Origin of the sequence: Thalassospira xianhensis MCCC 1A02616 (assembly GCF_003326475.1) — a bacterium.
GTDB lineage: Bacteria > Pseudomonadota > Alphaproteobacteria > Rhodospirillales > Thalassospiraceae > Thalassospira > Thalassospira xianhensis.
This window is the reverse complement of record NZ_JPWA01000015.1, coordinates 56,311-113,981: the sequence shown is the minus strand read 5'-3', so window position 1 is coordinate 113,981 and position 57,671 is coordinate 56,311. Positions and strand designations below refer to the sequence as shown.

The window sequence follows — 57,671 nt, the reverse complement described above, 5'->3', positions numbered from 1 at the left end:
CTTGATGAACTGACCATGACGACGAATGGCAGCCAGCTTGCCACCTATGCCGATGATCTGGCGCGCCTTGGTGTCAAACGGCTCAACATCTCGCTTGATAGTCTTGATCATCAGAAATTCGCCGAAATCACCCGCCGCGGCCGCCTTGAACAGGTGCTAGGCGGGCTTGAAGCGGCCAAACAGGCCGGGCTCAAGATCAAGATCAACACGGTCGCCCTTCGCAATTTTAACGAAGACGAAATTTCCCGTCTTGTCGCCTGGTGCGGCAAGGAAGGCTTTGATCTTTGCCTGATTGAAACCATGCCGCTTGGCGATATTGACGGGGATCGCACCGATCAGTATCTGCCTCTGACCGCTGTTCGTGAACGGCTGGAACAGGAATATACCCTGGTGCCCAGCAACCATGTCACGCCGGGTCCCGCACGCTATGTCACGGTGGCGGAAACCGGCGGGCGTCTTGGTTTCATCACGCCGCTTACCCATAATTTCTGCGAAGGCTGCAACCGCGTGCGCGTGACCTGCACCGGCACACTTTACATGTGCCTTGGTCAGGAAGACCACGTTGATCTGCGCACAGCCCTTCGTTCGGGCGAGCCCGAGGCCCTTGACCGCCTGCTTGACGAGGCCATGCTGCTTAAACCCAAAGGCCATGATTTTGTCATCGACCGCAAGGGCCAGAAACCGGCAGTCGGCCGTCATATGAGCATGACCGGCGGCTGATCCGGACATCACTCCATTCCAGTCACAGGCACAAAATGAAAATTCTGATTGTCGGCGGCGGTATCGCCGGTCTATCGGCGGCCATTGCCCTGCAAGGCGACGGACACGACATCACAATTGCCGAAACCCTGGATGGTTGGAAACCAGCCGGGGCGGGGTTGCACCTGCCCGGCAATGCAGTGGCAGCCCTTCAGACCCTTGGCATTGATCAGGATGTTGCCGCCAGATCCAGTGCTTTTCCAAGACTGGATTACTTCGATCATCGTGACAGGAAGCTGTTTGCACTTGAAACCGAACGGCTTGGCTGGCCGTCATTTCAGGCCCTGACGCGCAGCGACTTTCACGAAATCCTGTGCGCCAAACTGACAACACCTACCATCCGGTTTGGCCTTTCCGTGTCGGCTATTTACAATGCCCCCGATCAGGCACAGATAACTTTCACCGACGGCAAGAGCAGCGGCTTTGACCTTGTGATCGGTGCAGATGGGATCAATTCAGCAGTTCGGCGTCTGGCTTTTGGCGCGGAACATATCCCGCAGCCGACCGGATATATCTGCTGGCGCTGGATCACGGATTATCCCTTTGGTCTGACCGCGCCCAAATTCATCATCGGCCACGGGCAGGTTATTCTGGTGATGCCGGTCGGTGACGACCAGTTTTACATCTATGCGAGCACCTATGATCCGGGCGAAAGAATACGTGACTTGCCGCCCAGTGAACTTGCCGCACACTTTGCCCGGTTTGATGGCCCGGTACGTGATATGCTAAGCGAAATCGGCACGGACACAGTCATTCACGAAGGCCGTCTTCAGCAAATGGTCATGCCCGAATGGGTTGCGGGGCGTGTTGTTCTGATCGGCGATGCGGCACATGGCACCCTTCCGACCATGGCGCAGGGCGCAACACAGTCTATCAAGGACGGTCTGGCACTCGCGAATGCCCTTCGGGCGACATCCGATATCAATGCCGCGCTTGCCGATTGGCAGGCCGCCCGCCTGCCCGAAGCACACTGGGTGCAGCAACAATCCCTGCAACGCATGGGTTTTGCGAAAATCCGCGGCAAGGCGGGTGTTTGGTTGCGCAATACCCTGATGCGCAAGATTGGTCCAAAGATTGTTGCGTCGGGTTTCCGCCCTCTTATTGACGGCACGGCCGGCACGCATAGGAACTAAACCGATACATTACTGGCTTCAACCATTGCCGCCATCGCGGCGGCGCGGCTTTCAACCGCCAGCAAATGCGCAGGGCAGCTTATGCAGTCCGAACTGCCAAAACCCGCGATTGGCACTGTAAAGCCGGACAACGCCTCCAGTGCCATGCGCAAATCGCATTCACACCCGCGGGGTACCGCCAATGCTGCAACGACCCGCCCGATACCGGTGGTCAGTTCATCGACATGCCAATGAGGCTTTTTATCCAACCGGCAATGGTGTTTGACACGGGCGGCGATGCCACCCGGCCCGTTGGCCGAACCGCAATAAAGATAAGTTCCCTGGCGCAGGATAGCCCCGGCGAAGCGTTTGTTACGTAAAACCAAATCAGCAGAAAGATCAATCACGAGAATGTAGGCTCCGGCAACTTTTGGAAGCTGCCGGAGGGTTTCGGGATTCATGTCCGCAAGAAGCTCAGTCGCTGTCACAGCAGCAGATCAACCGAAAGACCAGGGCCACGCGTGCCGTTGGCAAGTACGGGTTCGCAATCCTCGTTGATCCGCGAAGCGATGCGCTGTCGCAAGGCGCTGAAACGTTCTGATGTCACGACATCAACCGGCTGATCCAGATGGACTTCGACCCGGTAGACACCATCGACCGGCGTTTTCGTGACACCGCGGATTTGACCGCACACTGCATGCCCCAGATAAGACCCGGCAAAGCGTTTGCCGATACCAAGATCGGCAATCCGGACCGGTTCGCGTTTGCGCGTCATTGCAATCGCAGTGTTCCAGTCGCGAAATCCTTGGCTTTGCGCCAGAAGTTCAAGGCTGCCGGCGTGGGAAACCGTCATGTTACGGCTGGCAAGTGCGTTGCGCAGGCGTTTTGCCTGTGCCTTGAGCATACCGGCAGAATCACCCGATCCAATTTTCGCGAAATCGGCTGATGTCTGCTCCGGTGTTGCGGACAGGTTTTGGAAATTTTGGCTCATTTTCGTCTCCTGACAGGAGGCCGGGTGTCCGCATTGCCGGTCCGGCGTCAAAGAAGACAGGGAACCGATAAAATCGTCTGCATCACTTTACCAAGGGCAAATGCCCGGCGGACGGCCGGTGTGAGCAACCGCGATTTTCCTAGCGCAATCTGCCGCGGAACACAAGCATCGCCGTATCTTTGACCTTGTGAAGCACTTCGCGGCTTGCAGAAATTGACAGCCCCCACAGGGACAACATATACCAGAATTAACAAATATCGCCGGGCACCCGGATGGATGCGCAAAACAGGGCGCAAGGGTGTCCGACCAATTATAAGGAATTAACGCCATGGCCATGGAAGCCCACGAAATAGAAACGATGATCAAGGAAGCCCTTCCCGATGCACAGGTCCGCATCGAGGATCTGCGCGGTGATGGCGACCATTATGCTGCAATTGTTGTATCCGAGTCCTTCCGCGGCAAAACCCGCGTGATGCAGCACCAGATGATCTATTCCGCACTCAAGGGAAAAATGGGCGGTGAACTGCATGCCCTTGCCCTGCAGACGTCTGCGCCGGAATAAGCTCCGGCTGAAAATGACCGCTTGCGAACGCCACCCCTGATCGCATCCGGCCAGAATCACGACGGGCGCCGACGGCATTCGGCGCCCTTGATGTTCCCGATCTTCCCGTGACTTTGGGTCGGCCCTGCCGACTAACGATTGTTTTGCCAGTACCGGCACCTGCCATTTGGCCCCACAAAATGACCATGGTTCAATAACGATGACCTCATCCCAAAAACCGGCTTTGATCGGTGCCGGACCACTGGCCGGGCTTGGTGCCTTTGTCATCTGGGGCTTTCTGGGCTTCTATTTCAAAATCATCGATTTCGCGAGCCCGTTTGAAATTCTCGCCCATCGTATTCTGTGGTCCGCGATCCTGACATTAACGCTGGTTTTTGTTTTGAAACGTCGCGCCCGGTTGTGGGAACTGCTGTCATCCAGGCGCACCATGAGACTTTTGTTTCTGAGCAGCTTGCTGATTGCCGGAAACTGGGTGATCTATATCTGGTCGGTTCATATCGGACATGCGCTTGAAGCCAGCCTTGGATATTACATCATGCCGCTGATCATGCTGATCCTTGGCCGCATCTTCTTTGGCGAAAAACTCAATCGCACCCAGATCGTCTCGGTGCTGATCTGCTTTGCCGGGGTCCTGAACCTTCTGGTGTTTTTCGGCTCTTTGCCATGGATCGCACTTAGCCTGTCCTTGCTGTTTGGCTTTTACGGGGTGATCCGCAAATTTGTCCCTGCCGACCCGATTGCCGGGCTTTTTGTCGAATGCCTGCTGCTATCCCCAATGGCATTTGGCTATCTGGTCTGGCTTGGCATGTCGGGCAATATGGCCTTCGGCAATCTGGGAATCGGCAATGATATTTTGCTGATATCGCTTGGCGCGGTAACGACGATTCCGCTGGTGCTGTTTGCCTTTGCTGCCCGGAACATGAAGTTTTCCGCTCTTGGCCTGATGCAATATCTCAACCCGACGATCCAGTTCTTCGTCGCAGTGTTGCTGCTTGGCGAAACCTTTACCGAGGCACATATGATAACCTATGCGCTGGTCTGGGTCGGACTTGGCATTTTTACATGGGATAATCTGCGGACCGCACGGCAATTGCGCCGCAAGAGTTGACAGAACCGCCCCTTCCAGCCATATCTTCGGCCATAAAACCATAACCTGAAATATCGCGGCAGAGAGATCGCCGCCTTTGCAGCCAAGGACAACCAACATGACCGACAATCCGGTTTTTGATCGCATCCAGAAAGACATCAACGATAACGACGTCGTTCTGTTCATGAAGGGCACCTCGATGTTCCCGCAATGCGGTTTCTCGGCCGCCGTCGTTCAGGTCCTTGCCGAACTCGGTGCGCCGTTCAAGGACATCAACGTTCTGGTCGACCCGGCAATCCGTCAGGGCATCAAGGACTTCTCGAACTGGCCGACCATTCCGCAGCTTTACGTCAAAGGCGAATTCGTTGGCGGTTGCGACATCGTTCGTGAAATGTATGCCTCGGGCGAACTGGCCCAGCACCTGAAAGACAAGGGTGTTGCTGTCGCTGCCTGAAAAGGCAGATGATACAGACCCGATCCGGTCTGACAGTCGATGATCTGAAACGCGCCGGGCATCCGCACGGCGCGTTTTTTATTGCACTGCTGCGCTTCCCATCACCTCAAGCCGTGCGTGCATATGGGCCGACGTCGTAAAACTCTTCCTTGAAGGCCCTGTTTGCCTGTACCATCTTGCAAAAGGGAATTCGTTTTTACGAACAGGGCGTTGGGCGGGACATTATGAAAAAAACAACAAAGATTCTGATGTGCCTCGGGCTTTGGCTCCTTGTGGCTGGCACCGTATCGGGCATGACAGATACGGCACATGCGCAGGCTGCCCTGGCCACAATAGCCACCCAAGATCAGGATCAAACCACAGAAACAGCCGATCCGTCCGATGATGCCCTGTCTGATACGGCAGAAACGACCTTCAGCTATTATGACTTCCTTGATGCCGGGGTTGCACGAACCCGCGAACAGATCGCAGATACGGTAACCGGTCTCGAAACCTTTCCCGATGAAATGGCACGAACCGGTGATTTTCTCTCATCGGATATTGGCCGCAGGGGGCTGATACGCCTTGCGCTGTTTACCGTGATTTTTGTCGGTGTCGGATTGATCATCGAATTCCTGTATCGCCGGGCTGCCGCGCCGCTTTGCAGTTATCTTGAATCCCAGCACCCCACCCGGTTTTTCGACCGACTACGTCAAATGGCGCTTCTGTCCGTCCTGTCGCTACTGTCCTTGACGGTTTTTGCCATCGGCTCGATCGGTGCCTTCATGATCTTTGACTGGCCGCCTCTGATGAAGGGGGCGCTTCTGTCAATGCTCGCCGCGTTCTTTGTCCTGCGTCTCGTTATGATCGTACTGCAATTCCTGTTTGCACCACAGGCCGAAGGCCTTCGGATGATCAATGTCGATCCACAGGCCGCATCAACACTTACACGCACCATCACCATCGCAAGTGGCGTTTCGTTATTTTCCTTTGCTCTGGCCGGGGTTTTCCGGCAATCACCGGCAATGGTGCATGGCGACATCATCCTGTTTGATATCGCGGTCGTGATCAGTGTCCTGGCCTTCTGCCTTGCGACGGTTTCGCTGGCACGCTATTTCACCAGAAATCGGCTCACGGGCGCAGTTGAAAAGATTGCCCTGCCCGTATCGCTTGCCCGTTTATGGCCCGTCATTGTCTGTGTCTATCTGATTGCACTCGGCGCGACGACCATTCTGGCGGCAGACCGCTTCATGAAGTGCCTGCTGGCGATTGGCATTGCCTGCCTGTTTGATGCGATTTTCCGCAACATCATCGAAAGCCAGCATCGCAAAAAAGCCCGACTGGCCGAAGCCGAGGCAGATGCGATCAATGCCCGTGCCGAAGCCGCCGCGATTGAAGCCGAGGAAGAATTCAAACCAGTTCAGCCGGATCTACCAGTCTTTACCCCGGTTCTGAAACGTGGTGTGCGGTTACTCGCCATCGTCTTTGTCCTTGCCAGCTTCTGGCGCATCTGGGGGTTTGATCGCCTTGCGCTGGCCGAGGATGCCGGAATCATTGCGCGGGCGCTTGATGCCTCGACAGAGATCATCATGATCCTGTTGATTGCCGACCTGGTCTGGTCTCTGATCAAGGCATTCCTTGACGAACGCATGAGCCAAAGCGGCGCTGGCAACGGGCATGGCGACGGCGAAGGTGGCGGTACCGGGTTATCGCGGATTGAAACCCTTTTACCGCTTCTGAAAAACTTCGCGCTTACCGTCATCGTCATCATGGTGGTGATGGTGACATTGTCAGCACTCGGCGTTGATATCGGCCCGTTGATCGCCGGTGCCGGGGTTGTTGGCCTTGCCATCGGCTTTGGCAGTCAGGCGCTGGTACGTGACGTGGTCGCCGGGGTTTTCTTCCTGCTTGATGATGCCTTCCGGCTTGGTGAATATATCGAGGTCGATAACCTGCGCGGGCGGGTCGAAAATATCTCAATCCGGTCAATGCAACTGCGCCATCACCGTGGCCCCCTCCAAACCGTGCCCTTTGGCGAAATCAAATCGATCATCAACCACAGCCGCGACTGGGTGATCGTCAAACTTGAATTCCGTGTGCCGTTCGAAACCGACATCAACAAGATCAAGAAACTGGTCAAAAAGCTGTCTGCCGAACTGCTGGAAGATCCGCTGATCGGCGACAGCTTTATCGAACCACTTAAATCGCAGGGCGTGCGCCGGATGGAAGAATTCAACATGGTGATCGGGCTTAAATATACCTCCAAGCCCGGTGAACAATTCACCATCCGCAAAACCGTCTATCAAAGCGTTCTGGCGATGTTCAAGGAAAACGGCATCCACATGGCATCCCGCAATGTGAAGGTCGATGTACCCGACGATGCCACAGCAGAACAGAAAAAAGAAGCGATTGCCGCCGCCGCACAGCAGGCATCCGAACAGGTCGCCCCACCAAAGGGCTAAGAACCCAAAACCCGTCGAGCGATCCAAAATCAAAAGCCCCGCATAGCAAACTGTGCGGGGCTTTTTTAAACAGGCTGACAAAACAAGACGCCCGCTTTTTCCAGCGGGCGTTTTGTGTTCGTCTTCGCGAAATCCGATATGGATTAACGCGAGTAGAATTCGACGACCAGGTTCGGCTGCATCTGAACCGGGTACGGGATTTCTGCGAATTTCGGAACGCGAACGAAGGTGCCTTTGAAGGCCTTCGCGTCAACGTCGAGATATTCCGGAACGTCGCGTTCGTTCAGGTTGGCAGCTTCCATAACCATCGGGATTTCGCGCGAAGCCTGTTTGACTTCAACAACGTCGCCTTCTTTAACAAGGTAAGAAGGAATGGTGACTTTCTTGCCGTTGACAAGAATGTGGCCGTGGTTAACGAACTGACGCGCTGCGAACACGGTCGGAACGAATTTCATGCGGTAGATAACGGCATCAAGACGGGTCTCGAGAATACCGACCAGCGTTTCGGAAGTATCGCCCGGACGACGCGATGCTTCTTTATAGTAACGCAGGAACTGTTTTTCGGAGATGGAGCCGTAGTAGCCTTTAAGCTGCTGTTTGGCGAACAGCTGGGTGCCGTAATCGGTCGGCTTTTTACGGCGGGTCGCGCCGTGCATGCCCGGTGCATATTCGCGCTTGTTCAGCGGCGATTTTGCGCGGCCCCAAAGGTTCACGCCAAGGCGGCGGTCAATCTTATGCTTTGCAGCAATACGTTTCGACATTTTGTAACTCTCTTTTTTAAGATCACTTTATTGTCCCGATAGTTTCCTGTTTCGGTTACCCCAAACAGGAACGGGGACGAAAACACCCGTTTCGCCCCACTTTCTCGGAAGTGAGGCGCAATATAGAGATCAAGACCGCAGAGTCAAACGAAAAGAATCACCCAAACACCAGCCTTGCCGCCATGTCCGCGACCGTCACGCTTTGAATTTGCCGCCCCGCATAGCAACGATCATGCCGCGAAGTGTCTGAACTTCCTGATGGGTCAGGTTGGCGCGGTTGAAAATATTGCGGATATTGCGTGCCATATTCGGGCGTTTTGCCTCCACCCGGAAGAAGCCGGAATTGTCCAGTTCCGCCTCAAGATGTTCGAACAGACGGTCAAGTTCGTCCCGGGTGGCCGGAAAAGTATCGTTCATCATCATCTGGTAGTCGGGCACATCAACACCGGCCTGCCACCATTCATACCCGATCAGCAGCACGGCTTGTGCAAGGTTAAGTGATGTGAAGCCTGGGTTCAGCGGCACGGTTACAACCGCATCGGCCATCGAAATATGTTCGTTGCGCACACCGGTGCGTTCCGGGCCGAACATCACACCCACCTTTTCCCCGCGCGAGACATTGGCGCGCATTTCAGGCGCCAGCCCCTTTGGGGTAAAGACCGGCTTGATCGCGTCGCGCGTCCGCGCGGTCGTGACATAAACCCGGTTCAGATCCGCCAGCGCATCTTCTTCGCGCTCGAACACCTTGGTATTGTCGATGACAATATCAGCCCCTGATGCGTTGGCCGTCGCCCGTTCATTGGGCCAGCCATCACGCGGCCGCACAAGCCGCAGATCAATAAGCCCGCAATTAAGCATGGCGCGCGCCGCCTTGCCGATATTATCGCCAAGCTGCGGTTCAATCAGGATGATGACAGGCGGATTGGCTATACCGCCGGTTTCGGGTCTTGCGCCATCCGGCATAGCCGCGTCTGCGACGTCGCTCATCGCTTGAATTCTCCGGTCTTTGCATGGGGTGAAGTGCGAGAATGCCCGTCAATATTGGCGTTTCTTTACCAAAAGCCAACCAGCAACGCCAGTTCCTAATCATCGCGATCATCTCATGATGACCTGCCCACTATCAGGCGTTCAATCCGTCCTGTGTTACCCAACATTCGCGCGCATATTGCCCTGGTGGAATTCCGACGTGTCGCGAAAACGCGATACTGAATGCACTTGCCGAACCATATCCGACCCGTTCCGCGACTTCCGCAATTCGGCAGCCTCTCTTTGCGAGTTCCCGCTTGGCGACCATCATGCGCCACGAAAGTAAGTACTCGATTGGCGCCATCCCCACCGTCCTCGTAAACCGATTAAAGAAAGCCGATCGAGAGAGGGAAGCTTCTTTTGCCAGCGTCGCGACAGACCAAGAATATCCGATATTTCCATGGATTTTACGCAAAGCCGCAACGATCCGGTCGTCTGCCAAGCCCTTCAACAACCCCGGGGGTGCATCCTTTCCGGGTGCAGATCGCAATGCTTCGATCAGCAGGATTTCAACCAGCCGCGACAGCACAAGCTCCCGACCGGGTTTCCATTCCCTTGTTTCTTCAACGATAACCGCAACCAGCTTCGTAAGCCGGTCAGCACCGCGCAAATGAACAAGCCCCGGCAACAAAGATGTCAACAACCCTGCATCCGGTGAATTGAAGATGAAATAGCCCCCAAGCAGGCGCACATCGGGCGGGCCGCTCTGCCGACCATGTCGCACCTCGTCGCTGCGGGTTGCAGCAACTTCAGAATCAATCATTTCGGGCGTCGTCGCCTCAAACCCGGACATTGTAAAAGCTGGCGTTTCGGAAAGCAGAATAAAATCTCCAACCTCAAGCCGGATGCTGTCATGACCATCCACGGCCAGTCGGCAACTGCCGTCCATCACGACACAGAAACTCGGATATCCGAACGGCGAATAGCGCACAGCCCATTCTCCCGCACCGCTGATCCCTTTGGAAAAAACGGCATTTGGCTGCAGCAGGCGAATGATTTCGACAAGTGGGTCGCTCAAAACAGGACCAATTCTTATTAAAAACGGATGCTCTATTATAGAAAGTCCTGACATTTTTGATATCTCTATCTGCAGAAAATAACCAAAACGATATGGAAAAAAATGCCATCAATACTGATCACAGGCTGCTCATCAGGCTATGGCCTTGAAACAGCCAATCTGTTCCATGCCAATGGCTGGAACGTCATTGCCACCATGCGAACGCCACAAGAGGATATCCTGCCGAAATCTGACAGGATCAAAGTGCTCGCACTTGACGTTACGGACCCTCAATCAATCGCGGCAGCAATTGAAACATGCGGCCCGATTGATGCCCTGGTAAACAATGCCGGTATCGGGCTTTTCGGTGCCTTCGAAGCCACCCCCATGAGCACAATACGCGAGATATTTGCGACCAATACATTTGGCAGCATGGCGATGGTTCAGGCCGTCTTGCCGCAATTCCGATCCCGAAAAAGCGGTACCATCGTTAACGTGACATCCAGTGCGGTACTCGCACCCATGCCGCTTGTCGCAGCCTACAGTGCAAGCAAAACCGCGGTCGAAGGATTTACCGCATCGCTTGAGCTTGAATTAAGAACTTTTGATATCCGGGTAAAACTTGTACAGCCCGGCTACTGCCCGGACACGCAGTTCTCCGCCAATACCGGCGCGCGGATCGTAATCCCCGAAGCATACAGCACCTATGCACAGGATGTGTTCACAGCCTACCAGCAACCCGACGACGTGACGACCGCAACTGATGTCGCAGATACCGTCTGGCTGGCCGTCAACGATACATCAGACCAGCTGCGCTTTCCCGCAGGGGCAGACGCCAGAAAACTGGTCGGTGTGTCGGGTTAAGCAGCCCTTGAAACGGCATTAGATAAAAAAAGGGCACGAATCAAACCGCGCCCTTTTTTTCACGATCAGATCAGTTTTCTGATCACGCGTGCTGGCTACGAACACCGGACTTGAACAGTTTATAAGTAATAGAGTCCCGAAGCGCGTTATAGGACGCTTCGATAATGTTGGTTGAAACACCAACCGTTGACCAGCTATTGCCCTCGGCATCCCGGCTTTCGATCATGACGCGAGTTACTGCGCGCGTGCCATCGCCACGTGTTATGATGCGGACCTTATAATCGATCAGTTCGATCTGCTGAACGGCTTCGACATATTCCGGCACCGTCAGAAGCACCTTGCGCAATGCCGCGTCAAGCGCGTTGACCGGGCCGTTGCCCTCTGCCACGGACATGAACTGCCCGTCACCGACCACCACCTTGACGGTCGCTTCGGACATGGTGATGACCTGTTCGTCCTGCTCATCCACCCAGCGGCGTTCGTCAATCACGCGGAACGATGTCACACGGAAATAACGGTCAAGCTCGCCCAGTGCCTTGCGCGCCAGAAGCTCGAAACTAGCTTCGGCCCCATCATAGGCATAACCGTCAAATTCGCGTTGCTTGACCGCTTCGACAAGCTTGCCGACCGCATCGGATTTCGGGTCGACTTCGACCCCGATTTCGCGGAACCGGGCCAGAATGTTTGAACGCCCCGCCTGATCCGACACAAGGATATGACGCTGGTTCCCGACAAGTTCCGGTTCGATATGCTCGTAACAGGCAGGGTTCTTTTCCACGGCTGAAACATGCAAACCGCCCTTATGCGCAAAGGCGCTATCCCCGACATAGGCTGCCTGACGGGTCGGCTCGCGGTTAAGCCGTTCATCAAGAATATGAGAAATCCGGCGCAGATGGGTCAGCTGTTCGTGTGAAATGCCAACGTCATAGCCCATCTTCAGCATCAATGTCGGGATGATCGAAATCAGGTTGGCATTGCCGCACCGCTCACCAAGACCATTCAGCGTACCCTGCACCTGCCGTGCCCCGGCGCGAACCGCAGCCAAAGAGTTCGCCACCGCATTTTCGGTATCGTTGTGACAGTGAATGCCAACATTTCCGCCCGGAACATGGGTGCAGACATCGGTGACGATATCGAAAATCTCGTCCGGCAAGGTACCACCATTGGTATCGCACAGGACAACCCAGCGCGCACCGGCCTCATAGGCTGCCTTGATCGCGGCAAGGGCATAGTCGCGGTTGGCCTTGTAGCCATCAAAGAAATGCTCGGCGTCGAACATGACTTCGGAAACCTGGCTTTTGAGATGTGCGATGGATTCCGAAATCATCGCAAGGTTCTCCGAAAGCTCGATCCCGAGCGCCTCGGTCACCTGAAAATCCCAGCTTTTACCGACCATGCAAACAATCGGCGCGCTTTGGGCCAACGTTGCCAACCCCGGATCATTGGATGCCGAACGGCCTGCACGCCGCGTCATGCCAAATGCCGTCAGTTTCGAATTTTTAAGCTTCGGCGGATTGGCAAAGAATGCGTCATCGGTGGGGTTTGCGCCTGGCCAACCGCCTTCAATATAGTCAATCGACAGCTCGTCCAGTGCCTTGGCAATTGCGGTTTTGTCCGCTGCCGAAAAATCCACGCCCTGGGTCTGCTGCCCGTCGCGCAAGGTACTGTCGTATAGATAGACGCGCTTGTCTGACATATTCATTCCAAAACTGATCGATCTTCTCTTGTTCCGGCATATGCCGGACGGTCTGGCAAATTGCCGCAAAACCGTCATTTACGCAACCGCATTACAAGACATGCTAATTATGCGCTGCTTTTTGCCCAAAATCGCCTAATTGCCCACCTTTAGGATAGCAAACCTGTCCCCCTGAATGGTTGTAAAGGCATGGTAGTAATGATTAACTCTACCATACATTGTGAAGTGACTGGGAATACACCCCCATTTCTTCGGGCTTCGCATGGATAGGGACACCAAGATGGCATTGAAAGCCGCCGAAGATTTTGACGTTATGCTGCTTGCGGGTCTGACCTGGCACCGTGCCGGCAAAAACAGCTGGACGGCGTCCGACCGTTTCGCCGCCTATACGATCTTTCTCGAACCTGATGACCGCTGGTATGGTCAATGGGAACGTGACGGCGAAAAAACGGCGGCGGACTGGTCCTGTCCTACCCTTGAAACCTTTGCCGAATATATGGTCGACAACGCCCGTCGCCAGAATATCGACGGCATGGATTGAAATTCGCCTCCCCTGTTGGCCGCGCTGCCAACAGAAGCGTCCCACGTGCACACCCCGAAACTCGGATTAGATGATTAATCTACCTCCCCCCCGCCGAGTTGTTGCACATATGACGGCCTGTCTCCCCCGGACAGGCCGTTTCTTTTAAGCCCGCGCATTTCTGTCCTTGCGTTTGGCTTCATACCGCTTATGTGTGACCCATCCAGATATTCATAAGACAAGGCATAATTCATGAGCAACGGCATCCCGATGCAGATCGATATCGTCTCCGACGTTGTCTGCCCCTGGTGCATCATCGGCTACAAAAACCTTGAACAGGCGATTGATCGTCTGGACGGTCAGGTCGACATCAAACTACGCTGGCACCCGTTCGAACTGAACCCGGATATGGGTCCCGAAGGCCAGAACCTGTCGGAACATATCAAGGAAAAATACGGCCTGACCCCGGATCAAAGTGCGGAAAATCGCGACCGTATTTCGATGATGGGTGAAAATGTCGGCTTTGACATCCGCTTTAGCTCGGACAGCCGCATCTACAATACCTTTGATGCGCACCGGATGCTCTATTGGGCGGGCAAGGAAGGCAAGCAGACCGAACTGAAGCTGGCCCTGTTCCGCGCCTATTTCCAGGAAGGCGAAAATCCCGGCGATCACGGCGTGATCAAACGCGCCGCCGAGGAGGTTGGTCTGTCACCGGAAAAGGCAGACGAAATTCTTGGCAGCGACATGTTCGCCAAGGAAGTCCGCGCCGAAGAGGAAGAATTCCGCAATGCCGGTATTTCATCGGTTCCGACCTATGTCGTGAACGGCAAATACGCAATTTCCGGCGGCCATCCGCCCGAAGTTTTCGAACAGGCATTGTCCGAAATCGCCCGTCAGGTCGAGGTTGCCGACGACGAAGTCATTTTTGACGGCTGATACCGTCATCGGATATTATTATCCAAAGTCCCGGTTGCCTTTCGCACCGGGGCTTTTGCATTCTCGACAGTTGCGCAACCGGGGCTTACAGTTTCCATGCTACCACCACGGCATGTTTGCCACCTTGTTCAAAGGATCGCCCCATGATCGACTTTGCCAATATCGCCCCCTATTTGCCGGGGATATTCCTTGCCTATGCCGCCCTTCTGATGGGCTTGATCAGCCCCGGCCCTGCCTTGCTGGGTCTGATGGGTGTCTCGCTTGAACGCGGGCGCCGTGCCGGTCATTGCTTTGCCATCGGGATCGGAACAGGTTCGCTTTGCATCGGCATTCTGACCCTGACGGGTCTGTCCGCCCTTCTGGCAAGCTGGGCCGATGCCATGACCGTCATTCGCATTGCTGGCGGGATTTATCTTTTATGGCTGGCCTTCAAGGCATTTCGTTCCGCATTCCGGCCCGCCCAACCGGCTGGCGATGCCCTTGCGCGCGATGATAAAACCATCTCGCCGGTCGGGTATTTCAGTCGTGGGCTGAGCCTTCACCTAACCAATCCCAAGGCGATCCTGACATGGATTGCCATCATCTCCATCGGCTTTGCCGATGGCACGCCACTGTGGGTGGGATGGATGATCGTGATTGGCTGTGGCACGATTTCAACGCTGGTGCATTTCGCCTATGCCACTGCCTTTTCGACCGCCCCAGCGATTTCGCTGTATCGTCGGGCGGCGCGCTGGATCAATGGCCTACTGGGCGTGTTCTTCTCCGCGGTTGGCATCCGGTTGCTTGCAGGACGTTAAACCACTACCCGAACGCTAGTCATCCCCGCCGGTATCAAGCAATGACCGGCGGGTCACACCGTTTTTCTGATCCATCCAGCCACCCAGCACCGTCAACCAGACAGCAGTCAGGGGCAGCATCGCGATGTTCTGGTCCATCACCCATAATGTCCCGCTGGCCAGAACACACCACACCAACGGCACGGGCAACAGGACCCAGCGCCACGACCCTCGCGCCAACAGGATAAAGCCAAGCGTCCCTATTGCCGTCGGATCGGCGGCACTGCCAAACAGTTCCGCCTGTATCAACTCGCGTCCTTCGATCAGACCGACAAACGGATAGACGAAAATCGCCATCGCGATCATCACCCCCCCGGCAATGCTGGAAAAATCACCGCGCCAGCCAAATCGCAACGGCATCCGGCGCGCGGCAAACATCACCATCAACAATGCCTCTGTGATAAATGCCGGAATGAAATAAGGGATTATCCAGTTGATCGGCTGGTAATAGTACCAAAGGAAGCCCGCAGTCACCCAGCCCCAGATCATCGCCAACAGTACAAGCGCCACCCGGTTGCCGCGATTGCCGTGCCGGATGGAAAGGCCAAAGGTGATGATCCCTGCTACCAATGCGGCGGTAACCGCAAGCCACCATGTGGTATTCAGCGTTTCAAACAGCCGGTAATAAACGCGCGGCGAAAACAGCAGAAAATCTGCCAGACTGTAGCTCCACCACTCGCTCATCACAGAACCCCGATCACGGCAGCAATACGTTGGCGCATGTCGTCATCGGGCATTGGGCCGGTGGCCGCCTGCATGTTTTCCATGGCGTGCATCGGCTGTGTCGTTGCCGGGATCGGACAGGTCACCGCCGGATGGGAAATCAGATATTTCAGGATCAACTGCGCCCAGCTTCGTACTTCGATCTCGGCGGCAAAGTCCGGCAGTTTTTCACCTTCAAGCCGATCAATCAGATGGCCGCCCTGAAACGGTCGGTTGACGATCACGCCAATTCCACGTTCCGAGGCCAGCGGCAGCAGGTAATCCTCGATCTTGCGATCCACCGGGTTATAGGTGACCTGTACAAAATCAAGCGGCGTGTTTTTCATCACCGCGATCAGATCATCGGTACGCCTGCCATGCGATGTCGTCACCCCGACATAACGCAGCCGTCCTTCATCCTTCATATCGAACAGAAGCGGCAGATTGTCATTGATCCCCACCAGATTATGGACCTGCAACAGGTCAAACTTTTCGATGTTCCAGTAATTGGATGTTTCGGCGATCTGTTCTGCACCGTCATCCGACGTCCAGACCTTGTCGGTTGAAAATACCCGATCACGCGCTCCCAGTTTATCAAGCCCGTAACCAATCACATCCTGGGACGATCCATACATCGGCGAGCTGTCGATCATGCGTCCGCCTCCGTCAAAAAAGGCCTGCATGACATTGGCGCACTGGTCGCGCAAAACCGGATCATTACCGACATTAAACGTGATCCAGCTACCCAGACCAACCGCCGGGATCATTTCACCCGTTGACGGGATCGGCTTTTTGATCACATCAAGAACCGCACGATTATCAAGCGTTTGCGCCCAAAGTGGCTTGATCGCGCCAAGCCCTGCTGTTGCACCAATCGCCGTCGCACCGCGCAGGAAATTCCGTCGACCCAGTAAAAACATCGCAATCCCAACCCTGTCGTTTCGAACCGGTCACAGGATAGAAGGTGGTCTGAATATCATGTCTGCGCAACTGCAAGCTGTTGCACAAACTGGCGAAAAATTTGCGCTTGACCTAAAGTACACTCTAGCAGCTAGCCTTTTGAAAGTTCCCCAAGCTGAAAGGTGACCGACATGATGATTGGTGAAGTCTCGGCCAAAAGCGGTTTGCCCATTCATACGCTGCGTTATTACGAAAAAATCGGTCTTGTACCCAAGCCCTCCCGCGATGCGGGCGGCCGACGGTACTATGATCCGGAAATTCTCGATTGGCTGACTTTCATAAGCCGGCTCAAGGATCTTGGCATGCCGATCCGCGACCGGGTCCGGTTTGCCCGTCTGCGCAGCGAAGGCGAACAAACAGTTGGCGAACGACGCGAACTTCTTGAAATCTATCGGACCGGATTGGCCAAAAAAATCGCCGAATTGAGCGAAACCCTCGAAGTGCTCGATTACAAGATCGCCAATTACGACGAAATCGGCCGCAAGAAAACGGCCTGACCCCCAAAATACCTTACAGGAGCCCCTTATGGCTGAACATAAAAGCGCGCTCGACGCCGGGCGCGATGTTGTCGCACGTCTGAACCCACCGCTTGAAGGCGCTTTGGCCGAAAAATACGATGCTCTGGTGCCTGGATTTGCCGAAAGCCTTGTTGAATGGGCTTATGGCCGCCATTACGCACGACCCAACCTTGATCTGAAAACCCGGCAGCTTTGCACGATTTCCGCCCTGACGGTTCTGGGCGGACAAACCGCACCGCAGCTTAAGGTCAATATCAAACACACCCTTGCTGCTGGGGCAACCCGCGAAGAAATCATCGAAGCGATCTGGCAGATGGCGGTTTATGGTGGCTTGCCTGCTGCGATCAATGGCCTGAATGCCGCACAAGAACTGTTTGACGAACTGGACGCAACCACCGCCTAAAACAAAAAAGCACCGCTGGTTTCCCGGCTGTGCCTTTTTCAATTCAAATCCGACGGATCAAACGCGCTTCCAGCTCGTACCTTCCTTGAAGTCTTCAAGCAGGATACCCCTCGCCAGAAGATCATTTCTGATCTGGTCGGCAGTGGCGAAATCACGGTTTTTCTTCGCTTCGGCACGCTGCTGGATCAGGCTGTCAATCTCGGCAGCCTCATCTTCATCGGCAGAACCGGTGAACCAGGCTTCCGGATCATTTTCCAGAATCCCCAGCAAAGTTGCCGCCGCCAGAACGCGGCCCTTGGCCTCGGCCTTGTCGTATTTCTTGGTCGCCTTGTTCAGTTCGGTCACCAGTTCATGGAATTCCGAAATCGCAAGTGGCGTATTAAGATCATCACAAAGCGCGCTCAGAACCGGTTCCGGCACCGGGGTGTTTTCCGGTTCGATATCGGTGGTCTGGCGAAGGGCGGTATAGAACCGGTCCAGCGCCTCTTTGGCCTGACGCAGGTTTTCTTCGGTCCAGTTGATCGGCTGATGATAGTGGGTTCCCAGCATTGCAAGACGGATCGCCTCGCCCGGCCAGCTTTCGAGCAATTCATGCACGGTGACAAAGTTGCCAAGCGACTTGGACATCTTTTCACCTTCGACCATCAGATGGCCGTTATGCATCCAGTATTTGGCGTAACTAGAACCCTTGTTTGCGCAGCAGCTTTGCGCGATTTCGTTTTCATGATGCGGGAAAACCAGATCCGATCCGCCGCCATGAATGTCGAAATTCTCGCCCAGATAGCGCGTCGACATGGCAGAGCATTCAATATGCCAGCCCGGACGCCCGCGCCCCCACGGGCTTTCCCAGCCCGGCGTTTCGTCATCGGACGGTTTCCACAGCACAAAGTCCGCCGGGTCTTTTTTATAAGGCGCGACTTCAACCCGGGCACCGGCAATCATTTCCTTGCGGTCACGACGCGATAGCTTGCCATATTCTTCGTACTGGCCGACGGAAAACAATACATGCCCCTCGGCGGCATAGGCAAAGCCTTGTTCGATCAGGCTTTCGCACATCGCGATCATTTCAGCGATATGTTCGGTCGCGCGCGGTTCGATATCAGGTTTCGCGGCATTAAGCGCCCCCATATCATCGAGATAGGCCTGATGGGTGCGTTTGGTGATTTCCGAAATCGGCTCGCCACTTTGGCGGGCACGTTCGTTGATCTTGTCATCAACGTCGGTCACGTTGCGCACATAGGTTACTTTGGGATAGATATGGCGCAACACACGCACCAGCGTATCAAACACCACCACGGGCCGCGCATTACCGACATGGGCATAGTCATAAACCGTCGGTCCGCAGACATAAAGCCGGACATGATTGGCATCAATCGGCTCGAATACCTGCTTTTCACGGCTTAAAGTGTCATAGATACGCAATGTGGTCTTGGTCATGTTTTCGGTCCATATGGCCTGTGTTTTCGGGTTTGCGGGATATTCCGGCGGTCAAAGCTGTTGCTCAGACCGCCTTTCCACAAAGCCGTTCACACGCCTTTTCACGTCCGATCAGAACCAGCATCGCCGACATTTCCGGGCCATGTTCACGCCCCGTCAGCGCCTTGCGAAGCGGCATAAAAAGCTCTTTGCCCTTACGGCCCGTCGCATCCTTGATTGCACCCGTCCATGCTTTCCAGCTGGTCGCGTCAAGGTCACCTTCGGGCAGCATATCAGCGGCCTGCTTTAAAAACTCCGCATCGGCGTCATCAATCTGCGGGATTACCTGCTTGGTGATCACATCCCACCATTCAACCGCTTCTGCCACGCGCCAGCAATTGCCGCGCACCGCATTCCAGAATTCTTCCGGCGCATCGCCCAGACCAAGAGACTCAAGCTTCGGTTTGGCCGTTTCGAACGACATGTCATGAATGACTTTTTCATTCAGGCTGGCAAGTTCCGCCGGATCGAATTTCGGGGTCGAACGGCCATAATGCGACAGATCGAATTTGCCCAAAACTTCGGTCAGGGTCGCCGGTTCGATCTTGTCCGATGCGCCAAGCCCGGTCAAAAGCCCGACCAACGATGCAACCTCGAACCCGTCGTTACGCAGTTCACGCAGCGAAAGGCTGCCCAGACGTTTCGAAAGCTGCGATCCGCCCGGCCCTGCCAAAAGCGGCATATGCGCAAATTCAAGCGCACCGGGTTTCCCCCCCATCGCCATATAAAGCAGAATCTGCGACACCGTGTTGGTCACATGGTCTTCGCCGCGGATGATATGAGTAACACCCATTTCAAGGTCATCAACGACCGATCCCAGCATATAAAGCAGCGATCCGTCTTCGCGGATCAGAACCGGATCGGACACATGTTCGGTATCAAACGTGCAAATCCCGCGCGTCAGATCATCCCATTCAACCACACCATCGGTCAGAAGGAAGCGCCAGTGCGGTTTGCGGCCTTCTGCCTCAAGATGGGCGATTTCATCATCCGAAAGCGTCAATGCCTTGCGGTCATAGATGAAGGGCTGGTGACGCTGGCGGGCGGCCTTACGTTTCCAGTTCAGTTCGCCTTCGGTTTCATAGCACGGATAAAGCATGTTGCGCGATTTCAGGTCGTCAATCGCCGCGTCATATTTGTCCTGACGCAGGCTTTGACGCTCTTCGCGGTCCCAGTCGATGCCAAGCCATTTCAGGTCCTCACGGATCGCATCAACATATTCGTCTTTGGAACGGACTGGATCGGTATCGTCAAAGCGCAGGATGAACTCGCCACCATGTTTACGGGCATAAAGCCAGTTCATCATGGCAATGCGGGCATTACCGACGTGAAGAAGCCCGGTCGGGCTGGGCGCAAATCGCAGGACAGGTTTTGTCATTTCAAACTTTTTTCAGGTCACTAAATTCGTGAAACCGTTGGTAATCGGATAGCGGCGGTCGCGCCCAAAGGCACGCGGGGTGATCTTGACCCCGGGCGGTGCCTGCCGGCGTTTGTATTCCGCCCGATCCAGCAACCGCCAGACCCGGCGCACTGTGGCCTCTTCATGGCCGCTTTCGACAATCTCGGAAACAGACCGTTCGCCTTCGATCATCTGATGAAGGATATCATCAAGAACGTCATAAGGCGGCAGGCTATCTTCGTCTTTCTGATCCGGGCGCAATTCGGCTGATGGTGGCTTGGTAATGATCCGTTCCGGGATCACCATACCGTCCGGGCCAAGTGCGCCCTCCGGATGATGGGCATTGCGCCAATGGCACAGCGCAAACACCGTTGTTTTGTAAAGGTCTTTCAAAACCGAATAGCCACCGCACATGTCGCCATACAGCGTGGCATAACCAACCGACATTTCCGACTTGTTACCCGTCGTCAGAACCATGTGGCCAAACTTGTTTGAAAGCCCCATCAGGATGATCCCGCGCGAACGGGCCTGAATATTTTCTTCGGTAATGTCCGGCTCGCGGCCCTCGAATGCAGGGGCAAGCATCTGTTCAAACGCACCCATCGCAGGCCCGATATTGATGCTTTCAATCCCGGTCTCCAGCATCCCGGCACATTGTTCGGCATCCTCAAGGCTTTCCTGGGACGTATAGGGCGACGGCATCATCACCAGCCGCACCCGGTCCGCCCCCAGCGCATCAACAGCAATGGCCGCCGAAAGTGCGCTATCAATCCCACCCGACATGCCAATCACGACACCGGGGAACCGGTTTTTGTTCACATAATCCCGAAGCCCCAGAACAAGTGTCTGGTAAATTGCATCAAGCCCGCTTGGATAATCGGCCTTTGGTGCATTTTCATCGCACCGCCAGCTACCATTTTCACCGCGCGACCATGTGCTGGTGACGACTTCCTCGGCAAAGCCGGGCAGGGCCACGGCTAAGGAGCCGTCACCGTTAAGGCCAAATGAACCGCCGTCAAACACCAGTTCGTCCTGACCGCCAACCTCATTGCAGTAAATCATCGGAACGCCGGCTTCACGTACCCGGTCGGAAATCAGATTGCGGCGCAGATCCCCCTTGTCCGCTTCGAACGGTGATCCATTTGGCACCAGGAAAATTTCCGCCCCGCGATCTTTCAGATGGGCAACAACCTTTGGCGTCCAGACATCCTCGCATATCGGTACACCAAGTTTCACCCCGCGGAAGGACACCACATCGGGCATCGGTCCGGCGCTAAAGACCCGCTTTTCATCAAACACGCCATAATTCGGCAGGTCGTTTTTCGCCCGCACTGTCTCGATCTTGCCCTGATCAATCAGAAGAACCGCGTTAAAGCGCTCCCCGTCAATATCCCATGGTGTCGTCAGCAACAGGGCCGGACCGTTTTTTCGCGACCTGGTGCGTTCGCAGATATCATCGACCGCATGGCGCAGATGGCGCATGAAGGCAGGCTTCATCACCAGATCTTCGGGCGGATAGCCCGACAGAACCAGTTCGGAATAAAGGACAATATCCGCGCCCTGATCGGCCGCAGTTTCCCAGGCAGCCACAACTTTCTCGGCATTCCCGGCAACGTCGCCGACAATGGGGTTAAGCTGAGCAATCGCGATGGCAAGCATATTTGTCATGATGTTGGAATAGGAGGCGTCCGGTTTGGTGTCAATTGCCGAATGCGCGATAGCAGCACTGCATCGGCAACAAGGCCGTATTTTTGCACTGTCATCGCAACTTCATCCGTTCCCAGTTGATAATCGCTTGCAATACGCCCTCAAAGTGGTTTTATTGCGCCAGCCGAAAAATCGGTAGCAAAAACAACAATTTGAGACGAGCAAACCAATGACGAAAAATCAAACCGCGACGGCAGAACTGCCGGTCGTGACCATATCCCATATTCCGGGTCGTGAAATCAGTGAAAATCTCGGCATCGTATTTGGCAGTTCGGTCCGCAGCCGAAGCTTCCTGTTTGATGTTTTTGCCTTCTTCAAGAACCTGTTTGGCGGCGAAGTGCGTTCTTATACCCGCCTTCTAGAACAGGCTCAGACCGAGGCCATCGAACGCCTGATCAAACAGGCTGGCATGATGGATGCCGATGCGGTTGTTGATGTGCATTTTTCCACATCACAGGTCGCTTACAAGGCTGCTGAAATCTTTGCCTATGGCACGGCCGTTCGCCTGAAATAATCCCCGGAGTCTTTTCCAATGCAGGAACTATTTGTTCCGGGGATCATGCTTATGATCCTGATCGGGATCGCCTTTGTGACGGGCCGTCTGGCCGAAGCCACTCATGAACGCGCCCTGCGCCGTGACGAGCAGCTTTTGCCAAACCAAAGCTTGAGCACCGAGGATCATGTCCCCGAAGACATTGTTCTGCGTGACAGCAGAATGGTCACCGGCAAGGTCGTGATCGGCGAAGACCGGTTCCGCAACCTGCTTGCGCGTCTGCGCATTTTTGTTGGCGGTCGATTGGGGGCGCACGAAGCCACCATCACGCGGGCCAAACGCGAAGCCATGCTGCGCATGCGGACCGACGCCAAGGGCGCATCCCACATTACCGGTATCCGCATGACCACCGCCCAGCTTGGCCGCGGCATGGTTGAAATGATGATTTCGGGCACGGCCCTTTATACCGACAAACGGCCTAGTGGCGGTTTTCCGTCCGCCCTGCCCGATGACGGCATTAATATCAGCCACAAGAACCTGCTGGTCGAATTTGCCTCGGCAAGTGCGGCGTTCCTGTTTATCTGCTGGGGCATTTATGCGGCCAGTGGCTTTGCCGTCGAATGGGCAACGCGCCAGATATCAATTGAGGACGAAATCGCCATCTGGTCCGAGCTTGAAGGCGATTACATCACCGAACGCCGCAGCAATGATCAACGTAGCCTGCCAGAACGCTATATCCTTGATCTGATCAATTCGATCCCGAAATCTGCCCTTGGCCCGGCTGCGGCCTATGATTTCGAAGTGGTCATCATCCCCGATGACACGCCGAATGCAGCCGCCCTGCCCGGCGGGTTGATCCTTGTTCATACCGGCATGCTTGAACTGGTCGACACCGAAAACGAACTGTTATCCATCCTTGGGCATGAAATCGGCCATTATAACGGCCGCGACCATCTTGAAGGACTGGGGCGGCAGGCGGTTGGCATTGCCCTTTCGGCCATGATGTTCCAGGCCGATGCGGTTCTGACCACCTGGATTGCCGGGTGGCCAAAAATGCTGGCCGATCTGGATTATTCCCGATCCCAGGAACTTGATGCGGATAAATGGGGGCTCGATATCGTCATGGCGAAATACGGCCATGCCACCGATGTCGCAACCACCTTTTCCAAGCTTGCGATGATGCAGGGGGATGAAAGCATGCTCGATTATCTCGGCACGCATCCCCATCCGATCGATCGCGTGCGCCGCCTCAATAAAATGGTGACGGACCGCAATCTGCCGCTTGGCGAACCAATACCACTGCAAACGGCTTTCGATCGCTATGTCGATGCCCTTGAAGGGCAATCAATAATCTACGACGAATACGAAGCTCCGGAAGGATCAGAATAATGCGTGTCTTTTTATCCCCGTTCCGCTTTCTTAGCGTCAGCGGCAAACCCAATATCGAATTCTGGTTCACCCAGTGCATCATTCTGGCATCAACGGTTCTTGGTGTATATCTGGCAAGCTTTGCCGGCTTCCGGATTGCGGTTGATTTCGACCGTTATCAAAGCCTGTCGGATGTCAGCTATCTGGAAAAATCGCTTGAGGCCGAGTTTATCGACAATATCGAACATGTCGAACAATGGATTGCGGAATATCCCGAAGCACCGATGAAGTGGCACGCACGCGAACTGACGCCCGAAGCGACACATCGCCTTGACGATATGGTCTGGTCGACGATGCGCTATTCACCGCGCACCTTCGAAGTCCATCCGGAAATCATTACCGGCGTCCGCCGTTTCTATACCGGTATAGAAGCCCAGATGACGACCCTGTTCCAGCAGCAGGGGCCAAATGGCCTCGCCCGTCGCGCCATTGAAAACATGAAACAGCAGGTCGCGACTGCTCGCACCGATATCCTGCCAAAACTGCGTGGCGAAATCGAAACGCTTGATGCAGAACTGGCCGATATGATGGATTGATCGCCTGATCCAGCAATGCGAAGGCCGGGAAACATAAAATGCCCGGCCTTTTTTATTTTTATGCGAGTTTTAAAGCGCCAGTGCGGCGTCAATTTCGTCCTGGCTCATGGTTTTGGCCGATCCGTGGATAATGCCGCTGGCGACATCCATGAAACGCTGCAATGACAGCGTCACCGTGCTTGCTGTTTCACGCAGCAGCCCCTCGTTACCCTCGGCAATCAACACTTCAAGCTGCTCGTTGGCACGAAACACGATAGCATTCATATGTTCGATGGTTTCCTCGAACGGGCGACGGAACCGTTCGGGCACATGATCATAGGCCTCTATCGCCAGTTCCTTGTCGGAGAACGCACTGTCACGGAAATGGTCCTGATAGCTTTTGGGTGCCCATTCCTTGCAGTCCTCAAGCATGTCAGGCATGTCCGGAACCATTTCCAGAAGCATCACGATTTCGTTGAAATGGTTCAGGTAATCGGTCGCAAGCAGTGTCGTCGAGGAAATGTTTGTTCCCTCCACTTTCTTCTGCCATTCGGCGAAATCCGCCTCATCCACCATGTTTCGTGCGACCTCATTGTTTCACATCATGTCTTGTCAGCGCACAGTAATGCCGCGCGATTCTCTATACTTAAGGATGTTACCCGCATCAGTGTAGGGGCAAAATGCATGCATCGGGACAGAATTAACGAAACAGCCCCCAATGCGATCCCTTTAAATAGAAGAACTCTTATATTCAACCCTCAAAGGGCGCATCCCTTATAAATAAAGGCGCCCGGTTGCCCGGACGCCTTTATCAGTTCACGCATTCAGATGGTCGATTATGCCGACGCAGCAAGCTGTTCTGCACGAACGCTATCACGTTCTTTTTTGATCATTTCGGCCATCAGGAAGGCCAGCTCAAGCGCCTGCCCGCCGTTCAAACGCGGATCGCAATGGGTGTGGTACCGATCCGAAAGGCTATCGACAGTCACTTCACGGGCACCACCGATACATTCGGTCACATCCGTGCCAGTCATTTCAAAATGAACGCCCCCGGCATGCGTACCCTCGGCTTTATGCACATCAAAGAACGATTTGACTTCCGACAGGATCGCATCGAACGGACGGGTTTTATACCCGTTCGCCGCCTTGATCGTGTTGCCATGCATCGGATCGCAAGACCAGACAACCTTGCGGCCTTCGGCTTTGACCCGTTTCACAAGACGTGGCAGATGATCCTCGACCTTGCCTGCGCCCATACGCGCGATCAGGGTCAGACGACCGGCTTCGTTTTTCGGGTTCAGGGCATCGATCAGACGGATCAGGTCATCTTCTTCGGTGGTCGGACCGCATTTCATGCCGATCGGGTTATTCACACCGCGCATGAATTCAACATGCGCCCCGTCAAGCTGACGGGTACGGTCGCCAATCCACAGCATATGCGCCGAGCAGTCATACCAGTCGCCGGTCAGGCTGTCCTGACGGGTGAGAGCCTGCTCGTAACCCAGCAAAAGCGCCTCGTGCGAGGTATAGAAATCCGTCTCGCGCATCTGCGGTGCGGTTTCGGCCGTGATGCCGCAGGCCTGCATGAAGGCAACGGCTTCATCAATCTGGGTCGTCATCTTGCGATATCGTTCGCCCGCGGGGCTGTTATCAACAAATGACAGGTTCCAGCGATGGATTTTGCTCAGATCGGCAAAGCCACCCTGCGCGAAAGCACGCAGCAGGTTCAGCGTCGATGCCGACTGGTTATAGGCACGGATCTGGCGCTGCGGGTCCGGAACACGGGCTTCGGACGTAAACTCGATGCCGTTGATATTGTCCCCGCGATAGCTCGGCAGTTCGACACCATCGATGGTTTCCGTATCCGACGAACGCGGCTTGGCGAACTGCCCCGCCATACGACCAACCTTGACCACCGGGCATGCCGCGCCATAGGTCAGAACAACCGCCATCTGCAACATGACCTTGAAGGTGTCGCGGATATTGTTCGGGTGAAATTCCTTGAAGCTTTCGGCACAGTCCCCGCCCTGCAGCAGGAATGCGTTGCCTTCGGCAACTTCGCCAAGCTTTTCTTTCAACGCGCGCGCTTCGCCAGCAAATACCAAAGGAGGATAGCTGCCGAGCTCTTGCTCTACGGCCTTGAGGGCCTGTGCATCCGGATAAGTCGGCATCTGCTTCACAGGCAGGTTGCGCCAGCTATCAATGCTCCAGCTCTTGCTCATTTGCTTCCTCTCAATCCGGCATGTTTCTCATGCCGTTACCATACCATATAATCAGCGTCACAGCGGATTTCCGCCCATTCAACCGGTGCTGTCAACCGGGCCAAACTTGATACGGGTTTTGCGACCGCATTTCCACCCCTTCCGTGCAATTCGCAAAGAAAAACCCGCAAATTTTTGCCAATCCCCGCAAATAACACGCAAAGTTCCACCCCAAATCACCAATTACAGATGGATTTGGGGAGTTTCCCGTTCCCGCAAGGACGATGGAAATCCTTCGAATCCGGACGTGCCGTCAACCGGCACCACAAAGACTATCAGGACAAATAGTCATCAGCATTCAATTGCGCGATCCCCCATATCGCGGCACACTGCGCGCGCCACACCTCATTACGGAAGCCCCATGTCCATTGAAACAATCGCGATTATTGCCTGCGCCTATTTTGTGGCCGCCTTTGTAAAGGGAGCAACCGGGCTAGGGTTCTCGACGTCGGCCCTGCCGATCCTGGCCCTTGGGCTTGGGCTCAAGGCCGGGATGCCACTTGTGATCATTCCCTCCCTTGTCAGCAATTCGATCATCATGGCGCAGGCCGGGCATTTCCGCGAAACCGTCAACCGGTTCTGGCCGATGTTTGTGGCGACCATTCCGGGGCTTTTGATTGGTCTTGCCGTGCTTGGCATGGTCGACAGCATTCTGGCCGGTGCGGTGCTTGGGCTGGTTTTAATGAATTACGGCGCCATCACGCTGTTTCGTCACGGCAAACCTTTATCAGATAAGGTCGCCCGCTATCTGGCACCGGTTTCCGGTTTTGCCACGGGGCTCGTGAATGGCATTACTGGCTCGCAGGTGATGCCCGTCCTACCCTTTTTGTTGTCATTGCGGCTTGATCCCAAACGCTTCATTCAAGCCATCAATATCTCGTTTAGCCTTTCAAGCATCGTGATGGCATTTGGCCTGACACGGATGGGGCTTATGACGCTTGAAACCGTCTGGATATCCTTGGCCGGGCTGGTTCCGGTTTATGTCGGCACCAAACTTGGCAGTGCGGTACGCAACCGCATGGATGCCGAAACCTTCCGCAAGGTGGTTCTCGTCATGCTGATTATTTTCGGGGTCATATTGATCAGCAAATTTGCGCTGTCTCACCCGTAAAACTTTAGCGCGCTGGTGCAAAGCGCCTGCCTTTGCTATCCAGTCCTGATGAAAACTGTCACCCGCCCCGCATTTGCCGAAACCGAAGAAAAGAAATCGCGCTTTCTGGCCGAGCTGGTCCCTTATGACCATCTCGCGACAAGGCTTGCGGAATTGCGCGTGGCCCACCCCAAGGCCAATCATCATGTCACGGCCTATCGTTATCTCAATGACGAAAACCAGCTGATTGAACATGGCAAGGATGACGGCGAGCCATCAGGCACGTCTGGCGTTCCCTGCCTCAAGGTTCTTCAGGGACGCGATCTGATTAATGTCGCAGTGATCGTCACGCGTTATTTCGGCGGGGTAAAACTTGGCACCGGCGGGTTGGTGCGGGCTTATAGCGGTGCTGCCAATGCGGTTTGCAGCGTTGCCGACGTCGTCGATTATGTCCCGCAGGGTGAAGCAGACCTGTTTGCCGGTTTTTCTGATGCGGGAACGCTGGAACAGGCCTGCGCACAGGATGGCATCACGGTTATGGACCGGCAGTTTGATGCCGATGGCACACGCATGCGGATTTCGGGACCAAAGGAACTCGTGGCCGAGCTTGCCGGGCGTTTCCCGATCCATCGAGATTAGCAACTGGCGCGATCAGGACAGGATATCAAACCCGCCGCACGGTACTTTGACGTTCCTGCAATTGGAAACCAAGATCGACAACGCGGTTTTCCGGTTCATCACCATCCAGCCGTGCCCGGATCATATCAACCGCCGTTTTTCCGATCCCGTAACGGTTTGTCCGGATGCTGGTTAATGACGGACAGGCCGCCGCCATCATTTCAAGATCGTTGAAACCGATGATGCCAAGGTCTTCTGGCACACGCAGACCGGCATGCTGGCAACCGAACAGAACCCCCAGCGCCATGTCATCGTTGTTGCAGAAAACCGCTTCGATATCGGGCCTTTTTGCGCGTAACGCCCCGATCAGTTCCGCGCCCAGCGACGTGCTTGATGACCGGGTGGTTGTCATGAACAGTTCCGAGTCATACCGACCCGCTGATCGCAGTGCTTCGGCAAAACCTTCCATACGGCGGCGTGATCGTGGGTCCATGCGCGCGCCAATGAACCCGATCCTGCGATATCCCCGCTGCAAAAGATGATGGCCAGCCGCCCGGCCGCCTTCGAAATGCGAAAATCCGACCATCATGTCAATCGGGTCCGGATCAACCTCCATGACCTGCACCACCGGACAATCGGCACTTTCAAGCAGGGCCCTTGCGGCAGGTGTTTGATCGCCGCCCGCAACAATCAGGGCCGCCGGGCGCTGCCCAAGGAAAATGCGGATCAGGCGTTCTTCTTCTGCCGCGACATAGCGCGAATTGCCAAGCTGCACCTGAAGCGGTCCCTGTTCCAGCTCGTCATAAATCGCGCGCAGCGTATCGGCAAACACGTTGTTGGTCAGCGACGGCACAATCACGCCAACAATATTGGAACGCGATGATGCAAGGGCACTGGCATGAGAATGGGGAACGTAATCAAGCTTGCGAACCGCGGCATCAATGCGTTCGCGTAACGGGGCGGATACCTTGGCTGGATCACGCAAGGCCCGTGAAACGGTGATCGTGCTGACCCCGGCCTTGTCGGCCACATCAGCGATGGTCGGCCGTCCGGCCCCTCTGCGTTTTCTCATGTCTTCCTTCTCATGCCCTATTCCTCATATCCGCGATCCCGGGGTTGCACAATATCTGTTGACTCGATGTTAGCGCTATCATTATGTTAGCGCTAACAAAGCAAGGCGGGCAAGACCCGCTCAAGAAAAGACGAAATAAAAGTGGCGGGAGGATCAGCCATCAAAGCCGAATATGTCATCGTGATGGGTGTCAGCGGATCAGGCAAGACCGCGGTCGCAAAGGGCCTTGCCAGCATCATGAATGGTGTGTGGCTTGACGCGGACGATTATCATCCCCCACAGAATGTTGAAAACATGCGCAATGGCATCCCGCTTAATGACGAGATGCGCTGGCCGTGGCTGGCATCACTTGGGATGGCCGCCAAAGAAGTCGCGCACGGAATTGAGTCAAACCATGTATCGCCGAAAGTCTTTATCGCCTGTTCGGCGCTGAAACGGCGTTATCGTGATTTTCTGCGGGACCATATGGAACCTGCAACATTCGTTTTTCTGGACGGTTCGCGCGAAGTGATCCGGTCCCGGCTGGATCGCCGGATCGGCCATTTCATGCCGCCCGGATTGCTTGACAGTCAGTTGGCTGATCTCGAACCGCTGGGGCCGGACGAGACAAGCGTGACTGTCTCCATCGATGCCCCGATTGAAGCCGTGGTTTCGACCGCTGCTGCCCGCCTTGCAGCAGGCGAAATCGACAGTCCATCCACCAAAACGCATAAGACCGCCGGAAAACCGGTAACCCAGGGAGAAGACAAATGACCCTATCGTTCAAGACACTCGCCGGAACTGCACTTGCAGCCAGCCTGATGATGACATCACCGCTGATCGCAAATGCACAGGAATTTACCCTTAAAGTCCAGTCAAGCGATGCGGCAGGTGTGCCGAACTTCGTGATCGAACAGGAATGGGCCGCACGCGTTGGCAAAATGTCGGGCGGACGCATTGCTGTTGAAATGCTTCCCGTTAACTCGGTCGTCGAACATGCCGAAACGCAGGACGCGATTGCCGCAGGCATCATCGATGGTCACATCACCGACACCAGCTATTTCACCGGCAAGGATCCGGCATTCGGCCTGATCGCCAACCCGGTTGGCGCATGGTCGGCACCGTCCGAAATGCTGCGTTTCGTCGAATATGGCGGCGGCAAGGAACTGATGAACGAAATGCTTGAACCCTATGGCCTGCATTTCATCGGCGCGGTAACCCCGGGCCTTGAAGCATTCGTTTCGTCCAAGCCGCTTGACGGTGTTGCCGACCTTAAAGGCCTTAAAATGCGGGCCCCCGAAGGCATGGTGCAGGAAGTCTTTGCCGCGGCCGGGGCGTCGCCTGTGAACATTCCGCAGTCCGAAGTTTTCACATCCCTTGATAAAAAGGTGATTGATGCCGCGGATGCGACCGTGTTCTCGACCAACCAAGCAATGGGCCTGCATGATGTTGCCAAACATCCGGTCTATCCGGGCTTCCATTCCATGCCGATGCTTGAAGTTTCGGTGAACAAGGAAAAATGGGATTCCATGCCCGAAGACCTCCAGACCATCCTTGAGGTTTCGGTCCGCGATCTGGCACGTGACATGGACGCGCAGCTTGCGATGAAAGATATGGAAGCCGTTGCCAAGGCACGTGCCGAAGGCGGTGTAACCATCCACAACTGGTCGGCCGAGGAACGCAATAAATTTCGTAAAATCGCCACCAGCCAGTGGGAAAAAGTCGCCGGTCGTTCGGAAAATGCCCAGAAGGTTTATGATACACTGGTCAAATATCTGACTGCGCAAGGCATGATCTGATTGTGACCACACGGTCATAGGATCACGGCAAAATAAACCCTGTCACCGGCGGTGCCCGGCCTTTCGGGCCCGCCGGTGACAAGCTGATACAATCCGGCCAAGCCCAATATAAGAGACGATATGGGGCGATGCGGTCCTCCCCGTTGCCGGATTGTATTCCCTGTCCCTGCAAGGATTGCGAAAATGGCCCCGACACCGGAAAAACCGGCACATAGCGACATCCCGCCCACCCCGGATCTGGCGATAGAGCCCGATGGCACCCCCGAGCCGGTCCCGACTGTTTCGGGCCTGTTTGGCCGGGCTGTCGACAAGATCAGCTCGATCTTCGCGCTCGGTTTCCTGTTGGCGATGGGCATCCTGATTTTCGAAATTTTCATGCGCCATGTCTTCAACAGCCCGACCCTTTGGGCCCATGAAACCACGACGTTTTTATCGGCCATCGGCTTTGTGTTTGGCGGGCTTTACTGCGCATCGCGCAACAAGCATATCCGGGTGGTCATCATCTATGATATCGCCGGACCACGGTTCCGGCGCGCACTTGATATCGGCATTTCAATCGTTTGCGCGATCTCGTCGGGCTTTTTTGCCTGGGCAGCGTGGCTGATGGTCAAACGGGCGGCATTCAAACCGGGCGGGGATATCCATCTGGAAACCACCGGCAGCGCGTTCAATGCGCCCTATCCGGGGTTGCTGAAGATTTTCATGCTGTTCGTTCTGATCGCCTTAACGATCCAGTTTGTCATTCTGACGATCAACTATGTGCGCGCAAAACCTGATTATGCAGGTGCAAATTCCGGTACGGGAACAGGCCATGACTGACCCGCGAAACATCCCGGAATACGCTATAAATCACATCATACTAGTTGTGAATTTGGCCCCGTCGTTCTGCCCGAGTGCATCACCGATGAACGGGTCCGCTCATGCACGGCATGGAAACCATTATATCCGGCGCAACAGGATAAATCCCGATGTTTGATTTGCAGTCCCTTGGCATTGAATATGGCACGCTTGCGATGTTCGTGCTGCTGCTTGGTTTTTTGATAACCGGCATGCCGCTGGCATTTGTGACCCTGCTGATTGCCCTGATATTCACTCTTGGCTGGTTCGGGCCGATGGCGGTGCCGCTGATCACCAGCCGGGTCTATTCGTTTGTGTCGTCCTTTGTCTTTGTCTCGGTCCCGATGTTCGTGATGATGGCCGCGATCCTTGATCGATCGGGCATCGCCAAGGACCTGTTCGAAGCCATGCGCCTGTTTGGCGGGCGGCTCAAAGGCGGGGTCGCGGTCCAGACGATTTTTGTCGCCGTCATTCTGGCCGCCATGAGTGGCATCATCGGGGGCGAAATCGTGTTGCTGGGCCTGCTGGCCCTGCCGCAAATGCTCCGTCAGGGATATGACAAAAACCTTGCCATCGGTGTTGTCTGTGCCGGCGGGTCGCTGGGTACGATGGTCCCCCCCTCGATCGTTCTGATCATCTATGGCCTGACGGCAAACGTCTCGATTGGCGATCTGTTTACCGCATCCTTCATTCCAGGCTTCATGCTGGCGGGTTTCTATGTCGCCTATGTGCTGTTCCGAAGCTATACGGGCGATAATATCGCCCCGCCACCGCGCACCGAAAAAATCCCGACCGAGGAAAAAATCCGGCTGCTTAAAGGCCTGTTCCTGCCGATCCTTGTCGTGATCTGCGTTCTGGGCTCGATCTATGGCGGGATTGCATCGGTGACCGAAGCCTCCGCCGTCGGCGTTGCCGGTGTGGTCGCATCAACCATCGTGCGGCGCGAGTTTTCGCTATCGATGCTCAAGGCTGCATCGCTTCAGACGCTGTCGACCTGCGGCATGATCGTCTGGATCGGGATTGGCGCATCGGCCCTTGTCGGGGTGTTCAACCTGATGGGTGGTATCAAGTTTGTATCGGCCCTGATCACCGGCATTTCCGACGATCCGACGATCATCATCCTGTTCATGATGCTGATCCTGTTCATTCTGGGCATGTTCCTGGACTGGGTCGGGATCGCCCTTTTGACCATGCCGATCTTTGTGCCGATCATCAAACAGCTTGGCTATGACCCGGTGTGGTTCGGGGTGCTGTTTGCGATGAACATGCAGGTCAGCTTCCTGTCACCGCCTTTCGGCCCCGCCGCGTTCTACCTGAAATCGGTGGCGCCACCGGATATAACGCTTGGCACGATCTTCAAGGCGCTGGTGCCCTTCATCTGCCTGCAGGTGCTGGCCGTGGCCCTTCTGATCATCTTCCCGGGAATTACCGGACGGTAAGTTCGCCAAAGCTGACAGAAAACGACAAAGGGGAAGCCATAACGGCTTCCCCTTTGCGTTTGCACCACCCCGTCCTCTAGGGAGAGCAGTGGGAGACCAAATTCCCGCCAGAACGGGAATGACGGCGTGGTGCGGGTGCAGGCCTTGCGCAGGGGCAATCAGCCGTTGCGATACAGATAGCTATAGGCATTGATCGCAGGCACGCCGCCAAGATGGGCGTAAAGGACCTTGGACCCCTTGGGGAAATAGCCCTTTTTGACCAGATCGATCATGCCCTGCATCGATTTGCCTTCGTAAACCGGGTCGGTCATCATGCCTTCGAGACGACCACACAGGCGGATCGCCTCGTTGGTTTCATCGGACGGCACGCCATAAGCCGGATAGGCGTAATCTTCGATCAGGGTAAGGTCACGATCAGAAATGCCGCCTTCAAGTTCGACCAGATCGGCAGTTTTCTGGGCAATCGCCAGAACCTGTGCGCGGGTCTGTTCGGGCGTGCCAGACGCATCAATACCGACAACCTTGTCGGCCCTGCCATCGGCAGCAAAACCAACCGCCATCCCGGCATGGGTTGAACCGGTGACGGTGCAGACCACGACATAATCGAATTTAAAGCCAAGCTCGGCTTCCTGGGCGCGCACTTCCTCGGCAAAACCGACAAAGCCAAGCCCGCCATATTTGTGCACCGATGCCCCGGCCGGGATCGGGTAAGGCACCCCGCCCTTGGCCTTCACATCCTCAAGGGCGGCTTCCCAGCTTTCGCGGATGCCGATATCAAAGCCCTCGTCGACCAGCTCGATCTCGGCCCCCATGACGCGGCTCATCAGGATGTTGCCGACCCGGTCGTAAACCGCATCGTTAAACGGCACCCAGCTTTCCTGCACCAGACGGCATTTCATGCCGATCTTGGCCGCGATGGCCGCGACCTGCCTTGTGTGGTTGGATTGCACACCACCGATGGTGACAAGGGTATCGGCCCCGGATTTGATCGCATCGGGGATGATATATTCCATCTTGCGGACCTTGTTGCCGCCGAAGGCCAGCCCGGAATTGCAATCCTCGCGCTTGGCATAAAGTTCGACATCGCCGCCAAGATGGGCGGAAAGACGCGGCAGGGCCTCGATCGGGGTCGGGCCAAAGGTCAGTTTGTATTTTTCAAATTTATCCAGGCGCATCGCGCACTCCCTGATTTGCAGAACGACATGGGAAACGAACCTCATGAAGGGGAAATGCTAGCGCCAAGCGCGTGAAAGGTGTGCTCGAACTTCGCCCCAATTTTTCACGCAACGCTTTCATCAAACGCCAAAATGTGCCTAGAATTTCGAAAATTTACAGAATTCCGGAAGGTTCTTTCATGACCCAGCCTGCCAGTCCCGCGAATGCCGCCCCGATAGACCGCATCGATCAAAAGATTCTGCGCCTGCTGCAAACTGACGGGCGGATGGGCAATGCCGATATCGCCAAACGGGTCAATGTCAGCCCGGCCACCTGCCACCGCCGGATGCAACGCCTGTTCGAGGAAGGATATATCACCTCCATCCGCGCCCAGATCGCCCCGGACAAGGTGGATCGCGCGGCACTGGTGATGGTTGGCGTGGTGCTGGACCGATCAACGCCCGACAGCTTCGCCGCGTTTGAAACCGCGTGCCGCAAGCTGCCCTTTATCCTTGATTGCCATCTGGTGGCGGGGGATTTCGATTACTTCCTGAAAATCCGGGTCCGCGACATGGCGGACTTCAATCACCTGCATGGTGACCAACTGATCGCGCTTCCCGGTGTCCGGCAAACGCGAACATTTTTCGTGATGAAAGAGGTCGTGGATAATGCGCCGTTGGCGTTTTAAGATTTAAAAAGGCGGCACCACAGGAATGCCGCCTTGATTGTATCTGCCATTCACCGATTGCTCGTGCGCTTAGCACCGAAGTCTGGATTCCCGCCTTCGCGGGAATGACGGTAGGTAACGGTTCCCGGTGTTTTAATCCGCGAACGGGAAGCGCATGGTGACGAATTCTTCCGCTGCTGACGGATGCACCGCGACGGTCTGGTCGAACTGGGCCTTGGTTGCGCCAAGGCGAACCGCGATGCCGATACCCTGGATGATTTCGGCGGCGTCGGGGCCGACCATGTGGGCACCAAGGACGACGTCGGTGGTTTTATCGACGACGAGTTTCATCATGGTCTTTTCGTCGCGGCCCGAAAGGGTATGGCGCATTGGCTTGAAGGTTGATTTGTAGATTTCAACCGGTCCGCCCTTTGCGCGTGCCTCTTCCTCGCTCAGACCGACCGTCCCAACCGGGGGCTGGCTGAAGACGGCGGTCGGGATCGCCTGATAGGACATCGACCACGGTTTGCCGCCAAAGACGGTATCGGCAAAGGCCATGCCCTCCTTGATCGCGACCGGGGTCAGTTGCACATGGTCGGTCACGTCACCGACCGCATAGACGTTCGGAACGCTGGTTTGCAGGCCCTTGTTGATTTTGACCGCACCGTTATCGTTCGTTTCGATCCCGACGGCTTCAAGCCCAAGGCCCTTGGTATTCGGTGCGCGACCGGTCGCGAACATTACGGCGTCGACTTCCATGTCACCCCCGCCTGTCAGGGTCAGTTTCAGGCTGCCATCGGACTGTTTTTCAATCGCGGTGACATTGGTGTTGAAGCGCAGATCAACTCCCTTTTTGACGATTTCCTCGGCCAGATGGCTGCGGATATCGTGATCAAAACCGCGCAGAATCTGATCGCCGCGATAAAGCTGTGTGACGCGTGATCCAAGCCCGGCAAAAATCCCGGCAAATTCAACCGCGATATAGCCACCGCCAACAACCACAATGCGTTTCGGCAGGTCTTCGAGGTGAAAGGCCTCGTTCGAGGAAATCGCATGTTCGATGCCCGGAATTTCGGGCAGGGTCGGATGACCGCCAACCGCGATCAGGATGCGTTCGGCAGTAACTTCCTCGCCCCCCACGACAACGGTATGGGCGTCCTTGAAGGTTGCGCGATGTTCGAACAGCTTGACGTTCGAACCGGCCAGAAGCTTGTGATAGATGCCATTCAGGCGGTCGATTTCCGCATCCTTGTTGGCGATCAGCTTTTTCCAGCTAAAGCTGGGTTCGCCCGGAAGGGTCCAGCCATAGGCGGCCGCGTCTTCGAAATCCTCGGCAAAATGTGCGCCGTAAACCAGAAGCTTTTTCGGGACACAGCCGCGAATGACACAGGTGCCGCCAACGCGGCTTTCCTCGGCAATCGCGACCTTTGCCCCATAGCCCGATGCAACGCGCGCGGCCCGCACGCCGCCCGATCCGGCACCGATAACAAACAGGTCAAAATCATAGTCCGACATGCGGAATTCCTTATTCTTGATCATTGCGTGATATGGGGCCAAATGTAGGGCGGAAATCACAAGAGTCGAGGCAAAAGCCGCCCCTTTGCGATGAAATTCGTGTTATCGCGTTAAAAAACGCCCCGGAATGCCGGTTCACCCAACCGAAGATAGCATTTGGTAATTTTCTCGCTATATGCTGGAAAGAGCCGGTGATTTGATGAACGGCCCCACAACACAGGAACAACGCCCATGAGTGACCGGATGACAGGTCAGGACGCATCGTTTGACAATGCCCCGCAATATGCAGATACGCGCGGCGGCAATACCGCTGTCGTCTGCTACGGCCTGATGATCGCGACCCTGTTTACCGCCTTTGCCACCGGGTTGATCGCGCTGATTGTTGCCTATGTCGCGCGCGAGGATGATGATCACTGGACCAACAGCCATTACACATTCGTCATCCGCACATTCTGGATCAGCATCCTTTATGCGATCATCTTGGGCTTTTTCACGCTGGTGATCGGATGGGTGCCGCTTCTGGGCTGGGCGATTGTCGGCCTGATGGCGCTTTATACCACCGCGTGGTTCATCGGGCGCAACGTGATTGGTCTTTTGCGCGCGCTTAACGGCAGCCCGATTGATAATCCGAAAAGCTGGTTCTTCGGATAAGATCACACTGATTTGGCGCAATCGGTTTTGCCCGATTGCGCCCGACTCCCCACCCCGTTAAAGTCGGGTTTGCGGACGCACACACGACACGGACAGGGAGTCGCATCGCCATGGGTTCGATGCAACCGGCCAAAATGCGCTGGGAAAATCTGCTTTCACCACACCGGCTTGATTTTCGGGATGGCAAGATCCGCCTGCCCGATGGCGATCCGCATCCAAGCCCGGATGGCAGAAGCCCGTTCCAGATCGATGTTGACCGGATCATTTTTTCATCCTCGTTCCGCCGTCTTCAGAACAAGACACAGGTTCATCCGCTTTCGGAAAATGACCATGTGCATACCCGCCTGACCCACACGATAGAGGTCGGATCGGTCGGGCAGTCGCTTGGCCTTATGGCGGGTGCGCATATCGTCAAGCACCTGCCCAAGGGAAGCCCGATCACCATTGCCGATATCGGTTACATGGTGCAGGCCGCGTGCCTGGCCCATGATATCGGCAACCCGCCATTCGGCCATTCGGGCGAGGATGCGATCAATGAATGGTTCACCACATCCCGCCTTGCCAAGGAAGAACTGACCGGGCGGCTGACCGGGCCGGAGCTTGAAGATTTGCGGCATTTCGAAGGGAATGCGCAAGGGCTCCGCATCATAAGCCAGCTTGAAATGAAGCGGTTTGACGGCGGGTTGAACCTGACTTACGGGACGCTCGGCAGCTTCATCAAATATCCGCGCAGCACATCGGTCCCCGATGCGCGCCGCCGCGAATATACCGGCCTTAAGAAACCCGGATATTATCAGGCAGAGCGCGACATCGCCCATGCGATTGCCAATGTCTGCGGGCTGTCGCCACTTGACGGATTTGACGGGGCGTGGCGACGCCATCCGCTGGTCTATCTGGTCGAGGCGGCTGATGACATCTGCTATTCGGTGGTCGATCTTGAAGATGGCTGGGAGCTTAACTGTGTGAGTTTCGAGCAGGTCGAACGCGCCTTGGCCCCGATTGCCCGCCACCCGGAAAAATACCAAGGCGACGCCGAAAAACGCTGGGCCGATCTGCGGGCCGAACCGTGGTATGCCGAGAAATCCGAAGATGACCGGATCGGCTTTTTGCGCGGCAAGGCGATTGGCAATCTGGTGAAGGCCGCCGTTGATGCCTTTATCGAGCATGAAGACGCGTTGCTTTCGGGTACGCTGGAAGGTGATCTACTGGCCAATACGCCGCTTGGCAAGGATGCCAAACATTGCAAGATGCTGGCGGTCGAACGGATTTATAACGCACCCCATGTCCTGCCGATTGAAATGGCCGGGTTCGAGGTGATCAACGGCCTGCTTGACAGCTTTGTCCGGGCGGCAATCGACATTGAAGAACATAAAACCCATGGCAAGCGCCTGCCACCGCAGGCCGACCGGATCGACAAGCTTCTGTCGGGCAAGCTTTCGGAAGCCGACGGGCTTTATCCCCGGATCATGCGGGTGATGGATTATATTTCCGGCATGACGGACCGTTATGCGGTGACGCTTTTCCGAAAGCTTCAGGGCATAACGATTTAACGGAACCCCCACCTAAGATATTGAGATAAATATCAAATTTATCGCAATACGCTTTTGATGGGAATTTTTTCCATCATTCTTGAAATTAGTTCTTGATTTGTTCTTTTGGTTATGCCATAAAGATAAAGTCAACAGGACAAATGGGTCCGGAGACAAAACCCGCAAAGCGTGATTCGCTTTTGCGGGTTTTTTGCGTTTCGGGCGGCAAAAACAGGAATGGGATGATGACAGGGCAGCGATCTGACGGGATGAAATGGTGGGGGCGGCATCGCCAAAGGGCCATCAATGGCGCATGGAAAAGTCATTACGGCGGCGGTGCGTCCGGGCCGTGAGGCCACGCGAGATTTACGAAAACTGTGGTTTATCATGACGGGAGAAATGTGCCCTTGGGGCAAGGGCGTTTGTTTGGGGCAGCGAGGGCCGGGCTGAGGTCAGCCCATCCGCCGCAACCAAACCGGTCGGTGAAGTTTGGCAATGCCGAGAATCAGCGAGCCCGAATTGCGTCTGCATCGGATCGGCGGGCTAAATTGGTTGGATTGGCCTGGCGATGGGCCGATGGCGCATTCGGACATGCCGAAAGGCCGGTCATCGGTGGCGGGACGTGGGCCTGTCATGAGACAACGCCGCGGCCCTTGGGGTGAGGTGCGCTTCCGGCGTCAACCGAAAGCGGGCGGCGCTTGTTCGGGGCAGCAGGTGCATGGGCGTGGTCTGCCCGGTTGGTGGCGGTTGTCGATGTCGAGGGGCAGCGGAGTTGGCTGGCGGGGGTGGCAAGGACACCAAACATTGCAAGAGGCTAGCGGTGCTGGCGGTCCGGATTTGTCACGCCCCGAATGTCCGACCGATTGAAATGGCCGGGTTCGAGGTGATCGATGGATAACCTGACAGTTTTGTCCGGACGGCAATCGACATTGCAGAACACAAAACCCATGGCTGGCACCTGCCGCCACCAGCCGACCGGATCGAAAAGCCACTATCGGGCAAGCTTTAGGAAGCCGACGGGCTTTATGCCCGGATCATGCGGGTGATGGATGATATTTCCGGCATGACGGACCGCGATGCGATGACGCGTTTTCGCATCAGGTTTCCAGCATCCAGTCAAACAGACGATGAACCGATGAAAACAGGCCGCCGCCAATATCAAGCTTGGCAAACAGGGGCGGGAAGTTTTCGGGATTGGCGATGCGGATTTCGGCAATCTGGGCGCGGTCGGTAGGCTCGAATGATCGCTGGAATTCTTCGGGGAGCTGTTCGGATACCGGCAAAAGGGCGGTCACGATCCCGGTCAGGTTTCTGGTGCCGTAATACATCGTCACCGGCTGCCCTGGTTCGATATCGTAAAGCGAGCCATTTTCAAAATAGGCCAGCACATAGGGCGTTCCGGCAGCAATCGTCATGATCAGATCGCCGGGGCGGATCACGCTGCTTTCGATTGCATTGACCTCGGTCACGATACCACCTGCCGGGGCGACAAGACGGCCCCCGTCATAGGCGGCTTCGATTTTCTGCATCAGAACGCGACGCTGATCGATTTGCTGATAGAGCGCGGCCAGTTCGGCACGCAGCGAAGTGATATCGGATGTGATCCGTTCAAGGTCCTCGCGCGCGGTGTATTCCCGCTCATATGCGGTATTCAATGCCGTTCCGGTAGAAACGCCGTTGGCAAGACCGGTTTCAAGACGGGTGCGGAAATCCGTTGCAGAGGCAAGGCGTTTTTTCGCAAGCGCAATCAGTTCACGCTGCCCGTTCAATTCACTGGTCAGGCGGGCACGGTCCGCCGAAAGGGTGGATAGTTCGAACTGAGACCGGGCGAGTTCCTCGTCATATTGTTTGGATGTCAGGAAGGCGACGACATCGCCTTCATTGACCGCCTCGCCCTGCCGGACCGAGATATCCTGTACGGTCCCGATATATTCGGACGCCACGACATAGGGACGTGCAACCACCAGCCCATTGCCGCGCAGGAAAAAGAACTGGCCAAAAAACACATCGAAGGCCCAAAGACCGATCAGCATCAGCAGGCCGATATAAATCCAGCGACCCAGATTGCGCTTTTTGGGCGTCGCGCGCGGTTCGCGGATCAGGCGGGTTGAAGGACGATGGTTTTTAAGTTTCATGGAGCCTCGTTCTTATTGATTTTCAATTATCGACGCGGGATCTGCGCGCGGCATGACGCACCCGGCGCGGGACATAATTGTCATCAAAGGACCGGCGGAAAATCAGTTCATCAAAACAGGCGACCAGCCGGACGAAACGCAGAAACAGCGAATTGAACACACCGTAACCGAGGACATAAGGCCAAAGCCCCGCCACCCGCGCATTGGGGGCGGCGATCCGGGCCATGGCAAAACCGGCAATGCCAAACAGTGAATAGGCCAGCAGATTGACGACCGCAATAATCCAGCCGAAGCTTCCGTAAACATCAAACAGCCAGATCAGATAGATCACGAAAGACAGCGACAGAAGGGCCTGAAAGAACAGGATATCGATGGTGCCAAGCGCATTGGACAGGCGGAACTGCGCATCGGTCGGGTCCAGAAACACCCGGAACCGCCGCCAGCGCATCCGCACCAGTGACCGGTCCCACCGCAGGCGTTGCCGGGCAAGCTGGGCAAATGTTTCGGGCACATCGGTCAGGCACCAGGCTTCGGGGGCAAATTGCACCTGCCACCCGGCACGGCGGATCTTGTTGGTCAGTTCTGCATCCTCGCCCGGGCCGACCGACCAGCCGCCGATCTGTTCAAGCGCCTGTCGACGGAACGCGCCAAACGCGCCCGAAACGATGAACAACACACCAAGCATGTCGGAAACCTGTCGGCCAAGTCCGATGGAAATCTGGTACTGGATCGCCTGCCAGCGGGTCGCAAGCGAGATATCGGGATTACGCACGCCAAGATTACCGGCAACCGCACCGATTTTGGGATCATTGAAACCGGCGATCAGCTTTTCAAAGGCATCGCAGTCATAGGTGGTATCGGCGTCCGCAATGATCACGATATCGCCACTGCATTCGGCAAGGCCAAGATTGGCGGCTGCCGATTTACCGCCGCGAACCTGAATGCTGCGGACCACATCAATCAGGCCGTCCTTTTGCAGGGCGGTCGCGACCGCAACACTGTCATCGGTCGAACCATCATCGACCACGACGATCTGATCGGGGGGCACGGTCTGTTCGCGCATCGACATGATGGCGCGCGGCAGGTTTTCTGCCTCGTTATGGCCGGGCAGCAGGACCGAAATGCGCGGTCGCACCAGCGGCGGCCCCGGTGATACCGACCGCCGACGAAAAATCGCAGCAATGCAGACTGCAATCCCGGCCAGAACAAAGCGCGGCAGTTCGAGCAGAAAGAAATGCCAGAACATGGCAAAGAATGCCGGGAAGCTTAAGGACAGGAGATAATTGATACCATCAACGAACATCACGTATCCCGCGCAAAATGTCGCGAACCGTCCGATCCGACCAGTCTTCGAACCGGCATTCGGGCTGATCGGTCATGTTTCTGCGAAGGCCGTCTTCGATCCGTCTGATGATGGCATCAAGCTGCCCGGCATCGGTTTCGGGGAAGACAAAGACGATCTGTTCGCCTTCTGCATACAGAAAATCGGAATCCCGCAGGATTTCACGCAGAAGCTTGATCAGGGTTGCGCGACTTGCGGCATTGACAAGGCGGGGCTGGTGATCGTCATCCTGCCCCTGATCAAAGCGCATGGCGCAAACGCCAAACGGGCGGCCATAACGCTGTGCGGTGCTAAGCCCGTTATCAAGGAGTGCGACAAAGGTTGCGTAATCCTTTGACGGCTCGAAACTGCCCAATGCGGTTTCAAGACCGGGTACGGGCAAACGCCCCGATATGACGGTTTCACGCCCGAGCGAGGTCAGGCTGTATTGGTACCAGTCATGCTGTGGCGCTTCGTCACTTGGCGTCAGGGTTTCGCAATCAAGGCATTCAAAATTGACTTCGGGTTCCTCGGTCACGGTCTGGCAGTTCTGGCACAGCTCGACCCGGCCGGGTTTATCGTAATCCACCCCGAAATGATTAAGCATCTGTTCGCAGGATGGACAGATCATCCGTCCGCCCGCTGTCAATTGGAAGGCATTTTGCGGCCCCTGATGACCGCAGGAAAAATGGTGGACAATATCCGTTTCCACCAGATTTGAAGACCGGCATTCCGGGCAATGTTCGGCAACATTCAGCCGGGCCGAACTGCATTTGCGGCACATATGGGTCTTGCGCCAGAAGGTGCGCTCCAGCATCCCCTGCCGATGGAGTTGCGATAACAGCGAGCGCGATGCGAGATCAGGCCGCAGCCGGGCATAGGTCACCGCATTGCGGCTGCCGGGATGCCAGGCGGGCACGGCGTCAATATCGCGTGTCACCAGATACGCCAGAAGGTTCAGCGCCCCGCGATCCTCGTCATTATGGGGGGCGGCAACATGCCCGATCCGGCGGTATTTTTCCTGTGCATCCCGGTATGCGAGTTGCAGGGCCTGCATTGAAATTTCGGGAAAGACGGCATCGGCAAAGGATGGCGGATTGGCCCCGAACCAGTAAACGGGGAAAAGATCGTGCCGGGCAGCCGCGCGCAGGGTGATCAGCGCATCACGGCTCAGATTTGCGTGTTCGTCACACAGAATGACGGAAAAGTTTTTTGGCGTTTCCACCCGGTACATGTTTTCAGGGAGGTCTTCGAACATGCCAATGGGCAGAACTTCAAGCTCGTTGGCCTGATCTGCTGTCATATGATGTGCCCTTTTGTCCCAAATCTCTATTTTCGCCTGCGTAAACTTCGTGTCGGTTCACGTCAGGCGACCGGATTTACATGTCCCTACGCATCAGGATCGCTTCTAGTTCACCCAAGCAAAAAGAACTTCCTTTTTATTTTTCAGGTAAATAAGGAACAAATTTGACGAATTCCAATCATTGGGCGGCATAAGTTCGCACCAAAACAAAACGGCCGCCCGTTTCGGGGCAGCCGTTTTTTGATGATCCGTTTGAACCGAACGGGATCAGATGATGTAGTGAATGCCGCATTCGGTCTTGTCCTGCCCGGCCCAGCGACCGGCACGGACATCGGATGAATTGGGATCAACCCGATCCGTGCACGGCATGCAGCCGATTGACAGGAAGCCTTCGGCCTCCAGCGGATGGCGCGGCAGGGCACGGTTTTCAAAGATATCTTCGATATCCTCGCGCCGGTAACCGGCCAGCGGATTGATCTTGATCCGGGTTCCGGCGGTTTCGATGACGGGCAGTTGCCCGCGTTCGCCACCGTGGAAGCGTTTGCGCCCGGTCAGCCACGCGTCATAGCCCTTGAGCGCGCGTTGCAATGGCTCCACCTTGCGCAGATAGCAGCATTTGGCGGTGTCAGAGGCAAACAGCATGCCGTTGGGATCATCGGCTGCCAGAAGCGTTTCATCCGGGCGCATGATCTGGATATTGGTCAGGCCCAGCTGATCAACGAGCTGTTCACGATAGCGATGGGTTTCGCCAAACAGCTTGCGGGTATCAAGGAAGATCACCGGCAGGTTCGGATCAACCTCGGACACGAGGGCGAGCAGTGCCGCGGCCTCTGTCCCGAAGGACGAGGTCATGGTGATTTTGCCATTGAATTCCTCGTGCACCATCGGTTCGATCAGGGAAATGCCCTGCAAGTGGCCGTATCGCGACAGCAGGTCGGCGGCGCGGACTTCGGCTTCCTCAACCGACATCGAACCGCCGGTGACAATGTCTTCTTCGCGCATGACTGTCATCACAACCATCCCCGACGGTCGATATAATCGTCCGTCATTTTCAGAAGCTGTTTCATATCCGCGCCATCGGCCTTCCATTTTTCACGCTGATCGGAAAGCTCGCGCAGGCGCTGATCCCATTTGGGTACCAGCCAGTTTTCAATCGCATGGCGGATACGGCCGGCCAGACGCGGGCTGTGCCCGTTGGTCGAAACCGTAATCATCAGATCACCGCGCGTTACCCGCGCCGGCGAGAAAAAATCACAGTATTCCTTGACGTCTTCGACATTGGCGATCGTGCCGACGGCCTTGGCGATGGCGGCCAGTTCGGCGGCCTTTTCGTGCGGCAAATCAACAATAAACATGATCGCGGCCGCGTTGACATCGGCCGAGTTCGGCAGATAGCGGTGCAGCCGGTCGCCGGCCTGGTCGACCAGTTCGGCAATCGGGTCTTCGGCATAAACGGTGACGTATTTCGCCCCATCACCGTCAAGCTGGCGCAAACGGTTCAGGGTTGCCTGACCGTTGCCCACCAGCGCGACCGACAGTCGCGCAAGGTCCAGATTGATGGGAAACATCGTCGATCCTCAAAAGAAAGTTTCTGTTGGTTGATTAAGACTATGGGTGTGTATATCGGATAATTCAATACATTTTTTATGTGTTTTATATTTATAGAACACTATTTATTGCGTTAATAAACCAATGATCCAGCCCCGATCCCGGACGTAGAAATCGGACGTAGAAACGTTGCGGTGAAGCTTTTCCTGCACTTTTTGAAATTTCACCCTATATTGGGCGCGAAATTAAGCGCTTCGCATGACAAAGAGATCCCGCCGATGTCCCCGATTGAGCAAACCAGCAGCGTATCATCCCCCGCCCCGGCCACCGGTTCCATCGCCCCCACCCCGCACAGGAATGTTGCGATGTGGCTGTTTTTTGTGGCGGCGATGGTGTTCATCATGGTGGTGATTGGCGGCCTGACGCGGCTGACCGAGTCCGGGCTTTCCATCGTGGAATGGCGGCCCTTTACCGGGATCATCCCGCCGATGAACGAGGCGGACTGGATGGCGCTTTATCAGCAATACAGCCAGTATCCGGAATTCCAGAAGATCAATGCCTGGATGTCGGTCGAGGATTTCAAATCGATCTTCTGGCTGGAATTCATTCACCGGCTTTGGGGCCGGTTGATTGGCGTTGTGTTCTTTGTGCCGTTTGTCTGGTTCCTTGCCAAAAAATCCATTGATGGCGCGACCAAATGGAAACTTTGGGGCCTGTTTATCCTTGGCGGGTTACAGGGAGCAATGGGCTGGTACATGGTCATGAGCGGCCTTGTCGACCGCCCCGATGTCAGCCAGTACCGCCTGACCGCGCATTTCGGTCTGGCGCTGGTGATTTTCATCGCGTTGATGTGGGTCGGGTTTAACCAGTATGCCCCGCGCGGCATTTCAACCCATGCCTCCAGACGCGGCTGGCAGCTTCTGGCGCTGATCGTGTTTACCGCCCTTTCGGGCGGCTTTGTTGCCGGGATCAATGCCGGACATACCTATAACACCTTCCCGTTGATGGACGGGCAACTGATCCCCGACGGGCTGTTTGTCTATAGCCCCGCATGGCTGGCCCCGTTTGAGGACCATATGACGGTGCAGTGGGATCACCGGTGGCTGGCGAAACTGACCTTTGTCATGGTGATCCTGTTCTGGTGGCGGGCCGGGAAATGGAACCTGACACCGCAGCAACGCCTTGCCACGCAGCTGGTGCTGGCCGCGGTTTGCCTTCAAGTGACACTGGGGATTTCAACACTGCTGAGTGTGGTGTGGTTGCCGCTGGGTGTGGCGCATCAGGCGGGCGCGGTGGTGCTTGTGGGCGCGATGACTTATGCTGTTTACAGGTTGTCGGGAGACCGGAGTGCTTGAAGGGGTTAATGGCAGAGCATGCACAGATCCAGAATCCGGCATCTCAAAAATAAATCTATCCCCTTTTCTTTCCCGTTTTTTGCATTAGGCCTGCACTCAGAAGTAAAGCTCGCGAAATGAATAAGCCGCACCAACGCTTGGGCGCAATAAGCAACGCACATGCAGGAAAAGAGTTCGAGCTGGCTGCTCAAGACTACTTCCTTAAACATGGGCGGAATTTTCCGTTGGAGATTTCGGTCACAAATCGAGCAGGCAAGAAACACAATTTCGACCTAGGCTCACATGAACATTCAATTATTGTTGAATGCAAGTCCCACACATGGACTGAAGGCGATAAAGTTCCCAGCGCTAAGATGACGACATGGAATCAAGAGATGTACTTTCTCCATCTCGCCCCCAAACAATACCGAAAGATATTGTTCGTTCTACGTAATGTGAGCACGAAACGAGAAATGTCATTGGCTGACTACTATGTGAAAACCTACATACATCTCATCCCAGAAGGTGTAGAGATTTGGGAATTCAATCTGGACACAGGCGAAACCAGAAACCCACTCGAACCGGCTCTGACCTTCCCTAACGTTAACGTTTAACGTTAGGGAGCTAAGTTACGTAACGTATACGTAGGAGCTTACCAACCAACTCATGCCGCCTAATGTAATGCTATGACCTGCGATATCGAAAATCCATGTCGCTTTCCGCCCAGTTGTTAGCAAAGTACTTTCCCAACGAGGTTCTGCTTTCGAGCAAAAGGGGACTGTCCCCTTTTTTTCACATCCCCTGAAATAAGTACAATCAGGGGCAGCCCATGCCCTCATTTTGGTATCGGCAACGATCTCGCACAGCCTTAGGCGCAACGGCTTGGTAGCCAAGAACCAGTTTCGCATAACTCTTTGCAGCACCCCCAAGCTTATGCGCTTTCAAAGGCATCTCGCACGATATTCTCCAGCATAGACACTTCCGTATCTGTCAAAGCTTCAAATTCCTTGCTTCGGCGGCGTTTGGGGAGTTCCCATTGATTCTGGCGCATAAACATAATGAAGTCCTCTGCGAGCCTATCGGGCATTTCTATTGCCTCCATAATGGCCCTCATGGCCTCATCATGTCGGCGGAGGTAATCAATTTCGCGCGGGAGGTCGTGCTCAACCGTGTGACGCACACAAGCATAAAGAAACTCGGCCTCATCGGTGCAATCATAATAGCGATATAAGTCAGCGGTATCGTTTAACACCTCGACATTACGCTCTGGTGTCGGCTTCCACTCAATGTAGCGCATCAACGGGCCTGAATGTCCTTGAAGCGTGGCCTTGTAAGCATCAATCCGATCAAGCATGACCGACGACACGGGGAACACCATGCCCGGAGGTGTGAACTTGCGCTCTGCCAGCACATGCTGGATCAAGCAGCGATGAAGACGCCCGTTACCATCTTCATGGGGGTGAACGTACACGAATCCGAAGGCCGTTGCCGCGGCTTGAAGAACGGCGTCAAGGCCCGCCTCACGCATACGCGTGTTTGCCTCGATCAGGCCTTCGGTCAAGTTTTCGAGATCGTCGGGACGCGCTCCTATAAATTCGGGAAGTGGCTCCCCATACCGGTCCCGCTCGCCCAAGAAAACCCCGTCCTGGCGAAGACCAACCTGAATGAATCGTTTATCTTCAATCAGAACACCGTGAAGACGAATGATTTCTCTCATATCAAGTGGGGTCTTGCCCGCTTGCTGAACCGCCTTGCCCCACCGTTCAAGACGACTTCTGGGCGGACGCTCTCCTTCGATCTCAAAGCTGGCACGACTGTCGGCCAAAAGCATAAAGCTCGCCGCGCGTGCGATGATATGCTTGCCTATTCGCCCCACGGTCTCATTTGCTTTATCGGCCAGCATCAATGTGCAGAAATCTTCTAAAGCTGGCGTACGACGAATGACAGGACAAAACCGTGCATTTCCAAGCAGGTTATCGCGCACTTTGTGACGCTTGGACGGTCTGGGCTGTGCCGTGAAATACGCCTTTGGGTCGAGAAGATCAACAAAGGCAACATTTGGCGCGTCCGGCACGTCTAATTGATTGCCAGTGAGTGTCTCATACAGAAGCCATGCGCGCCGCGACGGCACACCGGTGGGCGTAGACAACACAAAGGCTTCCATCTCACTCGGGTCGATGGCGTCAAACACCCGCTTGAGAACCAGTAAATCTATGGCTTCATGTTTAAGCGCAAAGGTGAGGTGATCCCCGAACGTCTCGCCTAGCAAGAACCGTTTATCGAAGACTTTCCAGCCTCCTTCAACCCTGGAGCCACCTCGTATGTGTTTTTCCGAGACACAGCATGCAACGCGCACAGGAGCCTGCACATCAAGTGCATAAACAAGCGCAGACAGGCCGACAAGCGTCGTTCCCTCGGGGACAAGCTCATCTTGAAATGCGGGAGGCGCCGCCGGAACGAACTGCATATGTCGTAAATCTTTCGCGAATGTCGTATTTCTTTCTATTTAATAGGATAATGTCGAAAAATATTCTTATCAAGCTTTGTCGTAAAACATTCGCAGATGTCGCATTATGCTAAAAAATAAGCTCATCCATCGTAATTCAATCGCAAGCGCAATAAAAAGGGACTTCCAAGCCCCTCACCCGTCATCCCGATGTAGCGCCTTCCTGATCCGGCGCATGGATATCCAGATGGCGGCAAGGACGACCGGCACGGCGAGGCCGGTGGCGACGCGGTCGTTGATTGGAAGGCCGGTATCCTTTAGCGCCTTGAACAGATATCCCAGAAGTCCGACGGCGTAATAGGTGATCGCCGCCACCGACAGGCCTTCGACGGTTTGTTGCAGGCGGAGTTGCAGTTTGACGCGGCGGTCCATGCTGGCGAGCAGGTCGCGGTTTTGGGCTTCGAGCAGGATATCGACCCGCGTGCGCAGAAGGTTGTTGGCACGGGCCACCCGTTTTGAGAGGACTTCGAGGCGATCCCCGATATTCTGGCAGGTGCGCATGGCCGGGGCCAGACGGCGTTCCATGAATTCGGTCATGGTTTGCAGGCCTTCGACCCGTTCCTCGCGCAGTTCGACGAGGCGGGCCTGCAGGATGCGGTAATAGGCGCGCGCGGCACTGAACCGGTAATTCAGCGATGCGGCCATTTCTTCGGTCTGGGCGGCAAGGTCGGTCAGTTTTTGCAGGGTGCCTTCGTCGTCGGTGTGCGATTTGCTGGCCATTTCGGCGGTGATCGATGACAGGCGGGTATCGATTTCCGAGACCTTGGGCGTTGCGCAATGGGCCAGCGGAAAGGCCAGCAACGCCATCATGCGATAAACCTCGATTTCCTTGAGCCGCTGGATCAGACGACCGGCCTGCAGGACTTCGAGGCCCTGATCGCGGATCAGGATGCGGCCAAAGCCATCGCCATGCAGGCGAAAATCGGTCCAGACCATTGCCGTGCCACCCAAAACGCGGCTGCCGGTCAGGCCGTTATGATCAAACAGGCGCGATACTTCATCAGACGAGCGTTCATCGCGGTCCATCGCGATGTGCAAGCCCACCAGAAGCTGCCCCGGCGTGGCTTCAAGCCAGTCCTGCGGGATCAGGTTGATGACCAGGTCATCAAACGGATGATCAAAGGCGGCCTGCCGTTTGAAGACATAGACCGTGAATTCCGCATGGCGTTCCCAGATGACGGAAAAACCGTCGCACTGGGCTTCGTAATATTTCTGATCGGGTGCCGGGGGTGTCAGGCTGTATCGCTGGCAGAAGCCCTGAAAATGATCGCGGACATCGGTATCAAGTTCCTCGCCCGCGTGAAAGGCGATGCAGGTGCAGCGGGCCGGGCTTTGTACCCCGCCAAACGGGCGGGCATGGATTTCGTTATGAAGGGCGACACGCTGGGGATGTTCAACAAACATTGCCACGGGCTTTCATAATTGGCCATTGCGGTCTATATAGAGCCTTCGGGGCACGCCCCGACACGTTCTGTATAGACGAAAGTCCAAGGTGGCAGATAGCCCTGAAAACGTAAGGGAAAATACTGTCACAAATGCTTTAACTTACAGGCGAAAATCGCCCGCTTGGCCAAAACTGGCCGCCCGTCGCCCATCTGTTGCCATCCGGCACGCCCGCAAGGAGGTTTCATGACCGATCTGAGCAAAACCGACAGCCTGTTTTTCGCCAATGGCGACCTTGATCGCGACCGGCTTGAAAAGCAGGTTAATGACGCGCTGGGTGCGGCGGAAGACGGGGAACTTTTCCTTGAATACCGGCAATCCGAAAGCCTGACATGGGATGATGGCCGCCTGCGCAGTGCCAACTTCGACACCGCACAGGGTTTTGGCCTGCGCGCGGTTGCCGATGAAGCCACCGCCTTTTCGCATTCCAACGAACTTTCCAATGACGCGGTTGGCCGTGCGGCCGAGACCGTCAAGGCAGTTGGCAATGGCCGGTCGGGCAAGGTCGATCTGGGATCAATCGGCACCAATGTGTCGCTTTATTCCGATGTCAATCCGCTGGGCGAAGCCACGTTTGAGGCGAAGGTTGATCTGCTGGGCAAGATCGATGCCTATGCGCGCGCCAAGGACCCGCGCGTAGTGCAGGTTTCCGCATCGATTTCGGGCAACTGGCAGGCAGTACAGATCTGGCGCAGCGGCGGGCAGCGGATTGGCGATATTCGCCCGCTGGTGCGGTTTAACGTATCGGTCGTCGTCAAGCAGGGCGACCGCATGGAAACCGGATCGCATGGTCAGGGCGGACGCATTGGCTATGACGGGTTCTTTGAGGAAAAAAGCTGGAAATCCGCAGTTGACGAAGCATTGCGTCAGGCGACGCTGAACCTTGAATCGGTTGCCGCCCCCGCGGGCGAGATGACCGTGGTGCTTGGTCCGGGCTGGCCGGGGATTTTGCTGCATGAAGCCATCGGCCACGGGCTTGAGGGCGACTTTAACCGCAAGGGCACATCGGCCTTTGCCGGTTTGCTTGGCCAGCGGATTGCATCGCCGGGTGTCACGGTTGTTGATGACGGCACGATCCATGATCGCCGCGGGTCGCTTTCGATTGATGATGAAGGCACCCCGACCCAGCGCACGGTCCTGATCGAGGATGGCATCCTGAAGGGCTTCATGCAGGACCGCCTGAATGCGCGCCTGACCGGGGTGAAATCCACCGGCAATGGTCGTCGGCAATCCTATGCCCATGCGCCAATGCCGCGCATGACCAATACCTATATGCTGGGCGGTGACAAGGACCCGGGCGAAATCCTGGCGTCGGTCAAGAAAGGCATTTATGCGGTCAATTTCGGCGGCGGCCAGGTCGATATCACATCGGGCAAGTTCGTGTTTTCCGCATCCGAGGCCTATCTGATCGAAAACGGCAAGCTTGGCGCACCGGTCAAGGGTGCGACCCTGATTGGCAATGGCCCCGACAGCCTGACCAAGGTTTCCATGATCGGCAATGACATGAAGCTTGATGACGGGATCGGAACGTGTGGCAAGGATGGCCAGGGTGTGCCGGTTGGCGTTGGTCAGCCAACACTTCGCATTGATGGCCTGACCGTTGGCGGCACCGCCGTTTAGCGTGCAGAATGCCAGTATGATTTCAAAGCCTGCTTGCGTTAAACCGTAAGCAGGCTTTTTATTTGCCCATCGCCACCATTGATAACGAGGCCCCGATGAACTTTTCGTCTGATAACGTGTCACCGATCTGCCCGGAAATCCTTGCCGCGATTGGCGAGGCCAGTGATCCCGCCCTGCCCTATGGTGCGGACGCGGCAAGCCAGCAGCTTGATGGCGCGTTTTCGGATCTGTTTGGCAAAGAAGTTGCGGTGGTGCCGGTAGCGACGGGGACGGCGGCCAATCTTGTCGGATTGTCGGCACTGGTGTCGCCGTTTGGCGGGGTGGCCTGCCATCATCAGGCACATATCAACCGGACGGAATCGACCGGGGTGGCGTTTTATGGCAACGGGGCGAAGCTTCTGACCATGGACGGGCCATCGGCGAAGCTGTTGCCCGAGACACTTGATGCGTTTTTAACCCGCGAAAACACCCATGGCATGCATTCGGTTGACCCGGAATGTGTTGCCATCACGCAGGCGACCGAATTCGGCACGATCTATGACGTTGATGAGGTGCAGGCGATTGGCAGGGTCGCCAAGGCGCATGGCATGAAGTTTTTCATGGACGGGGCGCGATTTGCCAATGCGATTGCCGCCCTTGGCTGCCATCCGGCCGATATCACCTGGAAGGCGGGGCTTGATGTTTTAAGTTTTGGCGCCACCAAGAACGGGGCGATGGCGGTTGATGCGATCATCCTGTTTGACCCGTCATTGCACGCAAGGGTCGAAAAGGCGCGCAAACGCGGTGGGCATCTGTTTTCCAAGCATCGCTATCTGGCGGCACAGCTTCTGGCCTATGTGAAGGATGATCTTTGGCTGCGCAATGCGCGCCATGCCAATCAGGCCGCAAGCGCCCTTTGCCAGTCGCTTGAAACCCTTGGTGCGCGTGCGGCATTCACCCCGCAGGGTAACGAGCTGTTCGTGCATATGAATGACGATCTGGCCGAACGGTTGCGCAAGGCCGGGCTGGTCTTTCGGCCATGGCCCGCGGTCGGGCCGGATGCGTTTCGCTTTGTTAGCGGCTGGAACAGCCCGATTGAGGCGATCCGCGCGTTACCCGAAACACTATAGGCATCATTGCCATTCGAACGGATCGCGTGTGATAAAGGTTGGTCAGGTTGCGGGGCAGTCCCCGCACCCTATGGACGCCACCACAAGACACGGACCCGTTCGATGAATTTTGCCTCTGACAATGTATCGCCCCTGTGCCCGGAAATCCTGAGCGCGCTGGAGCACGAAGCCTATGGCAATGCGCCGGCCTATGGGGCGGATGAAACCAGCCGTCAGCTTGACGCGGCCTTTTCCGAATTGTTTGACCGTGAGGTCGCGGTTGTTCCGGTTGCCACCGGGACCGCAGCAAACTGCATCAGCCTGTCGGCACTGGTATCGCCGTTTGGCGGCATCGTCTGCCATCACGAGGCCCATATCAACGAAGATGAAAGCACCGGCGTTGCCTTCTTTACCGGCGGGGCGAAGCTGATGCCGGTTGATGGTCCGGCGGCAAAGCTTGAAGCCGACAATCTGGATGCCTTTCTGGCAAGCCGGGTGGATCGCGGGGTGCATTCGGTGGCCCCGGAATGCGTTGCGATCACGCAGGCGACCGAACTGGGCACGGTTTACACCGCCGATGAAGTCGCCGCCATTGGCGCGATCTGCAAAAAGCGCGACCTGCGGCTTTTCATGGATGGGGCGCGGTTTGCCAATGCGGTTGCCCATCTGGGCTGCCACCCGGCGGATATCACGTGGAAGGCCGGTGTTGATGCGATCAGCTTTGGGGCAACCAAAAACGGTGCGCAGGCGGTTGATGCGATTGTCCTGTTTGATACGTCACTGCGCGGCAGGGTCGAACAGGCCCGCAAACGCAGCGGACATCTTTATTCCAAGCATCGCTATCTGGCGTCACAGCTTCTGGCCTATGTGAAGGATGATCTTTGGCTGCGCAATGCGCGCCATGCCAACGGGGCGGCCAGAACCCTTTGTGACATGCTGGTGTCGCATGGGGCGACTTTGGCGCATGCGGTCGAGGGTAACGAGCTTTTTGTCAGGCTTGCACCGGAGCTTGCGCAACGGATGCGTGATGCCGGCGCGTTATTCCATCCGTGGCCGTCATTGGGAGCGGATATTTACCGATTTGTGACGGCGTGGAACACGGATATCGCGCAAATCAGTGAACTTAATGATCGCATTACGCGCAATTGACCCGTGTAAGTGGTTCAGCAATCAAACGAATCTAGAAATTTCAAGAAGATAGATCGGACGGAAAAGCACGTTAGCTTTATGTGTTTTTCCGTTTGGTCATCAGTAGCCCCGAAAAAAATGCACGGCTCCCATACCCGATTGTGGGGGACAATTTCATAAAAATAACAGACACTTGACATAAATTCATCATTCATCCGATCAGGTCGTCCTACGTAGAACCCCGCAGGAAACGTTGACGATACGCAGAAACCCTGATTATTTTCCCTCGTCGATTGCCAACATAACTGTTGGATCGGGTAAACCCGCCCGACCCTTTGCACAAATTGCAATGCATGAGCCGTTCAAGGCCAGCAGCCACCCGTGCAAATTGTTTGGGCCAGCCTTGAGGGAGGCATCTTATATGAAAGCGAATTTCGTCAAAGCGGCGATCGGTGCAGGTCTGCTTGCAGCGACTGCGCTTGCTGCTCCGACTGCCGCTTCGGCAAAAACCCTGGTTTATTGCTCGGAAGGAAGCCCGGAAGGCTTCAACCCGCAGCTTTACACCGCGGGTACCACCTTTGACGCCACCTCGCGTCAGGTATTCAACCGTCTGGTACAGTTCAAGCGCGGCACGACCACCATCGTTCCGGGCCTTGCAACCAGCTGGGACGTATCGGCCGATGGCACGGAATACACCTTTAACCTGCGTAAAGGCGTTAAATTCCAGACCACCGATGCCTTCACCCCGACCCGCGATTTCAACGCAGACGACGTGATCTTCTCGTTCCGTCGCCAGTGGGACAAAGACCATCCGTACCATGCGGTTTCGGGTGGCGGTTACGAGTATTTCAACTCGATGTCCATGGGCGAACTGATCAAGGACATCGTCAAGGTTGACGATTACACCGTCAAATTCGTTCTGAACCGTCCGGAAGCACCGTTCATTGCCAACATGGCGATGGATTTCGCATCCATCCTGTCGGGTGAATATGCCGATCAGCTGATGGCTGCCGGTACGCCGGAACAGATCGACCTGAACCCGGTCGGTACCGGTCCGTTCCAGGTTGTCCAGTATCAGAAAGATGCGGTCATCCGTTACAAAGCGTTCCCGGAATACTGGGAAGGCAAGGCACCGATCGATAACCTGATCTTTGCCATCACCCCGGACAGCACGGTTCGTTACCAGAAGCTGAAAGCCGGCGAATGCCATGTCATGCCGTACCCGAACCCGGCTGATCTGGAAGCGATGGAAGCCGATGGCGACATCAACCTGATGAGTCAGGAAGGTCTGAACGTCGGTTATCTTGGTTACAACACCAAGAAAGAGCCGTTCACCGATGCACGTGTCCGTAAGGCACTGAACATGGCGATCAACAAAGCCGCCATCATCGAGGGTGTTTATCAGGGTGCAGGCGTTGCCGCCAAAAACCCGATTCCGCCGACCATCTGGTCGTACAACAACGATACCGTTGACGATCCGTATGATCCGGAAGCAGCCAAGAAATTGCTGGCAGAAGCCGGTTATCCGGATGGTTTCACCACCGATATCTGGGCCATGCCGGTACAGCGTCCCTACAACCCGAACGCACGCCGTATGGCTGAACTCGTTCAGGCTGACTGGGCCGCGATTGGCGTGAATGCCGAAATCGTTTCCTACGAGTGGGGCGAATACCTTGAGCGCACCAAAAATGGTGAACAGGGCAGCTTCATGCTCGGCTGGACCGGCGACAACGGTGACCCCGACAACTTCCTTGCTGTTCTGCTGGGTTGCGATGCCGTTGGCAGTGCAAACCGTGCACAGTGGTGCAACGAGGAATTCGACAGCCTGATTCAGCAGGCGAAAACCACTTCGGATGTTCTTGAACGTACCCGTCTGTACGAAGAAGCCCAGACCGTCTTCAAACGCGAAGCACCGTGGGCAACCATCGCGCACTCGATCGTTTTCGAACCGATCCGTAACGAAGTTGTCGACTACAAGATCGATCCGTTTGGCGGTCACATCTTCTACGGCGTCGATATCAAAGAATAAGACGCCCCTACACCTTGCCGAAGAGGCCCGGTTTTCCGGGCCTCTTTGCAATTCCGCAATAGAGAGAGATGTCCGCCCGCAGGCATTGCGCGCGGATGCTAAAAAGGCCCAATGGCATGCTAGGTTTCCTTTTACGCCGTTTGGGTGACGTCATACCGACCTTCTTTGGCGTTACCATTCTGGTGTTTCTGATGATTCACCTGATCCCGAGCGACCCGATCCAAATGCGAGCAGGCGAGCGCAGTATCAGTCCCGAACGATACGCCGAACTGCAAAAGGAATATGGTTTCGACAGACCGCTTGTCGTTCAGTATTTCGACTATCTTGGCGGCGTTTTGCAGGGTGATCTTGGTGAATCCTTCGTCACCAAGCGTCCGGTGATCGAAGAATTCGCGACCCTGTTCCCGGCAACGATTGAACTTTCCATCGCGGGAATATTGTTTGCGATCATTGTCGGTTTGCCATTGGGGGTTATTGCCGCGATCAACAGGGGAAAGTGGCTTGACCACCTGACCATGAGTTTATCGCTGACAGGATATTCAATGCCCATCTTCTGGTGGGCGCTGTTACTGATCATGTTCTTTTCGACGACGCTGGGCTGGACCCCGGTTTCCGGTCGCCTGTCGATCATGTATTACATCGAGCCGACCACCGGTTTCATGTTGATCGACACATTGCTCAGCGATGAAAAAGGCGCGTTTATCAGTGCGCTCCGTCATCTGATCCTGCCGACGATTGCGCTTGGCACCATTCCGATGGCCGTGATTGCGCGTATGACACGTTCCTCGATGCTTGAAGTTCTGGGCGAGGAATATATCCGGGTGGCGCGCGCCAAGGGCCTGGCCCCGATGCGGGTGATCATGGTCCATGCGCTGCGCAATGCCCTGATCCCGGTGATTACGGTGATCGGCCTTCAGGTCGGTGTGCTGTTTGCCGGTGCAATTCTGACTGAAACCAT

Annotated in this window: 54 protein-coding genes (2 of these 54 only partly in view); 31 read left to right on the top strand and 23 right to left on the bottom strand. The window is 55.6% G+C overall.

The features are described from left to right. Window positions 1–720: the 3' portion of a GTP 3',8-cyclase MoaA gene (moaA, locus tag TH5_RS13740; protein WP_114122337.1), read on the top strand. The gene continues 279 nt to the left of window position 1, outside the view; 720 of the gene's 999 nt are visible here — the last part of the coding sequence; the start codon falls outside the window, past its left edge; it ends in the stop codon at window positions 718–720. A 35-nt stretch (window positions 721–755) separates the two neighbouring features. Then, window positions 756–1,892: an FAD-dependent monooxygenase gene (locus TH5_RS13735; RefSeq protein WP_114122336.1), complete on the top strand. Its 1,137-nt coding sequence runs from the start codon at window positions 756–758 to the stop codon at window positions 1,890–1,892. Here TH5_RS13735 and TH5_RS13730 read toward each other — a convergent pair. Together TH5_RS13730 and TH5_RS13725 are read right to left on the bottom strand one after the other, a co-directional pair. After that, window positions 1,889–2,332, bottom strand: coding sequence for a GIY-YIG nuclease family protein (locus TH5_RS13730; RefSeq protein WP_167443554.1), 444 nt, complete (start codon window positions 2,330–2,332; stop codon window positions 1,889–1,891). The two genes, TH5_RS13735 and TH5_RS13730, sit on opposite strands and share 4 nt — an antisense overlap. 23 nt (window positions 2,333–2,355) lie before the next feature. Continuing rightward, a complete protein-coding gene (locus tag TH5_RS13725; protein WP_114122334.1) occupies window positions 2,356–2,862 on the bottom strand; it encodes a glyoxalase superfamily protein in 507 nt (168 codons plus the stop codon). A 328-nt stretch (window positions 2,863–3,190) separates the two neighbouring features. Between TH5_RS13725 and TH5_RS13720 the strand changes: the two genes are divergently transcribed. The 4 genes from TH5_RS13720 (at window position 3,191) to TH5_RS13705 (ending at window position 7,406) form a co-directional block, all read left to right on the top strand. After that, window positions 3,191–3,424, top strand: a complete 234-nt coding sequence (locus TH5_RS13720; protein ID WP_062952934.1) for a BolA family protein — start codon at window positions 3,191–3,193, stop codon at window positions 3,422–3,424. A gap of 199 nt (window positions 3,425–3,623) precedes the next feature. Next, window positions 3,624–4,532 (top strand): EamA family transporter RarD, encoded by a 909-nt coding sequence (gene rarD, locus TH5_RS13715; protein WP_114122333.1) that lies wholly within the window; start codon window positions 3,624–3,626, stop codon window positions 4,530–4,532. A gap of 97 nt (window positions 4,533–4,629) precedes the next feature. After that, complete coding sequence (gene grxD / locus TH5_RS13710; RefSeq protein ID WP_007091305.1) at window positions 4,630–4,965, top strand: Grx4 family monothiol glutaredoxin; 336 nt, start codon at window positions 4,630–4,632, stop codon at window positions 4,963–4,965. 224 nt (window positions 4,966–5,189) lie between these two features. Then, a complete protein-coding gene (locus TH5_RS13705) occupies window positions 5,190–7,406 on the top strand; it encodes a mechanosensitive ion channel family protein (RefSeq protein WP_114122346.1) in 2,217 nt (738 codons plus the stop codon). 143 nt (window positions 7,407–7,549) lie between these two features. Here the strand turns inward: TH5_RS13705 and rpsD are convergent, their stop codons facing one another. The 3 genes from rpsD to TH5_RS13690 all read right to left on the bottom strand — a co-directional run bounded on the left by rpsD (window position 7,550) and on the right by TH5_RS13690 (window position 10,211). Then, window positions 7,550–8,167, bottom strand: a complete 618-nt coding sequence (rpsD, locus tag TH5_RS13700) for a 30S ribosomal protein S4 (RefSeq protein WP_062952936.1) — start codon at window positions 8,165–8,167, stop codon at window positions 7,550–7,552. Between the two features lie 195 nt (window positions 8,168–8,362). Then, entirely contained in the window at window positions 8,363–9,154 is a 792-nt protein-coding gene (locus TH5_RS13695) for an RNA methyltransferase (RefSeq protein ID WP_114122332.1), read from the bottom strand. Window positions 9,155–9,287: 133 nt separating this feature from the next. Continuing rightward, window positions 9,288–10,211 (bottom strand): AraC family transcriptional regulator, encoded by a 924-nt coding sequence (locus TH5_RS13690; RefSeq protein ID WP_208638449.1) that lies wholly within the window; start codon window positions 10,209–10,211, stop codon window positions 9,288–9,290. Between the two features lie 102 nt (window positions 10,212–10,313). On the opposite strand from TH5_RS13690, the gene TH5_RS13685 reads away from it, so the two are divergent. Beyond that, window positions 10,314–11,054 carry an SDR family oxidoreductase gene (locus TH5_RS13685; protein ID WP_114122330.1) on the top strand — a complete coding sequence of 247 codons (741 nt, stop codon included), beginning with the start codon at window positions 10,314–10,316 and terminating at the stop codon, window positions 11,052–11,054. A gap of 82 nt (window positions 11,055–11,136) precedes the next feature. On the opposite strand, the gene cimA is transcribed toward TH5_RS13685, so the two are convergent. Beyond that, window positions 11,137–12,750 (bottom strand): citramalate synthase, encoded by a 1,614-nt coding sequence (gene cimA, locus TH5_RS13680; RefSeq protein ID WP_167443553.1) that lies wholly within the window; start codon window positions 12,748–12,750, stop codon window positions 11,137–11,139. 280 nt (window positions 12,751–13,030) lie between these two features. On the opposite strand from cimA, the gene TH5_RS13675 reads away from it, so the two are divergent. The 3 genes from TH5_RS13675 to TH5_RS13665 all read left to right on the top strand — a co-directional run bounded on the left by TH5_RS13675 (window position 13,031) and on the right by TH5_RS13665 (window position 15,006). Next, a complete protein-coding gene (locus TH5_RS13675; RefSeq protein WP_062952942.1) occupies window positions 13,031–13,291 on the top strand; it encodes a hypothetical protein in 261 nt (86 codons plus the stop codon). A 231-nt stretch (window positions 13,292–13,522) separates the two neighbouring features. Next, window positions 13,523–14,209: a DsbA family oxidoreductase gene (locus TH5_RS13670; protein WP_114122328.1), complete on the top strand. Its 687-nt coding sequence runs from the start codon at window positions 13,523–13,525 to the stop codon at window positions 14,207–14,209. A gap of 143 nt (window positions 14,210–14,352) precedes the next feature. After that, a complete protein-coding gene (locus tag TH5_RS13665) occupies window positions 14,353–15,006 on the top strand; it encodes a LysE family translocator (RefSeq protein ID WP_114122327.1) in 654 nt (217 codons plus the stop codon). Between the two features lie 15 nt (window positions 15,007–15,021). Here the strand turns inward: TH5_RS13665 and TH5_RS13660 are convergent, their stop codons facing one another. Together TH5_RS13660 and TH5_RS13655 are read right to left on the bottom strand one after the other, a co-directional pair. Continuing rightward, a complete protein-coding gene (locus tag TH5_RS13660) occupies window positions 15,022–15,729 on the bottom strand; it encodes a DUF6064 family protein (protein ID WP_114122326.1) in 708 nt (235 codons plus the stop codon). Next, window positions 15,729–16,667: an aldo/keto reductase gene (locus TH5_RS13655; protein ID WP_114122325.1), complete on the bottom strand. Its 939-nt coding sequence runs from the start codon at window positions 16,665–16,667 to the stop codon at window positions 15,729–15,731. The genes TH5_RS13660 and TH5_RS13655 overlap by 1 nt, the downstream gene beginning before the upstream one ends. Window positions 16,668–16,838: 171 nt before the next feature. On the opposite strand from TH5_RS13655, the gene TH5_RS13650 reads away from it, so the two are divergent. Together TH5_RS13650 and TH5_RS13645 are read left to right on the top strand one after the other, a co-directional pair. Then, a complete protein-coding gene (locus TH5_RS13650; protein WP_114122324.1) occupies window positions 16,839–17,204 on the top strand; it encodes a MerR family transcriptional regulator in 366 nt (121 codons plus the stop codon). 28 nt (window positions 17,205–17,232) lie between these two features. Then, window positions 17,233–17,628 (top strand): carboxymuconolactone decarboxylase family protein, encoded by a 396-nt coding sequence (locus TH5_RS13645; protein WP_114122323.1) that lies wholly within the window; start codon window positions 17,233–17,235, stop codon window positions 17,626–17,628. Window positions 17,629–17,685: 57 nt separating this feature from the next. Here the strand turns inward: TH5_RS13645 and cysS are convergent, their stop codons facing one another. The 3 genes from cysS to TH5_RS13630 form a co-directional block, all read right to left on the bottom strand. Further along, window positions 17,686–19,065 carry a cysteine--tRNA ligase gene (gene cysS, locus TH5_RS13640; protein ID WP_114122322.1) on the bottom strand — a complete coding sequence of 460 codons (1,380 nt, stop codon included), beginning with the start codon at window positions 19,063–19,065 and terminating at the stop codon, window positions 17,686–17,688. A 64-nt stretch (window positions 19,066–19,129) separates the two neighbouring features. Next, on the bottom strand, window positions 19,130–20,482 hold the full coding sequence (locus tag TH5_RS13635; protein ID WP_114122321.1) for a glutamate--tRNA ligase: 1,353 nt from the start codon (window positions 20,480–20,482) through the stop codon (window positions 19,130–19,132). A gap of 12 nt (window positions 20,483–20,494) precedes the next feature. Beyond that, entirely contained in the window at window positions 20,495–22,171 is a 1,677-nt protein-coding gene (locus TH5_RS13630) for an NAD+ synthase (protein WP_114122320.1), read from the bottom strand. Between the two features lie 208 nt (window positions 22,172–22,379). On the opposite strand from TH5_RS13630, the gene TH5_RS13625 reads away from it, so the two are divergent. Genes TH5_RS13625 through TH5_RS13615 form a run of 3 tightly spaced genes read left to right on the top strand, consistent with a single transcriptional unit; the run spans window position 22,380 to window position 24,667 of the window. Further along, window positions 22,380–22,724: a YbjQ family protein gene (locus TH5_RS13625; protein ID WP_114122319.1), complete on the top strand. Its 345-nt coding sequence runs from the start codon at window positions 22,380–22,382 to the stop codon at window positions 22,722–22,724. Window positions 22,725–22,742: 18 nt separating this feature from the next. After that, window positions 22,743–24,092: a M48 family metalloprotease gene (locus TH5_RS13620; RefSeq protein ID WP_114122318.1), complete on the top strand. Its 1,350-nt coding sequence runs from the start codon at window positions 22,743–22,745 to the stop codon at window positions 24,090–24,092. Continuing rightward, complete coding sequence (locus TH5_RS13615) at window positions 24,092–24,667, top strand: hypothetical protein (RefSeq protein ID WP_114122317.1); 576 nt, start codon at window positions 24,092–24,094, stop codon at window positions 24,665–24,667. The genes TH5_RS13620 and TH5_RS13615 overlap by 1 nt, the downstream gene beginning before the upstream one ends. Window positions 24,668–24,736: 69 nt before the next feature. Here TH5_RS13615 and TH5_RS13610 read toward each other — a convergent pair whose 3' ends face one another. Together TH5_RS13610 and TH5_RS13605 are read right to left on the bottom strand one after the other, a co-directional pair. Next, the gene (locus TH5_RS13610; protein WP_114122316.1) at window positions 24,737–25,222 is read right to left on the bottom strand and encodes a hypothetical protein; all 486 of its coding nucleotides are present in this window, start codon (window positions 25,220–25,222) and stop codon (window positions 24,737–24,739) included. Window positions 25,223–25,482: 260 nt separating this feature from the next. Beyond that, a complete protein-coding gene (locus TH5_RS13605; protein WP_062952958.1) occupies window positions 25,483–26,868 on the bottom strand; it encodes a class II 3-deoxy-7-phosphoheptulonate synthase in 1,386 nt (461 codons plus the stop codon). Window positions 26,869–27,268: 400 nt separating this feature from the next. Between TH5_RS13605 and TH5_RS13600 the strand changes: the two genes are divergently transcribed. Together TH5_RS13600 and TH5_RS13595 are read left to right on the top strand one after the other, a co-directional pair. After that, a complete protein-coding gene (locus TH5_RS13600) occupies window positions 27,269–28,018 on the top strand; it encodes a sulfite exporter TauE/SafE family protein (protein ID WP_114122315.1) in 750 nt (249 codons plus the stop codon). A gap of 48 nt (window positions 28,019–28,066) precedes the next feature. Further along, on the top strand, window positions 28,067–28,636 hold the full coding sequence (locus TH5_RS13595; RefSeq protein WP_114122314.1) for an IMPACT family protein: 570 nt from the start codon (window positions 28,067–28,069) through the stop codon (window positions 28,634–28,636). A 25-nt stretch (window positions 28,637–28,661) separates the two neighbouring features. Here the strand turns inward: TH5_RS13595 and gntR are convergent, their stop codons facing one another. After that, window positions 28,662–29,687 carry an HTH-type transcriptional regulator GntR gene (gene gntR / locus TH5_RS13590; protein ID WP_097051071.1) on the bottom strand — a complete coding sequence of 342 codons (1,026 nt, stop codon included), beginning with the start codon at window positions 29,685–29,687 and terminating at the stop codon, window positions 28,662–28,664. A gap of 141 nt (window positions 29,688–29,828) precedes the next feature. On the opposite strand from gntR, the gene TH5_RS13585 reads away from it, so the two are divergent. From TH5_RS13585 to TH5_RS13570, 4 genes are all read left to right on the top strand, one after another. Next, window positions 29,829–30,440 carry a gluconokinase gene (locus TH5_RS13585; RefSeq protein WP_114122313.1) on the top strand — a complete coding sequence of 204 codons (612 nt, stop codon included), beginning with the start codon at window positions 29,829–29,831 and terminating at the stop codon, window positions 30,438–30,440. Then, window positions 30,437–31,465, top strand: a complete 1,029-nt coding sequence (locus TH5_RS13580) for a TRAP transporter substrate-binding protein (RefSeq protein ID WP_170954065.1) — start codon at window positions 30,437–30,439, stop codon at window positions 31,463–31,465. The genes TH5_RS13585 and TH5_RS13580 overlap by 4 nt, the downstream gene beginning before the upstream one ends. Window positions 31,466–31,648: 183 nt before the next feature. After that, a complete protein-coding gene (locus tag TH5_RS13575) occupies window positions 31,649–32,284 on the top strand; it encodes a TRAP transporter small permease subunit (protein WP_097051073.1) in 636 nt (211 codons plus the stop codon). Window positions 32,285–32,433: 149 nt separating this feature from the next. Continuing rightward, window positions 32,434–33,741, top strand: coding sequence for a TRAP transporter large permease (locus TH5_RS13570; RefSeq protein ID WP_097051074.1), 1,308 nt, complete (start codon window positions 32,434–32,436; stop codon window positions 33,739–33,741). 158 nt (window positions 33,742–33,899) lie between these two features. On the opposite strand, the gene TH5_RS13565 is transcribed toward TH5_RS13570, so the two are convergent. After that, a complete protein-coding gene (locus TH5_RS13565; protein WP_097051075.1) occupies window positions 33,900–34,916 on the bottom strand; it encodes a 1-aminocyclopropane-1-carboxylate deaminase in 1,017 nt (338 codons plus the stop codon). Between the two features lie 179 nt (window positions 34,917–35,095). Between TH5_RS13565 and TH5_RS13560 the strand changes: the two genes are divergently transcribed. Continuing rightward, the gene (locus TH5_RS13560; protein WP_062952276.1) at window positions 35,096–35,584 is read left to right on the top strand and encodes an Lrp/AsnC family transcriptional regulator; all 489 of its coding nucleotides are present in this window, start codon (window positions 35,096–35,098) and stop codon (window positions 35,582–35,584) included. 132 nt (window positions 35,585–35,716) lie between these two features. On the opposite strand, the gene gor is transcribed toward TH5_RS13560, so the two are convergent. Continuing rightward, window positions 35,717–37,078, bottom strand: a complete 1,362-nt coding sequence (gene gor, locus TH5_RS13555; RefSeq protein ID WP_114122345.1) for a glutathione-disulfide reductase — start codon at window positions 37,076–37,078, stop codon at window positions 35,717–35,719. Window positions 37,079–37,309: 231 nt separating this feature from the next. Between gor and TH5_RS13550 the strand changes: the two genes are divergently transcribed. Continuing rightward, complete coding sequence (locus TH5_RS13550) at window positions 37,310–37,729, top strand: DUF4870 family protein (protein ID WP_007092551.1); 420 nt, start codon at window positions 37,310–37,312, stop codon at window positions 37,727–37,729. Between the two features lie 110 nt (window positions 37,730–37,839). Further along, window positions 37,840–39,279: a deoxyguanosinetriphosphate triphosphohydrolase gene (locus TH5_RS13545; protein ID WP_114122312.1), complete on the top strand. Its 1,440-nt coding sequence runs from the start codon at window positions 37,840–37,842 to the stop codon at window positions 39,277–39,279. A 1,076-nt stretch (window positions 39,280–40,355) separates the two neighbouring features. Here TH5_RS13545 and TH5_RS13535 read toward each other — a convergent pair. The 5 genes from TH5_RS13535 to TH5_RS13515 form a co-directional block, all read right to left on the bottom strand. Further along, window positions 40,356–41,393 (bottom strand): HlyD family secretion protein, encoded by a 1,038-nt coding sequence (locus TH5_RS13535; RefSeq protein ID WP_114122311.1) that lies wholly within the window; start codon window positions 41,391–41,393, stop codon window positions 40,356–40,358. Window positions 41,394–41,415: 22 nt separating this feature from the next. Beyond that, the gene (locus TH5_RS13530) at window positions 41,416–42,696 is read right to left on the bottom strand and encodes a glycosyltransferase family 2 protein (protein WP_114122310.1); all 1,281 of its coding nucleotides are present in this window, start codon (window positions 42,694–42,696) and stop codon (window positions 41,416–41,418) included. Continuing rightward, on the bottom strand, window positions 42,686–44,017 hold the full coding sequence (locus tag TH5_RS13525) for a TackOD1 domain-containing metal-binding protein (RefSeq protein ID WP_114122309.1): 1,332 nt from the start codon (window positions 44,015–44,017) through the stop codon (window positions 42,686–42,688). The genes TH5_RS13530 and TH5_RS13525 overlap by 11 nt, the downstream gene beginning before the upstream one ends. A 267-nt stretch (window positions 44,018–44,284) precedes the next feature. Further along, window positions 44,285–45,028 (bottom strand): phosphoadenylyl-sulfate reductase, encoded by a 744-nt coding sequence (locus TH5_RS13520; protein ID WP_385968519.1) that lies wholly within the window; start codon window positions 45,026–45,028, stop codon window positions 44,285–44,287. Further along, window positions 45,028–45,585: a precorrin-2 dehydrogenase/sirohydrochlorin ferrochelatase family protein gene (locus TH5_RS13515; RefSeq protein ID WP_062951485.1), complete on the bottom strand. Its 558-nt coding sequence runs from the start codon at window positions 45,583–45,585 to the stop codon at window positions 45,028–45,030. The genes TH5_RS13520 and TH5_RS13515 overlap by 1 nt, the downstream gene beginning before the upstream one ends. A 258-nt stretch (window positions 45,586–45,843) precedes the next feature. Here TH5_RS13515 and TH5_RS13510 point away from each other — a divergent pair, with 258 nt between their 5' ends. Then, window positions 45,844–46,920, top strand: a complete 1,077-nt coding sequence (locus tag TH5_RS13510) for a COX15/CtaA family protein (protein WP_244204914.1) — start codon at window positions 45,844–45,846, stop codon at window positions 46,918–46,920. Window positions 46,921–47,036: 116 nt separating this feature from the next. Then, complete coding sequence (locus TH5_RS13505) at window positions 47,037–47,513, top strand: hypothetical protein (protein WP_114122307.1); 477 nt, start codon at window positions 47,037–47,039, stop codon at window positions 47,511–47,513. 317 nt (window positions 47,514–47,830) lie between these two features. On the opposite strand, the gene TH5_RS13500 is transcribed toward TH5_RS13505, so the two are convergent. Together TH5_RS13500 and TH5_RS13495 are read right to left on the bottom strand one after the other, a co-directional pair. Continuing rightward, entirely contained in the window at window positions 47,831–49,366 is a 1,536-nt protein-coding gene (locus TH5_RS13500) for a Fic family protein (RefSeq protein ID WP_114122306.1), read from the bottom strand. Window positions 49,367–49,540: 174 nt separating this feature from the next. Beyond that, window positions 49,541–50,809: a DUF3422 family protein gene (locus TH5_RS13495; RefSeq protein WP_114122305.1), complete on the bottom strand. Its 1,269-nt coding sequence runs from the start codon at window positions 50,807–50,809 to the stop codon at window positions 49,541–49,543. Between the two features lie 225 nt (window positions 50,810–51,034). On the opposite strand from TH5_RS13495, the gene tldD reads away from it, so the two are divergent. The 5 genes from tldD to TH5_RS13470 all read left to right on the top strand — a co-directional run. After that, window positions 51,035–52,468, top strand: coding sequence for a metalloprotease TldD (gene tldD / locus TH5_RS13490; protein WP_007091177.1), 1,434 nt, complete (start codon window positions 51,035–51,037; stop codon window positions 52,466–52,468). A 95-nt stretch (window positions 52,469–52,563) separates the two neighbouring features. Continuing rightward, window positions 52,564–53,577, top strand: a complete 1,014-nt coding sequence (locus TH5_RS13485) for a threonine aldolase family protein (protein ID WP_114122343.1) — start codon at window positions 52,564–52,566, stop codon at window positions 53,575–53,577. A 102-nt stretch (window positions 53,578–53,679) separates the two neighbouring features. Continuing rightward, a complete protein-coding gene (locus TH5_RS13480; RefSeq protein WP_114122304.1) occupies window positions 53,680–54,705 on the top strand; it encodes a threonine aldolase family protein in 1,026 nt (341 codons plus the stop codon). Window positions 54,706–55,105: 400 nt separating this feature from the next. After that, on the top strand, window positions 55,106–56,713 hold the full coding sequence (locus TH5_RS13475) for an ABC transporter substrate-binding protein (protein ID WP_037991195.1): 1,608 nt from the start codon (window positions 55,106–55,108) through the stop codon (window positions 56,711–56,713). Between the two features lie 116 nt (window positions 56,714–56,829). Further along, on the top strand, window positions 56,830–57,671 hold the 5' portion of the coding sequence (locus tag TH5_RS13470; protein ID WP_037991198.1) for an ABC transporter permease subunit. It continues 169 nt past the right edge of the window; the window shows 842 of its 1,011 coding nt (coding positions 1–842); its start codon is at window positions 56,830–56,832; its stop codon lies off the right edge, out of view.

Coding starts and splice junctions, on each gene's coding strand:
- TH5_RS13735 (WP_114122336.1), top strand. CDS start 756: ATGAAAATTCTGATTGTCGGCGGCGGTATCGCCGGTCTATCGGCGGCC.
- TH5_RS13730 (WP_167443554.1), bottom strand. CDS start 2,332: ATGAATCCCGAAACCCTCCGGCAGCTTCCAAAAGTTGCCGGAGCCTAC.
- TH5_RS13725 (WP_114122334.1), bottom strand. CDS start 2,862: ATGAGCCAAAATTTCCAAAACCTGTCCGCAACACCGGAGCAGACATCA.
- TH5_RS13720 (WP_062952934.1), top strand. CDS start 3,191: ATGGCCATGGAAGCCCACGAAATAGAAACGATGATCAAGGAAGCCCTT.
- rarD (WP_114122333.1), top strand. CDS start 3,624: ATGACCTCATCCCAAAAACCGGCTTTGATCGGTGCCGGACCACTGGCC.
- grxD (WP_007091305.1), top strand. CDS start 4,630: ATGACCGACAATCCGGTTTTTGATCGCATCCAGAAAGACATCAACGAT.
- TH5_RS13705 (WP_114122346.1), top strand. CDS start 5,190: ATGAAAAAAACAACAAAGATTCTGATGTGCCTCGGGCTTTGGCTCCTT.
- rpsD (WP_062952936.1), bottom strand. CDS start 8,167: ATGTCGAAACGTATTGCTGCAAAGCATAAGATTGACCGCCGCCTTGGC.
- TH5_RS13695 (WP_114122332.1), bottom strand. CDS start 9,154: ATGAGCGACGTCGCAGACGCGGCTATGCCGGATGGCGCAAGACCCGAA.
- TH5_RS13685 (WP_114122330.1), top strand. CDS start 10,314: ATGCCATCAATACTGATCACAGGCTGCTCATCAGGCTATGGCCTTGAA.
- cimA (WP_167443553.1), bottom strand. CDS start 12,750: ATGTCAGACAAGCGCGTCTATCTATACGACAGTACCTTGCGCGACGGG.
- TH5_RS13675 (WP_062952942.1), top strand. CDS start 13,031: ATGGCATTGAAAGCCGCCGAAGATTTTGACGTTATGCTGCTTGCGGGT.
- TH5_RS13670 (WP_114122328.1), top strand. CDS start 13,523: ATGAGCAACGGCATCCCGATGCAGATCGATATCGTCTCCGACGTTGTC.
- TH5_RS13665 (WP_114122327.1), top strand. CDS start 14,353: ATGATCGACTTTGCCAATATCGCCCCCTATTTGCCGGGGATATTCCTT.
- TH5_RS13660 (WP_114122326.1), bottom strand. CDS start 15,729: ATGAGCGAGTGGTGGAGCTACAGTCTGGCAGATTTTCTGCTGTTTTCG.
- TH5_RS13655 (WP_114122325.1), bottom strand. CDS start 16,667: ATGTTTTTACTGGGTCGACGGAATTTCCTGCGCGGTGCGACGGCGATT.
- TH5_RS13650 (WP_114122324.1), top strand. CDS start 16,839: ATGATGATTGGTGAAGTCTCGGCCAAAAGCGGTTTGCCCATTCATACG.
- TH5_RS13645 (WP_114122323.1), top strand. CDS start 17,233: ATGGCTGAACATAAAAGCGCGCTCGACGCCGGGCGCGATGTTGTCGCA.
- cysS (WP_114122322.1), bottom strand. CDS start 19,065: ATGACCAAGACCACATTGCGTATCTATGACACTTTAAGCCGTGAAAAG.
- TH5_RS13635 (WP_114122321.1), bottom strand. CDS start 20,482: ATGACAAAACCTGTCCTGCGATTTGCGCCCAGCCCGACCGGGCTTCTT.
- TH5_RS13630 (WP_114122320.1), bottom strand. CDS start 22,171: ATGACAAATATGCTTGCCATCGCGATTGCTCAGCTTAACCCCATTGTC.
- TH5_RS13625 (WP_114122319.1), top strand. CDS start 22,380: ATGACGAAAAATCAAACCGCGACGGCAGAACTGCCGGTCGTGACCATA.
- TH5_RS13620 (WP_114122318.1), top strand. CDS start 22,743: ATGCAGGAACTATTTGTTCCGGGGATCATGCTTATGATCCTGATCGGG.
- TH5_RS13615 (WP_114122317.1), top strand. CDS start 24,092: ATGCGTGTCTTTTTATCCCCGTTCCGCTTTCTTAGCGTCAGCGGCAAA.
- TH5_RS13610 (WP_114122316.1), bottom strand. CDS start 25,222: ATGGTGGATGAGGCGGATTTCGCCGAATGGCAGAAGAAAGTGGAGGGA.
- TH5_RS13605 (WP_062952958.1), bottom strand. CDS start 26,868: ATGAGCAAGAGCTGGAGCATTGATAGCTGGCGCAACCTGCCTGTGAAG.
- TH5_RS13600 (WP_114122315.1), top strand. CDS start 27,269: ATGTCCATTGAAACAATCGCGATTATTGCCTGCGCCTATTTTGTGGCC.
- TH5_RS13595 (WP_114122314.1), top strand. CDS start 28,067: ATGAAAACTGTCACCCGCCCCGCATTTGCCGAAACCGAAGAAAAGAAA.
- gntR (WP_097051071.1), bottom strand. CDS start 29,687: ATGAGAAAACGCAGAGGGGCCGGACGGCCGACCATCGCTGATGTGGCC.
- TH5_RS13580 (WP_170954065.1), top strand. CDS start 30,437: ATGACCCTATCGTTCAAGACACTCGCCGGAACTGCACTTGCAGCCAGC.
- TH5_RS13575 (WP_097051073.1), top strand. CDS start 31,649: ATGGCCCCGACACCGGAAAAACCGGCACATAGCGACATCCCGCCCACC.
- TH5_RS13570 (WP_097051074.1), top strand. CDS start 32,434: ATGTTTGATTTGCAGTCCCTTGGCATTGAATATGGCACGCTTGCGATG.
- TH5_RS13565 (WP_097051075.1), bottom strand. CDS start 34,916: ATGCGCCTGGATAAATTTGAAAAATACAAACTGACCTTTGGCCCGACC.
- TH5_RS13560 (WP_062952276.1), top strand. CDS start 35,096: ATGACCCAGCCTGCCAGTCCCGCGAATGCCGCCCCGATAGACCGCATC.
- gor (WP_114122345.1), bottom strand. CDS start 37,078: ATGTCGGACTATGATTTTGACCTGTTTGTTATCGGTGCCGGATCGGGC.
- TH5_RS13550 (WP_007092551.1), top strand. CDS start 37,310: ATGAGTGACCGGATGACAGGTCAGGACGCATCGTTTGACAATGCCCCG.
- TH5_RS13545 (WP_114122312.1), top strand. CDS start 37,840: ATGGGTTCGATGCAACCGGCCAAAATGCGCTGGGAAAATCTGCTTTCA.
- TH5_RS13535 (WP_114122311.1), bottom strand. CDS start 41,393: ATGAAACTTAAAAACCATCGTCCTTCAACCCGCCTGATCCGCGAACCG.
- TH5_RS13530 (WP_114122310.1), bottom strand. CDS start 42,696: ATGTTCGTTGATGGTATCAATTATCTCCTGTCCTTAAGCTTCCCGGCA.
- TH5_RS13525 (WP_114122309.1), bottom strand. CDS start 44,017: ATGACAGCAGATCAGGCCAACGAGCTTGAAGTTCTGCCCATTGGCATG.
- TH5_RS13520 (WP_385968519.1), bottom strand. CDS start 45,028: ATGACAGTCATGCGCGAAGAAGACATTGTCACCGGCGGTTCGATGTCG.
- TH5_RS13515 (WP_062951485.1), bottom strand. CDS start 45,585: ATGTTTCCCATCAATCTGGACCTTGCGCGACTGTCGGTCGCGCTGGTG.
- TH5_RS13510 (WP_244204914.1), top strand. CDS start 45,844: ATGTCCCCGATTGAGCAAACCAGCAGCGTATCATCCCCCGCCCCGGCC.
- TH5_RS13505 (WP_114122307.1), top strand. CDS start 47,037: ATGAATAAGCCGCACCAACGCTTGGGCGCAATAAGCAACGCACATGCA.
- TH5_RS13500 (WP_114122306.1), bottom strand. CDS start 49,366: ATGCAGTTCGTTCCGGCGGCGCCTCCCGCATTTCAAGATGAGCTTGTC.
- TH5_RS13495 (WP_114122305.1), bottom strand. CDS start 50,809: ATGTTTGTTGAACATCCCCAGCGTGTCGCCCTTCATAACGAAATCCAT.
- tldD (WP_007091177.1), top strand. CDS start 51,035: ATGACCGATCTGAGCAAAACCGACAGCCTGTTTTTCGCCAATGGCGAC.
- TH5_RS13485 (WP_114122343.1), top strand. CDS start 52,564: ATGAACTTTTCGTCTGATAACGTGTCACCGATCTGCCCGGAAATCCTT.
- TH5_RS13480 (WP_114122304.1), top strand. CDS start 53,680: ATGAATTTTGCCTCTGACAATGTATCGCCCCTGTGCCCGGAAATCCTG.
- TH5_RS13475 (WP_037991195.1), top strand. CDS start 55,106: ATGAAAGCGAATTTCGTCAAAGCGGCGATCGGTGCAGGTCTGCTTGCA.